Below are 57049 nucleotides of genomic sequence, written 5' to 3'. Positions count from 1 at the left end.
TACGACACCGGTCTCCACCGGCTACCGGCCGCAGTTCTACATCCGGACGGCGGACGTCGTCGGCGACGTCGACCTCGGCGAGGCGGCGGTCGCCCGGCCCGGCGACACGGTCACGATGACCGTGGAGCTGGGCCGCGACATCCCACTGGAGCCGGGCCTCGGCTTCGCCATCCGCGAGGGCGGCCGCACGGTGGGCGCGGGGACGGTGACGGAACTGGTGTGACTGCGGGGCGCGCCACGCCGGTTGCGCCGGGCGGCAGGGTGTCGCCGGTTCGGCGGGTGGTGGCGCGGCGGGGTTCGGTCGGTTTCGCCGCGCGGCTTGGCGCGAGCCGCGCGGCGAAGCGGGCGGTGGGGGCGTGGGGGTGTCAGCCCCCGCGTCCCGTACCCCCGCCGGACGCGGTCGGGGCAGACTGACTCCCATGGCTGACACGGCAGTTGTACTCGGCGCCGGCGGAATCACCGGTGTGGGCTGGGAGATCGGCATCCTCCACGGACTCGCCCGCGCGGGCGTGGATCTGACCACCGCCGACCTCCTCGTCGGCAGCTCCGCCGGCGCGGTCGTCGCCGCCCAGGTCGCATCCGGCAGGCTGGACCCGGCCGAGTTGTACGAGCGCCAGCTCGCCCCGCCCGAGGGCGAGAGCGCCGCCCGCTTCGGGCTTGCGATGACGCTGACGTACACACGGGCGATCCTCACGTCACGTACACCCGAGGAGTGCGGACGGAAGCTCGGCAGGATGGCGCTCGCCCGCGACAACGGAGACGAGGCGTCCCGCCGCGAGGTGATCGCCCGGCGGCTCCTCTCACACACATGGCCGGAGCGGCGCCTGCTCGTCACCGCCGTCGACGCGCTCACGGGCGCGTTGAAGACGTACGACAGGGACAGCGGCGTACCGCTCGTGGACGCCGTCGCGGCCAGCTGCGCGGTCCCCGGTGTCTGGCCTCCGGTCACCATCGACGGCCGCAGGTGGATCGACGGGGGAGTGCACACCACGGCCAATGCCCATCTCGCCGCCGGTTACGAGCGGGTGGTCGTCCTCGCGCCCATCGCCTCCGGCACCAAGGCGATCGCCTCGCCCCGCGCCCAGGCCGCACAGCTCGCCGCGGCGGGCGCCCGCGTCGAGGTCATCACCCCGGACCCCGCCGCCAGGAAGGCCATCGGCCGTGGCCGCCTGGACCCGGCACTGCGTGCGCCCGCAGCCCGCGCCGGGCTGGCCCAGGCCGCCGCGCACGTCAAGGCCGTCGCCGCGGTGTGGGCACAATGAGACGGTGAACGAGCAGCTACCCGTCATCCGCGAGGTTGACCGCGGCACCGCCAAGCTGATGCCGGACATCGACCGGGACCGGGCCTGGCTGCTGACGGTGGACGGTGCGCCCCAGTCGTATGTCGACCTGGACGCGCCCACCCACCTGGAGTTCGAGTACGCGCGGCGCCTCGGTCATGTCGTCGACTGCGCCGCGGACGAGGGCGCACCTCTCGACGTGCTGCATCTGGGCGGCGGGGCGCTGACCCTGCCGCGCTACGTGGCCGCGACCCGGCCGGGCTCGCGCCAGGACGTCGTGGAGGCGGACCGCGGACTGCTGGCTCTGGTCGCCGAGCAGTTGCCGCTGCCCGCGCGATCGGGGATCCAGGTGCACGGCGCCGATGCCCGCGCCTGGGTCGAGGCGGCTCCCGCAGACTCCGTGGACATGCTGATCGGCGATGTCTTCGGCGGCTCGCGGGTACCCGCCCATCTCACCTCGGTCGAGTACGCGCGTGCCGCCGAACGCGTCCTGCGGTCCGGTGGAATCTACGGCGCCAATCTGGCCGACGGCGCGCCCTTCGCTTTCCTGCGCTCCCAACTCGCCACATTCGCCTCGGTGTTCACCGAGCTCGCGCTGATCGCGGAACCTTCGGTACTGCGGGGGCGGCGCTTCGGCAACGCGTTGCTGCTCGCCTCGCAGACCCCCATCGACACGGCGCTCCTCGCCCGCCGCACCTCCGCCGACGCCTTTCCGGCGCGGCTGGAGCACGGCTCATCGCTGACCCGGTTCATCGGGGACGCGAGGGTCGTACGGGACGCGGACGCGGTGGCGTCACCCGAGCCGCCCGACGGCGCTTTCAGCATCGGCTGAGCCGGCCGGGCAGGGCCGGCCTGATGCCGACCTCTGCCCCCGCAGCTCGGGCACGTGCCCGAGGTGGCTGAAAAGGCCACCTCGGGACCCGCTGCCGGCCGCATTGCCGTACGAATTAGTCGGTGGGCGTTCCCGCCAGCCGGACCGTGCTCAGGATCTGCGCGATGGTCGCGTCCGGAACCTCGTCCTTGACGCCGGTGTTGGCGTACAGGACCCAGCTCACGAAGTCACCCTTGCTGTTCTTGAAGGTGAACGCGATCGACTTGCCGTCGGTGCTGCACTTGTTGGTCTTCTTCACGCCGAGCGCGGTGGCAGTGGCGACGCTGCCGACGAGCCCGGACTTGGTGGTGTACGGCTTGGCCTTGGTGATCTTGACCGTGCCCTTGGGCTCCTTCTGCGCATAACCCGCCCAGACCCAGTTCCCCGCCTCGTTGTAGGCGCCGGTGGCGGTGTCGGTCGCGCCCTTGCCGCCCTTGGTGCCGGTCGTGCTCAGGCCCCACTGCTCGGGCTTGCCGTCCTTGTCGGTGTCGAACGTGCACCACTTGGACTTGTAGTGGGCCGGGGCCGACATGACGACGACGGGCGAGCCGTCGTTCTTCTTCTCGTCCTCGAAGAAGGTGCTCACGCCGGAGCCGGCGACCTCCCAGGTGGGCGGGACGTCGAACTGGGTGCCGCGCTTGGGGTTGGTGACGACCTTCCAGCCCGCGATGACCGGCTTGGCGTCCTCGCCCCCGCGCGGGTTTTCGGTCGGTGAAGCGGGCACCGTGCTGGGCTTGTTGGCCGTGGGCGTCTTCGAGGCGCCCACCTTGCTGCCCTCGTCCTTGGTGCTCTTGTCGTCGTCCTTGAGCACGATGACGCCGGTGACGACCGCGGCCGCGACGACCGCCGTGGCGGCGACGATCGCGACGATGGTCGTCTTCTTCTTGTCGTCCTGCGGCGGCTGCGGCGCACCGGGCGGCTGGCCGGGCACCGCGTACTGCGGCACCGTCGGCTGCTGGTACGGATTGGGCTGCTGGTAACCCGGTTGCTGGTGTCCCGGTTGCTGGTGTCCCGGCTGCTGATAGGGATTCGGCTGTTGGTACCCCGGCTGCTGGTACGGGTTCTGGTCCTGCGGGTTCTGCTCGCCCCCGGGCGGCTGCTGTCCTGGCCACATGGCGAGTAACGATAGAGGTGCGGTGCCACGGGTGCCACGTCCGCCCCCGCCAGGGGATGGCCAAGACTGCTACCCACGGGTAACATCGCGGTCCATGAGCGCTGATCAGATGTCAGTCGGCGAGATGCTCGCCGCCACGGTCCCCATGGCCCGGACCCTCAACCTGGAGTTCCTGGAGACCACCGCCGAGCGGGCCGTCGTCCGCATGCCGGACCAGAGCGACTTCCACAACCACGTCGGCGGACCGCACGCCGGAGCGATGTTCACGCTGGCCGAGACGGCGAGCGGTGCCATCGTCCTCGCGGCCTTCGGTGACCAGCTGACTCGTGCCGTACCGCTCGCCGTCAAGGCGGAAATCGGCTACAAGAAGCTGGCGATGGGCGTCGTCACCGCGACCGCCACGCTCGGCCGCCCGATCGCCGACGTCGTCGCCGAACTGGACGCGGGGGAGCGCCCGGAGTTCCCCGTCGAGATCGCCATCCAGCGCGCGGACGGCGCGGTGACCGGCGAGATGACGGTCGTGTGGACGCTGCGCCCCAACGCCTGAGCACACCGGCCGAGCACGTCGGCCGGGCACACCGCGTGAGCGCACAGCCTGAGCGCCCGAGGTAGGCTGCCCGGCGTGCGCCGACGCGGGCGCACGCCGGGCAGCCCATGCCCGGTGACCTCGGGAGGAACCGGCGTTGCACGTCCAGGAGTGGCTCGAGACCGTCCCTGCGGTCAGCATCTACCTCCTGGTGGGGGTGGTCATCGGCCTTGAGAGCCTCGGCATTCCTCTGCCGGGCGAGATCGTCCTCGTCAGTTCCGCCCTGCTCGCCTCGCAGCACGGCGAGATCAATCCGTACATCCTCGGCGCCTGCGCCTCGGCCGGCGCGATCATCGGCGACTCGATCGGCTATGCCATCGGGCGCAAGGGCGGCAGGCCTCTGCTGGCCTGGCTGGGCGGGAAGTTCCCCAAGCACTTCGGTGAGGCGCAGATCGCCATGGCCGAGCGGTCCTTCGAGAAGTGGGGCATGTGGGCCGTCTTCTTCGGCCGCTTCGTCGCCCTGCTGCGTATCTTCGCCGGGCCGCTCGCGGGCGTGCTGCGCATGCCGTACTGGAAGTTCCTCATCGCCAACGTCTTCGGCGGAATCCTCTGGGCGGGCGGCACGACCGCCGTCATCTACTCCGTAGGTGTCGTTGCCGAGGCATGGCTCAAGCGGTTCTCCTGGCTGGGGCTCGTCCTCGCCGTGCTGATCGGCCTCACCTCGATGCTGGTGCTCAAGAACCGTGCCAAGAAGGCGGCCGCGCAGGCGAAGACCGAGCCGGAGCCCGTGCCCGCCTCCGACTGACCCGCAATCCGCGAAGGACTGACGAGAAGAACCGAGGAGAGACGGCGATGGCGGCAGGTCAGGCACTGATCGCGGCAGTGGGCGGCAAGAAGCCGAGCATCGCGCCCGAGGCCTTCACCGCTCCCACGTCCGTCGTGATCGGCGAGGTCACCATGGCTCCGGGCTCCAGCGTCTGGTACCACACGGTGCTGCGCGCGGACTGCGGCCCGATCGTCCTGGGCGCCGACACCAACATCCAGGACAACTGCACGGTCCATGTCGACCCCGGCTTCCCCGTCACTGTCGGCGAGCGCGTATCCGTCGGCCACAATGCCGTGCTGCACGGCTGCACGGTCGAGGACGACGTACTGGTCGGCATGGGCGCGACGGTCCTCAACGGCGCGCACATCGGCGCCGGTTCGCTGATCGCCGCGCAGGCGCTCGTACCGCAGGGGATGCGGGTACCGCCCGGCTCGCTCGTTTCGGGCGTGCCCGCCAGGGTCAAGCGTGAGCTGACCGAGGAGGAGCGGGAGGGCATCAAGCTCAACGCTTCGATGTATCTGCTGCTGGCCAAGGGACATCGCGAGGCGACGGAAACCGGCTGAAGCCCCGCCGGGTTCCCGTCCGCTCGACGCGGCCGCAGGCCGCTACACCGGGGGTCCGCCGGAAGAGGCGGGCATGACAATCTCGGCCGCCACCACGCTGCCGGCTTCCAGCCTGCGCGTGGTGGTCCGTGTCGCGAACGCGTCGACGAGCCGGAGACCATGACCGAGGTCGGCGTGGGCGTCCAGCGGCTCCTGCCGCCGTACTGAGCGGTGCTTCCAGCTCCCGCCGTCCCTGACCTCGGTCGTCAGGGTGTTCCCGCGGACCCTGATGGCCACTGCGACCCACGGGCTGCCGCTGTGCAGCACCACATTGCTGACCAGCTCGGTGACGATCACCGCAAGTGCCTCGTGGAAGTCGTCGTGCAGTCGCCACCGCTGCGCGACGGCGCGGGCGAAGTGCCTCAGCGTGCGCGCGGCTTCCGGCGTCGCCGACATCGCACACTGGGCCAGTCCCGAAATTCCGCCATACGGCATCCGGCCGGAAGGCGGACGGTGGGGGGACTCCTCTGCTGATGCGATCACTGTCGGCTCCTTTTGCCCAGGTGGTGCCCGGGCGCTGGGTCTAACCTCGTGGGCAGCGCACAGTCGGCGCAATTGGGGAGACTGAAGTACGGATACCTAAAGAAATGAAATGCCCGGAAATGTCGAGGAGGGTGAGCTGGTGAACACACTCGGTGACGAAGCCTGGGAAAGGTGGCTGAAACAGACCCTCGACCGTCCCACCCGCCAGCCCGCCCTGCTGTTGATCGAAGGAAAAGCAGGAACCGGCAAGAGCCGACTGGTCGACCGGCTGCTCGACGCCTCCGAGGCGGGACCACGACCGCGCGTCGTCCTGACCTTCACCGCTTCCGGCACCGCACTGGTACATCACCCGGCCCAGCCGCCCCGCCCCGAGACGGGCAACGACCGGACCACCGGGCGCACCCGCATCGAACAGCCCCCGTTGCCGCCGCGGATCTATCCGGATGCCGCCGCGCTTGCCGAGGAACTGGCGCCCCTGCTCGAATCCGGCGGCCCGGTACTGCTGATCGCCGAAGACGTGCACCGCGCCGACGCGGGCAGCCAGGACCTGCTGCGGCGGCTGCTCGAACGGCCGCCCGCCGGTCTCGCGGCCGTGCTGGTCTACCGGCCCGAGGAGCTGGCCGAACCCGGTCTGCTGCTGGGCAGACCCGTGAGCTACCCGGCCCGGCTGTCCCTGCTGCGCATTCGACGGGAACCACTGGACGCCGAGGAGGTGCGACGGCTGGTCGAGGAGCGGCTGGGCCCCGAGAGCTGCCCGCCGGAACTGGTCGCCCGCATCCACGAGCGCTCCGGGGGAGTCCCGCAGGTCGTCGTCGACCTGGTGCGCCAGCTGGAGGACGTGTGCGGCCCGAAGGAGCGCTACACCGCACGGGACGTGGACGCCACGGGCACTCCCGTACGGCTGGCCGAACTGGTCCTCGGCCGCCTGGCCGCGCTGTCACCGGAACACCGGGCCGTCCCTCACGCGGCGGCGGTACTGGACGAGCCCGGCAGCGCCGAGGACCTGTACGCGGTCGCCGCGCTGCCCGCCGAGACCGGCCGCGAGGCCCTGATGGCCGCCCTGCGCGGAGCCGTGCTCCAGCAGACCGGCAGTGATCTGTACGGATTCCCCTCTCCGCTCGCCGGCACGGCCGTCTACGAGGAACTCCCCGGGCCGTTGCGCCGGGACATGCACCGCCGGGCGGCCGCCGTCCTCGCCCGCCGCCACCCCGTGCCGTGGGCCCGGCTCGCCACCCACCGGTACCGCGGCGGCCGGCTGCGCGGCTGGCTGAAGGCGGTCGAGCGGGCCGCGCAGCAGTGTGCCGAGGCCGGTGAGCACCAGACGGCGATGGACCTGCTGGAACATGCCCTGTCCCACCCGTCGGTCCCGCGCGAGGTGCGTGCCAGGCTCGCGCCGCTGCTGGCCCACAGCGCGGTGCTGGGGCTGCACACCGACCAGACCGTTCAGGTGCTGCGCCAGATCCTCGACGACCAGTCCCTGCCCCCGGCCGTACGCGGTCAGATCAGGCTCGACCTGGGACTCGTCCTGTACAACCAGGCCGGTATGGGCCTGCAGGGCTGGGTCGAACTGGAGCAGGCGGCCGACGAGCTGGCGGAACGCCCGGCCCTCGCGGCACGCGCCATGTCGGCGCTCGCCATGCCCGTGATGTCCGCGGTCCCGCTGGAACGCAATCTGCACTGGCTGGAGAAGGTCCAGAAGATGGCGGCCCGCAGCGACGACCCCGAAGTGCGCACGGCTGTCGCTGCCAACTGCATCGCCGTACAGCTGGAGATCGGGGACCCCACGGCCTGGGACGTGCTGGAGCGGCTGCGCGAGGAGACCGATCACCCCGACCGGCTCCCGCACGTGGCGCGCGGGCTGGTGAACGCGGCGGACGCCTCCCTGTGGCTGGGACATCTGCAGCGGGTGGGGGACCTGCTGGAAGAGGGGCTGGATCTGGCGGCCCGCAGCGGAGCCTCGTACGTCGAGCAGGACGGGCGGGGCAGCGTCCTCCTGCTGGACTGGATCAACGGCCGGTGGGAGGGGCTGGCCGGCCGGGCGCGGGCCTTCGTCGCCGAGACGGGCGTCATGCCAGGGCCGGCGGCCGACGCCCGGATAGTCCTCGGCATGCTCGCCCTGGCCCAGGGGGAGTGGCAGCAGATGGCGGCCTGGCTGTCGGGCGACGGGCATCCGCTGCCCGTCGGCTCACCGCTGCCGCACGTGGCCGCGGCCGCCGGTGCGCTGGTGCGTACCGCCATCGCCCGCGGCGACATCGACACCGCGGCCTCCGAGGCGGCCGACGCCTGGGACCGACTGCGTGACAAAGGTGTCTGGGTGTGGGCTTCGGAGCTCGCGCCCTGGGCCGTCGAGGCGACCGCACGCGCGGGCAGGGCGCAGCTCGCCTCGGACATGGTCACCGAGTTCGAGGCGGGCCTGAAGGGCAATCTCGTACCGGCGGCCGCGGCCGCACTCCAGTGGTGTCGCGGCGTCCTGCTGGAGACGGCGGGCGAACCTGCCCGGGCGGCGCCCCACTTCCGTGAAGCGGCGGCCATGTACACCGAGATGCCCCGCCCTTACGCGGCCATCCTCACCAACGAGGCCGCCGCGCAGTGCGTGCTGGAGGCGGCGGGCCGGGGCACCGAAGCCGCCGCTGCCGTCGAGGAGCTGGCCCTGTGTGTCCAGCAACTGACCGACCTGGGGGCGGGCTGGGACGCGGCACGCGTACGGGCGACGCTCCGTGCCCATCAGCCCGCCGCCGAGCAGCGCCCCCGCGGGCGCCCGAGCTATGGGGACCAGCTCTCCCCGCGTGAGCAGGAGGTCGTGGACCTGGCCTCCGCGGGGCTCACCAACCGTGAGATCGCCGCTACGCTGCATCTGTCGCCGCGTACCGTGGAGCAGCATGTCTCCCGGGCCCGCCGGAAGCTCGAATCGCAGTCCCGGCAGCAGCTCAGCCGGTCACGGAACAGCCGCCCGGTCTGATTTATTTGCGTATCCGTAGATCGCGTTCACGGATAGGCGCTCGTCGGCCTGCGGCATAGCTTCCAGGCACCGAAATGCGGAACGCACCGTTGCCGTTTCCCGTCGCGGCAGGCAGAGTGCCCGCTTCGGTGCTGTGCCCGGGATGCCGGAAGGCCGGGGCGAGCGCGGGCCACGTCCCCACCGCGGTGGCCGCCTCGTCCAGACAGGGGGGTCCGGCCCCGGGCACGGCCTGTCGTCCCTGACGGGTGATCAATATCCTTGTGTGACGCGGCGTGGGGCGAACATCACAGCGTACGGCCGTGATCAGGCCGGGCGGGCCGACTACCGTGTGCGCGTGCCCCGGAACAGAAACACGTTCTCATCGCTCGCCGCCTGGCGGCGGCGCGTCCTCACGCGCGCCGTCCAGCGCGGCTGGCGCTGGGTGCAGGACACAGGCGCAGTCACGGCGGAGCACCCCGGGCCACTGCGCTTTCGCCGGCTCGGCTCCGGCACCCGGCTCGCCTTCCCGCAGGGCACCGTCTTCGGCGAGGCCTGGATCGAGCTCGGAGACCACTGCATCATCGCCGAACAGGTCACGCTCACAGCGGGGATGATGCCCGGTCTCGACCTGGGCGCCGACCCCATTCTGACGCTCGGCGACGGTGTCGTCCTGGGCCGCGGCAGCCATGTCATCGCCGACACCCGGGTGACCATCGGCTCGGACACGTACTGCGGGCCCTATGTCTACATCACCTCGACCAACCACAGCTACGACGACCCCCATGAGCCGGTCGGCAAGCAGTGGCCCCGCACCGAGCCGGTCGAGATCGGCCCCGGCTGCTGGCTGGGCACGGGTGCGGTGATCCTTCCCGGCGCGCGGCTCGGCCGCAATGTGGTGGTCGCGGCGGGCGCTGTCGTACGCGGCGAGGTCCCCGACCACTCGGTGGTCGCCGGTGCCCCCGCCCGGGTCGTACGCAGCTGGGACCCGGTCCGCGGCTGGCAGCCCCCGCTGCGCACGCCCGCTCCCGTGCCGATCCCGGAAGGCATCACTTCCGAGCAGCTGCTGGCGCTCGCGGAGCTGGAGGAGAGCTGACGGCAGGTGCGGCGATCAGCCCGTGGCCAGCAGGACCGTGCCCACCAGCGCGAGCCCCGCGCCCGTCGCCTGGACCGCACGCAGCCGTTCCTTGAGCAGCAGGAGCGCGGCGAGGACCGTCACCACCGGGTAGAGGTTGGCGAGTACGGCGGCGACGGTGACGGGGCCCAGCTGCGCGGCGATGGAGTAGGTGCCGTTGGCCGCGACGTCGGCGAGGCCGACGAAGGCGAGCGCCGGGATCGAGGCCCATACGATCCGCATCCCGCCGTCCTCGGGGAGGGCCCGTGCTCCGCGCTTCACCGATACGAGCAGGGCTGCGCCGCCGACCGTCACATTGGTGACGCGCTGCACGAACAGGGCGAGGAACAGGCCGGTGATCGTGGTCGAGGCCTCGGAGATCAGGGCCATCACCGCGCCGAAGCCGAAGGCGGCGAGGAGGGTCAGCAGGATGGCCTGACGCTGCACCGGCGCACCGCGCAGCTGGGGTCCGCCCGCCAGCACGATTCCGGCCACGGCGACGGCGATTCCGGCGAACTGCAGCAGCCCTGGCCGCTCGCCGAGGATCAGACCGATGCCGACGGGCACGGCGACGCCCAGTGAGCCGAGCGGGGAGACCACACCCATCGGGCCGAGGGCGAGCGCCTTGTAGAAGGCGAGCATCGCCACGGGGCCGACGGCACCGGCCGCGACGGCGTACCAGAGCTGCGGTCCGGCCTCCGTCCAGCCGCCGGTGGCGATGACGACCGCGCCGAGTACCACCACCGCGATCGCCTGCGAGGCGACGACGACCGTGAGGGCCGGCATACGCCGTGTCAGCAGTCCGCCGCCGAAGTCGGCCAGACCCCACAGGAGGCTGGTGGCCAGGGCGAACAGTGCGGTCATGGCGGGCCTCGCAGTACAGTGCAGTGAACGTTTGAGTGCACCACACCGTAGTGCAATGTATTGAACTCTGTCATCCAGAATATTGGACGGCCGGACAAGTTGGACGGAATGTGTCGGACCTCGATCAGCTCACTCAGTCGCTCGCCCGCAATCTCAAGCGCTGGCGCGGCGAGCGGGGGTTCACGCTCGATGCCCTCGCCGCCCGGGCGGGGGTCAGCCGGGGCATGATCATCCAGATCGAGCAGGCACGTACGAATCCGAGTGTCGGGACCACGGTGAAGCTCGCGGACGCCCTCGGCGTCAGCATCACCACGCTCCTCGACTACGAGCAGGGCCCGCAGGTCCGCCTCGTACCCCCGGAACAGGCCGTCCGTATGTGGTCCACAGCGACCGGCAGCTACACGACCCTGCTGGTCGGCACCGAGGGGAACGGTCCCCTCGAACTCTGGGGCTGGAAGCTGATGCCCGGCGACACAAGCGAGTCCGACCCGCACCCGGACGGCACTGTCGAGCTGCTCCACGTCACCGCCGGCGAGCTCACCCTCGTCGTCGACGGCGAGCCCCACGCCGTATCGGCGGGCACCTCCGCCACCTTCGAGGCGAACGCTCCGCACGCCTATCGCAACGAGGGGGACGAGCCGGTGGAGATGACCATGGCCGTCTCGATCCCGCCCGCGCGTTGAGAAGCTCAACCGCCAGTGTGGGAGCGGCTGTTAGCGTGGCCCAATGCGCGCTCCCATCGGCACTTTCGACGACGCACGGCCCGCCGCCGACTGCCTCGAACTGCTCACCGAGCCCGTGGCCGACGCCGTGCGGGCGTGGCACGGCGACATCCCCGTCCAGCAGCTGATCTACGTCGACACCGACCCGGAGATCGCGGACACCGCCGCCTTCGTCGAGCACTACGGGCGGGAGCTGCTCGAACAGTCGGCGAACTGCGTGGTCGTCTCGGGCAAGCGCGGCGGCGAGTCGACGCTCGCGGCGTGTGTGGTCCTGTCCAGTACGCGGGTCGATGTGAACGGGGTCGTCCGCAAACAACTGGGCGCCCGCAAGGCGTCGTTCGCCACGATGGACACGGCGGTCGGCGAGACGGGGATGGAGTACGGCGGCATCACACCCATCGGGCTGCCCGCCGAATGGCCGCTGCTGGTCGACTCATCGGTGGTCGACACGGAGTGGGTGCTCATCGGGAGCGGACGCCGGCGCGGGAAGCTGATCGTGCCGGGGAAGGCGTTCGCGGAGCTGCCGGGCGCGGTGGTCGTCGAACGTCTCGGAATCGAGATGTCTTGAGTAGCCCAGGCCATGGCGGAGGCGGGCGGCTGCCTTTTACTCTGGTACGCGCGCCCGCGCGTGTCGCCCGTATGGCTGGCCTGGTCGGGCAATCGACAACCAAAGCGCTGGGAATTCGTTGGCGCCGAGGGGGGACACGTGTTGCGCGAAATGTCCGAATAAGCGGTATTGCTTCACAATAGTCTCACTGGTACGCATTCCTGCGTTCCATGAGCCATCCATACTGAAAGGCGCTCAATGGACACTGCCCTTGTCTCCGCGGTCGGCAGGCCCGAGGCCGCACCCCGTCAGCAGGTTACCCATCGGGAGCCGCTGGTCAAACAGGCCGTTGGCCACGCTGGTGGGGACCTGCCCGCGTCCGTCCGTCGGCTGTTGTCGACCAGTGACGGGTCTCGTCCGTTGGGTGCAGCCTTTCAGTCCTCGATCTGAGTGACTGAAAGGAGCCGAGCCGTGGACCGGCCACTCCCGTCATTGAGTCAGTTCGTGCTCAAGGTGCACAGCCGTTGTGATCTCGCGTGTGATCACTGCTATGTCTACGAGCACGCGGACTCGAGCTGGCGTGGTCGGCCCAGGGCAATGGCCGAAAAGGCCATGGAAAAGACGGCGGCACGTATCGCCGAGCATGCCAGGGCCCACCGGCTTTCGCTGGTCCAGGTCGTGCTGCACGGCGGAGAGCCGCTGCTGGCCGGGCCCATCCGATTAAGGAAGGCCGCCGAGGAGCTGTACGGCGCATTGGACGGGGTGTGCGCCCTGGATCTGCGCATTCACACCAACGGAGTGCTGCTCAACGAGCGCTTCTGTGATCTCTTTGCCGAACTGGCCATCAAAGTCGGCGTATCGCTCGACGGTGACAAGGCATCCAACGACCGCCATCGGCGCTATGCCGACGGCCGCAGCAGCCATCCGCAGGTGCTGCGGGCCGTGGATCTCCTCAACCGGCCTGCGTACCGGCGGCTGTTCGCGGGACTGCTGTGCACGATCGATGTCGAGAACGACCCCCTCGCGGTGTACGACGCCCTGGTCGCCCTGCGTCCCCCGCGCATCGACTTCCTTCTGCCCCACGCGACCTGGGACGTGCCGCCCCCGCGGCCGGGGGCCTCGGCGACGCCCTACGCGGACTGGCTCGGAGCCATCTACCGGCGCTGGGACGGAACCGGGCGGCCGGTCCCCGTGCGGATCTTCGACTCCGTACTGCGCACGCTGCGCGGTGAGAGCAGCCTGACCGAGTCGCTGGGACTGGCACCCGCGGATCTTGTGGTCATCGAGACCGACGGCACCTTCGAGCAGGCCGACAGTCTCAAGACTGCCTATGACGGCGCACCTGTCACGGGCATGGACGTCTTCGCGAACTCCTTGGACGAGGTGCTTGAGCATCCCGGAATGCTCGCCCGTCAGCTGGGAGTTGAGCAGCTCAGCGATCAGTGCCGCGCCTGCCCGGTGGTCAGTTCCTGCGGCGGTGGCCTCTACGCCCACCGCTACCGGACCGGAAGCGGATTCGACAATCCCTCGGTCTTCTGCCCCGATCTGATGGCACTGATCACGAGCATCCGCGACAGGGAAGCCGCCGCGGCGGCACAGCCGGCCGGGCCCCTGCGATCGGGGGAAGCCGACGACCTCGACGAACTGGCCACGGGATTCGGCGGTGCGGACACTGTGGGGCGCCTGGCGTCCGCCCAACTCGACCTCAACCGGGAACTGCTGGCCGCCGTGAGCGAGTGTGCCCCGGTCGGCGACAGGGCTGCTGCGGCGGCATCGGAGCTGCTGCGGCAACTGGACCAGGACGCCCCACACGCGGTGGACGCGGTACTGGCTCACCCGTATACGCGTCCCTGGGCGCTGCGCGTCCTGAAGGGCTGGGGGTCGGGGACCATCACGGCCGGTCTCGCCGAACTCGCGGCGGCCAGTGCGATGAGGGCGCGGAGCGAGGTCACCGTCGTCGTCCCGGTGAGCGACGGACTGCTGCGGCTGCCGGGCATCGGCGCGGTGACTCTCGGACACGATTCCGGCCACGCGGAGGTGGCCATGGACGTCGAGGGCTTCTCCGTACGGGCGGCGGGCAGGATGCTGCGAATCGCCTGGGAGGAGGGTGTGGACGGACTCACTCCGTACTGGCAGCCCGTGCGACTGGTCGAACTTCCCGGCTGGACCGTGGCGTTGGAGGACACCGACCCGCTGCGAGACGCCTATGAGTGGCCCGTGGCTCAGCGCCTGTCCGCCGGTGAGGCGAAGATGTGGGCGGAGGACCTGACCGAGGCCTGGTCATTGGTCCAGCGTCAACTGCCGTTGTACGGACCGGGCTTGGCGGCCGGTCTGCGAGCGATCACCCCGCTGCACTCTTCGGACGGGGGCGATGTCGGCGCCGCTTCCAGAGAAGCCTTCGGAGCGGTGGGGGCGGTCAGGCCCGGCTCGCCGGACCTGCTGGCACTCCTGATCATCCGTGAGTTCCAGCAGATGAAGCTGGGTGCGGTACTGGACCGTCACGATCTCTGCGCGGGGCCCCTCGTCGGCCTGATGCAGGAGGCGTACGCGCAGCTCGCGGTGGCGGACTTCTGGCGCGTACGGGGGCTTACGGCAGAGGGCGAGTCCGCGCGCACGGCGCAGGCGCAGTGCGCCGACCGGCGGAGACAGGCCGCCAAGGCTGTCGAGGAGCTGGCCGGATCAGATGCGCTGACGCCCCTTGGCGAGCGATTTGTGGCGGGGATGACGAGCAGGCTTCACGCGATCGACTGAGGGGAAACGCGGGAGGCGTGTTCGCGCTGTTCCGCTGAGTAATCGGCGTTTCTACACTGAGGGATCCATCGACATGGACCGGGGGAGACGTTGTTGCTTGGAGCCATGGGGGCGGGGGGAGATGGATCAGAGCCATACTTCTTCCTCAGCTATGCACACACACCGAAGAATCATCCGAAGGACAAAGACCCCAACATCTGGGTGAAGAGGCTGCACAGCGATCTGTGCGATCACGTGCGCCAGCTCACCTCGCTTCCGGCGGGGGCGTCCGCCGGGTTCCTGGATCAGCAGATGCAGCCGGGGGAAGGCTGGCAGGAGCGCCTGTCGGAGGCTCTGGCCTACTGCAGGGTCTTCGTGCCGCTCTATTCGCCGCGCTACTTTCTGAGTGAACAGTGCGGCCGTGAATGGTTTGTCTTCTCCAAACGCGCGGCACACCATCAGGCGCGCAACAACAGCAGCCCGGTGACCGGGATCGTTCCGGCGCTGTGGGTTCCGGTTCCGGCGAAGCAGCTGCCGCATCCGGCGGAGCGGCTGCAGTTCAACCATGCGACATTCGGGGAGGATTATGCCGACGAGGGGTTCTATGGGCTGATCAAGCTCAGATACTTACGGGACCAGTACGAGCGCGCGGTCTATCTCCTCGCGAAGCGCATCGTGAGCGTGGCGGAGCAGACACAGATATCCGAGGGCGATCCCCGCCAGGACTACGGATCGATGCCCAGCGCGTTCGGACCGCCCGGTCATCCACGGGAGATGGAGGTGTCGGTCCTCGCCTGTTCCCGGTCCAGTCTTCCTCCGGACCGCGGATCCGACTGTTACGGCCCGCGCCCGCGCGACTGGAATCCGTACCATCCCAAATCCTCCCGACCGATCGCCGACCACGCCGTCGATCTCGTCAGAAATCTGGACTACCGGGTGAGCGTCGGGGATTTCGAGACCGAGGCGGAGCGCCTGCTGGCTCCGGGGCCGCCGCAGGCGCCGAGCCTTCTGCTGCTGGACCGCTGGGCGCTCGACGCCCCGCACCGCAGGGACCTGGTGCGGCGGCTGTGCGCCGAGGACCGGCCGTGGATCAGCGTCATGGTCCCCTGGAATCGGGAGGACCCCGAATCGCGGGAGCGGGAGGCGGAGTTGAGTGCGGCCACGGAGGAGTCTCTGGCTCCGCGGCCCGAAGCGAGCGGCGGACATCGGTCGTCGAGTGGCGGACTCCCCACGCTGGAGGCGTTCAGCCAGGAGTTGCCGGGCGCCGTGAAATCGGCGGACAAGCATTACGCGGCCCATGCGCGGACCTATCCGCCACCGGGACCCAGCGCTCCGATCCCACGGGTGCTTCCGTCCGGGATCGGCTACGGAGCGGCAGTTCCCGCATCACCCGCTCATGACACGGAACAGCCAAAAGGCAACGCCGACAAGGAGGAGGGGTCGTGATGACAGGGAACCGCGAAGGGACCATAGTCACCTTCTACTCGTACAAGGGCGGCACGGGCCGCACCATGGCGCTGGCCAACGTCGCCTGGATTCTGGCGGCGAACGGCTATCGTGTGCTGGCCGTCGACTGGGACCTGGAAGCGCCGGGCCTGCACCGCTTCTTCCACCCTTTTCTCGATCTCCCCGTCCTGGAAGCCACTCCCGGTCTGATCAATCTGATCACCGAGTACCAGGAGGAGGCCCGGCGGCCCGCGCAGCGTGAACACGACTGGCACCGCGACTACGCGCGGGTCAGGCCGCACGCGACCTCCCTCGACTGGGCCTTTCCGCAAGGTGGCAGCCTGGACTTCCTCTCCGCGGGCAGGCGCAATCGCGACTATTCGGCGACCGTCGGAAGAATGGACTGGGACGATTTCTACGAGCGTTTCGGAGGCGGTCAGTTCTTCGACGCGATGCGTGCGGACATGCGCCGTCACTACGACTACACCTTGATCGACAGCAGGACCGGACTCAGCGATATCGCCGATATCTGTACGGTCCAGATGCCGCAGGTTCTGGTGGTCTGCTTCACCCTGAGCGACCAGAGCATCAACGGCGCGTCAGAAGTGGCCCGCGACATCGCGGAGCGGTACCACGACAAGAACATCCGCATTCTGCCGGTTCCGATGCGGATAGACGACGGCGAGAAGGAGAAGGCCGACGCCGGTCGCGCACTGGCCAGGGAGAGCTTCCCCGGGCTTCCTGCCGGGCTGAGCAGGGACGAACTCGCCAATTACTGGGGATCGGTCGAGGTTCCGTACCGACCCTTCTACGCGTATGAGGAAATCCTCGCGACGTTCGGTGACGCTCCGAACATTTCCAGTTCGATGCTCACCGCCTGTGAGCGGCTCACCTCCGTGCTCACCGATGGGCTGGTGAGTACGCTGCCACCGATCGACGAGGCGGAACGGCGCGCGCATGTGAAGTCCTATACGCGGCGACCGCCTGTTCCGCAGTCCAATGTGGTGCTGCCCTATGTGGCCGAGGACCAACTGTGGGCCGACTGGCTCGAATCGGTGCTCAGCCGCAGCGGATACAGCGTGGCACCGGTGGATGTCCGTTCGGGACGACTGGCCGGTGTCGAAGCGGAATTCGGGTCGGCGGGGGCATACAGCGTGCTCGCCGTGGTCTCGCAGGCCTTTCTCGACGCGCAGCCGGACGGGAACCTGTGGGAGTCGTCCACCAGTCTCGATTCCTCCGTCAGTCGGCGTCAGTTGGTCCCGGTTCGAGTCGGTGACGTACGCCGCAATCTGCCCATCAGCATCCGGGGTGTCGATCTGGTGCGGCTCGACGAGGAGGATGCGGCGACCACGCTGCTGTCCGCGCTGGACCGGGGGGAGAGAGCCGCCCTGTCCCGGCCGGCCGCGGCAGCGGGAGTGCGCTACCCCGGGTCCGTACCCAAGGTGTGGAATCTGCGGCCCCGCCATTCCTGGTTCACCGGCCGTGCCTCCGTCCTTGACCGGCTGCGCGACCAGCTGCGCGGCGACACCCGCTCCGGCCAGCGCTTCCCCCAAGTCCTGTACGGACTGGGGGGTGTTGGCAAGACGCAAGTGGCCCGCGAGTACGCGCACCGCTTCCGGGCCGACTACGACCTGGTGTGGTGGGTGGAGGCGGAACAGCCCGACCGTGTGGTGTCCTCACTCGCGGAGCTGGCCGCGGAGCTCGGTCTGAGGGCCGGTGACGTGGTCGCCGAGGCGGCCGAGGCCGCCGTGCAGGCGCTGCGCAGGGGCGAACCGTACTCCCGCTGGTTATTGATCTTCGACAATGTGGAGGATCTCGACGGTGCGCTGAAGCTGCTCCCCGAGGAGACCGGCCCCGTGTCCCAGGGCGTCTACGGCCATGTCCTGGCCACCTGCCGCAACAAACCGCGATCGACGCGGCTGGAACCGATGGAAGTCGAGGTCTTCACCCGCCCCGAGAGCGTCGAGCATCTGTGCCGCCGGGTGTCGAAGCTGCCCTCCCGGGATGCCGACCGGGTCGCCGAGGCTGTCGGTGACCTCCCCCTTGCGGTGGAAGTGGCGGCTGCCTGGCTCGCCGAGACAGCCACTCCGGTGGACTCCTATGTGGAGCAGCTGAAGGAGCAGAGCACCAAGGTCCTCTCACTGGGCAAGCCCGAGGACTACTCCCTGCGGATCGGCGCGACCTGGAACATTTCGATCGCGCGGCTGCGCGAGGAGTCCAAAGCGGCGGTTCGGCTGCTCGAACTGTGCTCGTTCTTCTCCGCGGAGCCGATATCCATGCAGCTGATCGGCAGTGACTCGATGCTCCAGTCGCTGCTGCCGTACGACCCCGACCTGCGGGAAAGGTACATGCTGGGCAAGGTCATCGAGACCCTGAACCGCTTCGCGCTGGCCAAGGTGGACCAGGACCCGGTGGACAGCAGAATCCAGGTCCACCGGCTGGTACAGGCAGCGGTCCGGGCCGGACTCTCGCCGGCGGAACAGGAAAAGGCGAAGCACGAGGTGCATCGCGTTCTCGCCGAGGCCCGGCCGGCGGAGAGGGCGGACCGCGACAATCCGGTCAACGACCCCAAGAGCTGGCCGAGTTTCGAGCTGATCTGGCCCCACCTCGATCCGTCGGGCATCGCCGACTGCGACGAGGAGAACGTACGGCAGCTGATGGTCGACCGCGTCCGCTATCTGCTCAAGCGCGGTGAACTCGAGGGCGCGCGGGTCCTGGGCTCGCAGCTCAACGAGACCTGGTCCCGTGAGCTGGGCGAGAACGACCTCCAGACCCTGAACATGCGCTTCGAGCTGGCCAACGCCCTGCGGGCACAGGGGAAGTACCACGAGGCCCACGACATGGACGAGGACACCCTCGCCCGCCAGATCCACGTGCTCCATGAGGACCACCCGCATGACGACCATCCCAGCATTCTGATCACCACCGGCAGCCTGGCCGCCGATCTGCGCGGCCTGGGGCGGTTCGACGACGCGCTGGAACGTGACCGGCGGATCTACTACGGGTTCCGCCAGATCTTCGGCGAGAACCATCCGCGCACGCTGATGGCGGCCAACAACCTGGCGATCGACTACCGGCTCACCGGTGACAGCGAAAGGGCCCGCAGGCTGGATGAGAAGACGGTGGAGCGTCGCAGCGCACTGCTCGGCGAGGACCATCCGTTCACCCTCACAACCAAGGGTCACCTCGCCCGTGACCTGCGGGAAACCGGTGAGTACCGGTCCTCGGTACAGGTCCTGCGCGAGGTTGTTGCCGCGTTCGAGCGCGTACTCAACACGGATGTTCCCGAGGTGCTGCGAACGGCCAAGAGCCTCGCGGTCTCCCTCCGCAAGGCCGGTGAACCGCACGAGGCGAAACGCATCACGGAGGAGACGTACAAGCGCTATCGGGGGCGGTACGGACCGAAGGTGCCCGACGCCCTTGCCTGTGGGCTCAACCTGGCCGCCGACTATTCGGCGGTCGGAGACAAACAGGCGGCCCTCGACCTCGCCCTGCAAATCCTGGACGGGTACCGCGAGACGCTGGGCAACGACCATCCCTTCACCCTGGCCTGCCGCAACAACGTGACCATCTACCAGCGCGGTCTCGACGCCGCGGCTCAGGCGGCGGAAGCGGGTGAAGTGATCCGCACGGCGCTGGAGGGGGCGCTGGGCACGCGTCATCCCTTCACACTGTGCGCCGCGATCAATCTCGCCAACTCCTACGGTGACTTGGGGGAGTACGAGAAGGCGGAGCACTGGGAACGGGCCGCGCTGGACGGCCTGTTGCACCGGTACGAGCCGACGCACCCGGATGTACTGGCCTGCCGGACGAATCTCGCGATCACGCTGCGCTCGGCAGGCAGAGAGGAAGAGGCTCAGCAATTACGTACGGAGACGCTGGCGTCCGCCACCAAACAGCTGGGCGTGAAGCATCCGATCACCGAGGCGGCACGGGAGTGGCGGCGCGTCAACCGCGACCTCGAACCGCAGCCGGTCTGAGGCGGCTCACGAGGTGGCCCAGCTCAGTACGCGCGTGAGCACCTGCAGCGCACCGAAGTGGGCCGCACCGCGCTTCACCGCCAGCTGCGCGCCGGGAATCCGCTCGGCCAGCCACCGCGTGTGCTGCACCGGGGCGAAGACATCGTCCTCGCCGTGCCAGAGCAGCACCTGCGCTCTGATGTCCTCGGGGCGGAACTCCCAGTCCGTACTGAACGCCATGATGTCGTCGACCCAGCCGTCGGCCGAACTGCGCAGCGCTTCCCTGAAGTTGCGCACGAGCATGGACTGTATTCCGACGTCGGCGACGATCCCGCGGTCGGACTCCGGCAGCACACGGAGCATGTCGGCGACCCAGCCGGCCGGGTCCGCCCGGATCGCCGTCGCGCGGAACCGCAGCGCGGCGGCCAGTTGTCCCAGGCCGGCTGCCGCGTTGATGTACTCCCGGACATTGGACTCGGTCATGCCCTCGAACCAGTCGAGGCCCTGGGCGTCACGTGGAGCCAGCCCGACGAGCGCGGCCGTACGTGTCGCGCGCTTGGGCAGCAGAGCCGCGCAGGCCAGAGCGTGCGGCGCGCCGCCGGAGCGCCCTACGACGGCGAACTCATCGAGCCCCAGCTCGTCGGCGATCGTCTCGACATCGTCCGCGGCATTGGCCACCCGCCGTCCCGGTAATCGGTCCGACCCGCCGTACCCGGGACGGTCGAAGGTGATCAGACGCACCCCCATCCGGTACAGCAGTCCGCTGCGCGGAGCCTGACCCAGTCGGCTGCCCGGAGTGCCGTGCAAGAGAAAGACCGGCCTGCCCTGTGGATTTCCCTGATGCTCCACAGCAAGAGTCCGGCCGTCCCGGGTGCGAATCAGCTGCCCCAACTGGTGCCTCCCCCGTGTGGTCGGTACGCCGCAAGTATGGGCGCACGCCGGGGGCGTGGTACATACCCGAACAACCCCAGTCCGCGCATGCGGAGGCGTGTCCGGCCGTCGTCGGTGGCCGGCTCGGCCCGTCAGCCCAGCCGCGGGATCTCGATCGCCGGGCAGCGGTCCATCACCATGTCCAGGCCGCTCGCGCGGGTGCGCTCATAGGCGTCCTCGTCGATCACGCCCAGCTGGAACCAGACCGCCTTCGCGCCGATCGCCGCCGCCTCGTCCGCGACCGGACCCGCGAGGCCCGAATTGACGAAGACATCGACCACGTCGACGTCGAACGGGATGTCCGCGAGCGTCGCGTACCCCTGCTCGCCGTGGACCGTCTCGGCCTTGGGGTGCACCGGGACGATGCGCTTGCCGTAGCGCTGGAGGACGTCGGCGACCCCGTACGCCGCCCGTGACTGGTTGTTCGACAGGCCGACCACCGCCCAGGTGTCGCCCGTGGAGGTAAGGATCCTGCGGATCGTCTCTGCGTCTGCGTACATGCATCTGACAACGGGCGGCCCGCGCGGAGCATTCCCCTCCGCTTCCCTCGCCTCCGCGCCTTCCCTCGCCTCCGCTGCCCGCCGCGCTCTTGTCCTTCGCAGGCGCATAGGGTGGCCGGATGCAGGAGCAGTACCGGACGGTCGCCCGCGCGGGCGTGCACGAGACCGAGATCAACAGATCGCGCTTCATCTGCGCGCTCGCGCCCGCCGCGACCGAACAGGAGGCGCAGGCCTTCGTCGCACGCATCCGCAGGGAGCACCCGACCGCCACGCACAACTGCTTCGCGTACGTCATCGGCGCCGATGCCTCCGTACAGAAGGCGAGCGACGACGGCGAACCCGGCGGCACGGCGGGTGTGCCCATGATGCAGATGCTGATGCGGCGCGATGTCCGCTATGCCGTCGCCGTCGTCACCCGGTACTACGGCGGTGTGAAACTCGGCGCGGGCGGGCTGATCAGGGCGTACGGCTCAGTCGTCGGCGAGGCCCTCGACGCGCTCGGCACCATCACCCGGCAGCGGTTCCGGCTGGCCACCGTCACCGTCGACCACCAGCGGGCGGGCAAGCTGGAGAACGATCTGCGGGCGACCGGACGCACGGTGCGCGAGGTGCGGTACGGGGAGGCAGTGACGATCGAGATCGGGCTGCCGGACGCCGATGTGGACGCCTTCCGCGGCTGGCTGGCCGACGCCACGGCGGGGACGGCGGGACTGGAGCTGGGGGGCGAGGCGTATGGAGACGCCTGAAGCCGCCCGTGATGTCAGACCCCACCGATACTCTCGGGGATCATGAGATTCCTGCATACGTCGGACTGGCACCTGGGGCGTTCGCTCCACCGGGTGAGCATGCTCGACGCCCAGGCGGCGTTCCTCGACCACCTGGTGGCGACGGTGCGCGATCGCGACGTGGACGCGGTACTGGTGGCGGGAGATGTGTACGACCGGGCGGTGCCGCCGCTCGCCGCCGTTGAGCTGTTCGACCGGGCGTTGCACCAGCTCGCCGCCGCCGGGGTGCCGACCGTGATGATCTCCGGGAACCACGACTCGGCGCGCCGGCTCGGTGTCGGGGCGGGGCTGATCGAGCGCGCCGGGATCCATCTGCGGACCGATCCGGCCGGGTGCGCCACACCGGTGCTGCTGAGTGACGCGCACGGCCAGGTGGCCTGCTACGGACTGCCGTATCTCGAACCGGCCCTGGTGAAGGACGAGTTCAGGACGGAGAAGGCGGGCCACGAGTCCGTCATCGGCGCGGCCATGGAGCGGGTGCGCGCCGACCTCGCGACCCGGGAGCCGGGGACCAGGTCCGTCGTCCTCGCCCACGCCTTCGTGGCGGGCGGCGAGGAGAGCGACAGCGAGCGGGACATCACCGTCGGAGGCGTCTGTGCCGTGCCCGCAGGGGTCTTCGACGGCGTCGACTATGCCGCCCTCGGCCATCTGCACGGCTGCCAGAGCATCACCGAGCGCGTGCGCTACTCCGGATCCCCGCTCGCCTACTCCTTCTCGGAGACGAGCCACCGCAAGACGATGTGGCTCATCGATCTCGGCGCGCACGGCGAGATAGAGGCCGAACGCATCGACTGCCCCGTGCCGCGGCCGCTCGCCCGGCTGCGCGGACCGCTCGGTGAACTGCTCGACGACCCGGCCCTCGCAGCGCACGAGCAGTCGTTCGTCGAGGCCACGATTACCGACGCCGTCCGCCCGGCCGAGCCGATGGCGCGCCTGGCCGAGCGGTTCCCGTACACCCTCAGCCTGGTCTTCGAGCCCGAGCGCTCCGACAAGGAGGAGATCCTCTCGTACGCGCAGCGGCTGAAGGGACGCGACGACCAGCAGATCGCCGAGGACTTCGTGGCCCATGTGCGCGGCGGCAGCGGGCCCGACGGACTTGAGCGCACCGTGCTGCGCGGTGCTTTCGACGACGTACGGGTGGACGACGGCGTGCGCGAGGTGGCCAGGTGAGACTGCACAGGCTGAGCCTCACCGCCTTCGGCCCCTTCGCAGCCGCACAGGAAGTCGACTTCGACGAGCTCTCCGAGGCCGGGATCTTTCTGCTGCACGGCCCGACCGGAGCGGGCAAGACCTCCGTCCTCGACGCCGTCTGCTTCGCGTTGTACGGGGCGGTGCCGGGCGCGCGGCAGAGTCCGGGCGCCTCGCTGCGCAGCGACCATGCGGCGGCCGGGACCTTCACCGAGGTCTGCCTCGAACTGACCGTGGCAGGAAGGCGGTTGGAGATCCGGCGGCGGCCCGCCCAGCTCCGCCCCAAGAAGAACGGGCAGGGCTTCACTACCGAACGGGCGCAGAGCTGGCTGCGCGAATACGACGCCAAGGAAGGCGCGTGGAAGGCGCTGAGCCGTTCCCACCAGGAAATCGGCGAGGAGATCGCGCAGCTTCTGGGGATGAGCCGCGACCAGTTCTGCCAGGTGGTGCTGCTGCCGCAGGGGGACTTCGCCCGCTTCCTGCGCGCCGACGCGGAGGCGCGCGGCAGGCTGCTCGGGCGCCTCTTCGACACACGCCGCTTCGCAGCGGTCGAGGAGCGCCTGGCCGACCGGCGGCGCGCCGCCGAACAGCAGGTGCGGGCGGGTGACGAGCGGCTGCTCGCGATCGCCCACCGGATGGAGCAGGCCGCTGGCGCGACGGCGGGGGACTGGCCGCCGCCTCGGCAGCAGCCGGGGGATCCCGGACTCGCCACGGCCGTCCTGGAGTGGGCGGCCGTCGCCCGCGCGGGTGCCCGGGAGACGCTGGACATCGGCGACTGCGCGCTGGCCGCTGCGGAAAGCCGGCAGGCAGCCGCCCGCCACGCCCTGGACGCCGAGCGCGAACTGGCCAGGCTGCAGACGAGATACGCGGACGCACGGCAGCGGCGCGAGGCCGTGGAGGCGCGGCGCCCCGAGCGGGACCAGAACCAGGCCACGCTGGAACGGGCGCGCAAGGCGGAGCGCGTCGAGCCTGCGCTGAGGCTTCGGGACGACGCCGAGCGAGAACACCGCGCCGCGCACGCCGACCGCGACCGGGCGCGCGACGGGCTGCCGCCCGAGCTCAAGGACGCGGGAGCGGAGCAACTGTCCGCCCTGGAACGGAAGCTGCGCCAGGACCTGGGCGGCCTGGAAGCCGCCCGGCGCGCGGAGCAGCGCAGCGCTGAGATCACCCGCGAGCGGGCGGACCTCGACCGTCAGGCACGGGCGGACGAGGAGCTGCTCCAGGACGCGGCGAGCTGGCTGGCGGACTGGGACAGGGTCCGGCGGACCGGCCAGGAACGGATCGCGGCCGCGCAGGAAGCGGCGACGCGCGCGGAACACCTCGCGGGGAAGCTCGAACCGGCGCGCCGCAGGGCGCGGGCAGCCCACGAACGGGACGAACTGGCGGCACGCACCACGCAGATGGAGGAGCGGCTGCGTACGGCGCGCGAACGCGCGAACGCGGCCCACGAGAGCTGGCTCGACCTCAAGGAACGCCGGCTGAGGGGCATCGCGGCGGAGCTGGCCACAGGTCTGGTCCCCGGCGAAGCCTGCGCCGTCTGCGGTTCGGCCGACCACCCGGCCCCGGCCCGGGCGGGCGCGGGGCACGTCGACCGCGCGGCCGAGGACGCGGCGTACCGGGACTACACGCGAGCGGACGCCGCCAAGACGGACACGGAACGCGAACTGGCGGTAGTGCGCGAGACGTTCACGACGGCGAGGGACGAGGCGCGGACGCCGGCGCCGGGTTCGGAACCGGCGCCGGACGAGACCGGCACCGGCGACGATCCTGATGCCGCCGAACTGTTCGCCCTCGTCGAGGAGTTGGAGCGGGAGTACCGTCACGCGCACCACATCGCCTCCGGCATGCACGACGCGCGCGAGGCGCTCGACCGCGCCGAGCGCGAGCACGAAGGGCGGCTCGCCGCTCAGCAGCAGGCCGAGCGGCGGGTCGCGGCGCGGACCTCGCAGCGCGAAGGTCTCGACCGGGAACAGGCGGCGCTGGAAAGCGAGTTGGTCCGGGCCAGGGGTGGCGCGTCCAGTGTCGCCGAGCACGCCACGCTGCTGGAGCGCAGGGTGCGGCTGCTCGCCGGGGCGGCCGAGTCCGTGCGGTCCTTCGACCTCACCGCGCAGCGGCTCAAGGAAGCCGACGACCGGCTGGCCGACGCCGCGTTCCGGGCCGGGTTCGACACACCGCGTGCGGCGGCCGCCGCGCTGCTCTCAGCCGCTGATCAGCGCGGCCTGCAGCACCGCATCGACGCCTGGCAGACCGAGGCGGCCGCAGTCGCCGACCGGCTGGCCGAGGCGGACACCCGTAGCGCCGCTGAGCATCCGCCCGCCGATCCGGAAGCCGCCCGCGCCGCCCACGACAACGCCGAGCGGGCACTGCGCGACGCCGCGTCCGTGCTCGCCGCCGCCCGCGACCGGTGCGCCGAGCTTGCGAGACTGTCCCGCCAGGCCGTCGCGGAAGTACTCCGGCTGGGCCCGCTGCGCGAGGAGTACGGACGGATCGCGCGGCTCGCCGCGCTCACCGCAGGCACATCCGCCGACAACGAACGCAAGATGCGTCTCGAGTCGTATGTGCTCGCGGCCCGCCTCGAACAGGTCGCGGCCGCGGCCACCGCCCGGCTGCAGCGTATGTCGTCCGGCCGCTACACCCTGGTGCACAGCGACACCAAAGCGGGCGGCAAGCGCTCCGGGCTCGGTCTGCACGTCGTGGACGCCTGGACGGGAAGCGAACGCGACACCGCGACGCTCTCCGGCGGTGAGACCTTTTTCGCCTCACTCGCCCTCGCGCTCGGCCTCGCCGATGTGGTCACCGACGAGGCCGGGGGCGTACGGCTCGACACCCTCTTCATCGACGAGGGCTTCGGCAGCCTGGACGACCAGACCCTGGACGAGGTGCTCGACGTCCTCGACTCGCTGCGCGAACGGGACCGCAGCGTCGGCATCGTCAGCCATGTCGCCGATCTGCGCCGCCGTATCCCCGCCCAGCTGGAGATCGTCAAGGAGCGGCACGGCTCCGTCGTTCGGCTCCGCTCGGCCCCGCTCAGCGGCTGATCGCCCGCCGAGGCAGTGGCGAGGAGTAGACGACGCTGGTGGTGACCGACCCCAGCGCGCCGATCTTTCCCGAGACTTCCTCGAGATGGGTCATCGAGCGCGTCGCGACCTTGAGGACGAAGCAGTCGTCGCCGGTCACATGATGAGCCTCAAGGATCTCCGGAGTCCTCTCCAGCAGATCGTGGAACGGCTTGTAGTTGCCGTTCGGATAGCGCAGCCGTACGAACGCGAGGATCGGCAGGCCCAGCCGCTCCTGCTCGATGACCGCCGTGTAGCCCGCGATGACGCCGGCCTCCTCCAGCCGCCGCACCCGCTCGGTCACGGCGCTCGCCGACATGGAGACGGTCCTGGCCAGCTCGGCGAAGGTTGCCCGGCCCTCGTGCTGCAGGGCCTGCAGGATGCGCCAGTCGGTGGCGTCCGGTGAATATCCGGTCATGTCCGAGAGATAGCAGGTCAATCCCCGGCCGATCAAGGCAAGCCCCGGGGATTCTCACTTCAGCCGGACCATCACCGGCCGTAGGTTCTTGGTCATGACTACGACGCCGCTCACCGCGAACCCCGTCCTCCGCGTCCCACCGGCCTCGCCCGCGGCTGCTGCCGCGTACTTCGGCGCGAGCCTCGCCTTCCACGCCGATGTCTCCGATGTAGCCTCGGCACTCGCGGCCGGCGGCGACCCCGGATTCGTCGTCCTCGACTCCCGCTCGACCGAGTCCTGGGACCAGGGGCACATCCCCGGTGCGATCCATCTGCCCACCGCGCTGATCCCTGAGCAGGCCGAGAAACTGCTCGACAGGGCGGTGCCGGTCGTCACGTACTGCTGGGGCCCTGGCTGCAATGGTGCGACTCGCGCCGCGCTCGCACTCGCCGAACTGGGCTACCAGGTCAAGGAGATGCTCGGGGGTTTCGAGTACTGGGCCCGTGAGGGCTTCGAGTTCGAGACTTGGGAGGGCAGCCGCAAGCGCGAGGCCGACCCGTTGACGGCGCCCGTCGACGCGGACGACTGCGGCTGCTGACGACCCTCAGCGACGGCGACGACTGCCGCGACGGGGCTCAGGGCGTGTCTCACGCCCCGGAGCCCCGCCGCCGCCCGAACCGGTCGTCAGAGCTTGGACAGCTCGTCGACCAGATCGTCCAGCCCGAGCGAACCCTGTGACAGCGCCGCCATGTGCCACGCCTTCGCGTCGAACGCGTCGCCGTGCGCCCTGCGGGCGTTCTCCCGGCCCAGCAGCCAGGCCCGCTCGCCCAGCTTGTAGCCGATCGCCTGGGCCGGCACCGACAGGTAGCGCGTCAGCTCGCTCTCCACGAAGTCGGCCGGGCGCCCGCTGTGACTGCCGAAGAACTCCTGCGCCAGCTCCGGAGTCCAGACCTCGCCCGGGTGGAAGGGCGAGTCCGCCGGAATCTCCAGCTCCAGATGCATGCCGATGTCCACGATCACCCGGCACGCCCGCATCATCTGCGCGTCCAGATAGCCGAGCCTGCGCTCCGGGTCGGGCAGGAATCCGAGCTCGTCCATCAGCCGCTCCGCGTACAGCGCCCAGCCCTCGGCGTTGGCGCTGACGCCGCCGATCGTCGCCTGATAGCGCGAGAGCTGGTCCGCGACATGCACCCACTGCGCGATCTGCAGATGGTGGCCGGGCACGCCCTCGTGGTACCAGGTCGACACCAGGTCGTACACCGGGAAGCGCGTCTCGCCCATGGTCGGCAGCCAGGTGCGTCCGGGCCGGGTGAAGTCCTCCGAGGGACCGGTGTAGTAGGGCGCAGCCGCACCGCCCGGGGGAGCGATACGGGACTCCACCTTCCGTACCCGCTCGGCGAGTTCGAAGTGTGTGCCGTCCAGCGCCTCGATCGCCTCGTCCATCAGCTTCTGCAGCCAGACCCGTACCTCCTCGACGCCTTCGATGTGCTCGCCGTGCACATCGAGGTGCGCGAGCGCCTCCCAGGGCCCCGCGCCCGGGAGGATCTTGTCGGCCTCGGTCTTCATCTCGGCCAGCAGACGGTGGTATTCGGACCAGCCGTACGCGTACGCCTCGTCGAGATCGAGGTCCGTGCCGTTGAAGTAGCGCGACCAGCGGGCGTAGCGCTCGCGCCCGACCGTGTCGGGCGCGTCCGCCACGGCAGGTGCGTACACATCGCGCATCCAGTCGCGCAGCTCGGTCAGGGCTTCGGTCGCCGAGCGGGCCGCGGCGTCGAGTTCGGTGCGGAGCGTGGCGGGGCCGTCCGCGACGAAGTCGTCGAACCAGCTCCGGTCCGTGCCGATCCACTCCGTGATTTGGCCGATATTCGTCTGCGTGGCACGTGGGCCGCCCAGGAGCTTGCGCTCCAGACCCAGTTCCAGTGAGGCCCGGTAACCCTCCAGCGCGTGCGGCACCGCAAGAAGCCGCCGCGCGATCGCTGCCCAGTCCTCATCGGTTTCCGTGGGCGTCACGGTGAACACCTCGCGCGCCGTATGCACCGGTGAGCGCAGGTTGCTCACCGTACGCAGACCCTCATCAGCCTCGTGAACAGCGAGTTCGGCCGTCAGACGCTCCCGCAGCAGCCGCCCGCAGCGCCGCTCGGCGTCGTTCTCGGCACCCGGCAGCTTCTCCGCATGGTCGAGCCTGGCCAGCGTCTCGCGTGCGAGCTCGGCGAATGCCTCCTGACCTGCGGGGGAGTAGTCGGGAAGGAGACCCGAGCTCTCCTTGACCCCGAGATATGTGCCAATCGTCGGATCGAGTTCGATGAGCGCGTCGACGTATGCGTCGGCGACCTGGCGGGGCAGCTGGCTGCTGAGGGTGACTGACATGGGCACATCCTCATACGAGTGGGGCCTCCGCGTCACCATCATCGAGTCCCAGCGGCCTGTCAGCCACCTGTCTGAGGAGGCAGCAGCGGGCCGCAGTCCCACTGCTGGAAGATCAGCCGGGTTTCGACCCGGGCGACCTCGCGCCGGGAGGTGAACTCGTCCACGACAAGTCGTTGCAGATCCGCGGTGTCCGCCACAGCCACATGTACCAAGTAGTCGTCCGGGCCCGTGAGATGGAACAGCGCGCGGGACTCGGGCAGAGCCCGGATGCGCTCGACGAACGGACCGATCAGTTCACGCCGGTGCGGACGGACCTGTACGGAGAGCAGCGCCTCCAGTCCGCGCCCCAGCCGGGCCGGGTCCAGGGCCAGCCGGTGCCCGAGGATCACACCGGCGCGGCGCAGCCTCGCCACCCGGTCAAGGCACGTGGAAGGAGCGACTCCGACCTCCGCCGCCAGATCGCGGTAGGTGGTCCGGGCGTCGTTCTGCAGCAGCCGGAGTATCTGAAGATCCACCGGGTCGAGAGCGACAGTTTCAGCCATTCGCCGAACGTAACACGGGCCATGGCCACGACCTGCCGGTGGGTGTTCACAGTGCGGGCATGGAGAACGCAGCCTTCGCCGCCCACTCACCCCGGGCGCTGGCCACCGAAGCAGTCCACGCCGGACGCGAGGATCTCGCGCAGCTCGGTCTGCATGCCCCGCCGCTGGATCTGTCGACCACCTACCCCTCCTACGACGCCGCTGGCGAAGCGGCACGGATCGACGAGTTCGCCGCCACCGGAGCGCGCCTGGAGGGGCCGCCCGTCTACGCCAGGCTGGACAACCCGACCACGGCCCGCTTCGAGACCGCCCTGGCCCGGCTCGAGGGGACCGAGAGCGCGGTCGCCTTCGCCAGCGGCATGGCGGCCCTCACCGCCGTACTGCTGGTACGGGCGAGCATGGGCCTGCGCCATGTGGTCGCGGTGCGTCCGCTGTACGGCTGCAGCGACCATCTGCTCGGTGCCGGGCTGCTGGGCACCGAGGTGACCTGGACCGACCCGGCGGGCATCGCCGAGGCGATCCGGCCGGACACCGGTCTGGTGATGGTGGAGACGCCCGCGAACCCGACGCTGGCGGAGGTCGATCTGCGGGCCGTGCGCCACGCCTGCGGCTCCGTGCCGCTGCTCGTCGACAACACCTTCGCCACGCCCGTGCTCCAGCGGCCGGTCGAGGACGGCGCCCGGCTCGTGCTGCACAGTGCCACGAAGTATCTGGGCGGGCACGGCGATGTGATGGGCGGAGTGGTGGCCTGCGACGAGGAATTCGCGGGCAAGCTGCGCCAGGTGCGCTTCGCTACCGGCGGTGTTCTGCACCCGCTGGCGGGATATCTGCTGCTTCGGGGACTGTCGACCCTGCCGGTACGGGTACGGGCCGCCTCCACCACCGCCGCCGACCTGGCCTGCCGCCTCGCGGCCGACCCGCGCGTCGCCCGCGTCCACTATCCGCGGATCGGCGGTGCGATGGTCTCCTTCGAGGTGTACGGCGACCCGCACGCCGTGATCGCGGGCGTACGGCTGATCACTCCCGCGGTCAGTCTCGGCAGCGTCGACACACTGATCCAGCACCCCGCCTCCATCAGCCACCGCATCGTGGCTGAGGGAGACCGGCGCTCGGCGGGCGTCAGCGACCGGCTGCTGCGGCTGTCGGTCGGGCTCGAGGACGTCGAGGATCTGTGGCGCGATCTGACCGAGGCCCTCAGCGCTCAGCCTGTTCGAAGCGAGCGCGGGGGCGTACGGCAGTCGCGTCCAGTCGGGCGGTGATCACCAGCGTGCCCTCCTCGATCTGGAAGTCGAGCGGCAGCCCGAGGCCGCGCATGGCCGCGACCATGCCGGTGTTGGACGACTGGGTCACGGCGTAGACGCTCTCGCAGCCTGCCTCGACGGCCAGGTCGACCAGTCGGCCGAGCAGCTCCGCGCCGATGCCCCGGCGCTGCCAGGCGTCCTCGACGAGCAGGGCGACCTCGGTCTCGTCGCCGTCCCACAGCAGATGACCGAGGGCGACGAGCTTGCCGGAGGTCGTCTGCACGGCGAGTGTGCGGCCAAAGCGCGGACTGAGGAGATGGTTGAGATAGCGGTCGGCGTCGCCGATCGGGCCGTGGTAGCGCAGGCTGAGGGTGCGGTCGGAGCAGCGGTCGTGCATGGCCCTCGCTGCCGGGACATCGCCCTGGTCGGCGCGGCGCACGGTGATCTCATTGCCCTCGGGGAGGGTGAGGACGTCCTCGCTGCGCGGGACGCGGGGGCCGAGGCGGGCGTCCAGCTCGACCAGAGCCCTCGCCCGGGCGAACTCCGTGGGCGTGAAGGGGAGATAGGGCCGCTCGACGGTGATCGCGCCGCCGTTCGGATCGCGCAGCCGCATCACCGTCTCCTCCAGCACGCCCTCGACGGGAGGCGTATCGCCCGTGGGCCGGCCGGAGAGGCTGACGGCGGGCAGCGAGTGGATCGTGCAGCGGCCGAGCAACTGGCGCAGCGCCAGCGGAAGTTCGGCCGCGTCCAGGGCGGTACGGGTGGCGAGGCCGAGCACCCGGGTCGGGGTGTCGACGAGATCGTGGGCGTCGGCGCGCTCGATCCAGGTGCTGCTGCCGCCCGCCGCCGAGATCTCCCGAGTCAGCTGCTGGGCCTGGAGGGATGTGGGGGCACGCAGCAGGAACTCGTCCACCGTGCCCTCGGCGAGCGGGTGTGTCTGCAGGGTCAGGATGTCCACCCGGTGCCGGGCGAGGGCGGTGCACAGCGCGGCGAGGCTGCCGGGGGTGTCCCGCACGGTGGTACGCATCCGCCACAGCGAGGTCTCGAACAGCTCGCCGCCCCCGGCCACGAGCCCGGTCGCGCCGGCCTCCTGCGCCCCTCCGGCGGTATCGGACGTGAGAGCCGGAGGGGCATGGCTGTGGCGTCGTGCCCACCATGTGTGGAAGGCGGCCGTGGCGATGAGCACCACGGCCGAGGCGATGAGCAGGAACGGGCCGTCGGGCGCGTGCCCGACCATGTTGGCGATGGCATCGGCGACGGCCACGGCGGTGAACAGGGCCGCCAACTCGACGAGATCCCGCCGCCAGTGGTGTGGACGGCGGGCGGTCTTCGCAGAAGTCACATCAGTCATGGCATCACTGTGACCGAATGGTGTTGCGTGATCACGAACGCTTTGTGACTGATGGGTTAAGCCCGGATCTGGGTCGCTATCGGCTGGTTTTTTCCGTTTCTGGCGTGGACTGTTCGGCTCCCTGATTCGCGGCAGCGCGCGCGTACTACTGCCCCACGCGCCCCGGCTGGAGCACCTTGCTGAACAGAACCGTCCCGCCCTCGGCCCGCAGCCGCACCGTCAGCTCGCCGCTGCCGCCGTCGATGTCGACCTCCCCGAAGTACTGCGGGGACTCCATCGGCGAGACATTCGCGCGCTCCGGCGCCCGCACGAAGACACGCTCGGGCCCGAAGGTGCCGTCGAGCGTGTTGGCCGGGAAGCCGCCCGCCGCCAGCGGACCCGAGACGAACTCCCAGAACGGCGCGAAGTCCTTGAAAGCCGCCCGCTCGGGCGCGTAGTGCTGCGCAGACGTGTAGTGGACATCCGCCGTGAGCCAGAGCGTGCCCGTGATCCGGCAGTGCTTGATGAAACGAAGCAGCTCGGCGATCTGCAGCTCACGGCCGAGAGGCACGCCGGGATCGCCCTGCGCCACGGCCTCGAAGTTCGTCGCGCCGTCCTGCACGACCAGACCGAGCGGCATGTCGGCGGCGATCACCTTCCACACCGCACGCGAGCGCGACAGCTCACGCTTCAGCCAGGCGAGCTGCTCGGCGCCGAGGATGCCCTGGGTGTCGTCGGCCTGCCGGCCCGGGGAGTTGGCGTTGCGGTACGACCGCATGTCGAGGACGAAAACGTCGAGCAGCGGGCCGTAGCGCACCACGCGGTGGACACGGCCGTCGCGGCCCTGCGAGGGGAGCGTGGAGATGGGGAAGTACTCGCTGAAGGCCTGCATCGAGCGCTCGGCGAGCACATCCACGTTCTTCTCGGTGTAGCGCACATCGTCGAGGATCTGGCCCGGGTACCAGTTGTTGCGCACCTCGTGGTCGTCCCACTGCACGACGGTGGGGACCTGTGCGTTGAAGCGCCGGACGTTCTCGTCGAGCAGGTTGTAGCGGAAGTTGCCGCGGAAGTCGGCCAGCGTCTGCGCCACCTTGGACTTCTCCTCGGTGGTGATGTTGCGCCAGATCCGCCCGTCCGGCAGGGTCACGCTCGGCTGGATCACACCGTCCGCGTAGACCGTGTCACCGCTGCACAGGAAGAAGTCCGGGTCCAGACGCCGCATTTCCTCGTACGCGCGGAAGCCGCCGATGTCCGGGTTGATGCCCCAGCCCTGGCCCGCGATGTCGCCCGACCACAGAAAACGCACACCCTCCCGGCGCTTCGAGGGAGCCGTACGGAACGTCCCGTACACCGGCTCGCCCGTGCGCCGCGGGTCGTCGGGGTCGGCGAGCGTCACCCGGTAGTGCACCTGCTCGCCCGCGGGCAGGCCGCGCAGCGACGTCGTACCGGTGAAGTCAGTGCCGGGCCCGAGCAGGGGCCCGTGCCAGCGGTGCGTGTGCCGGAAGGAGTCCGTGGCCGAGGTCTCGACGATCATCCGGGCGGGCCGGTCCGAGCGGACCCACACCAGGCCGGACGAGGAGGTGACATCGCCGGTCTGCACACCCCAGGCGGCGCCGGGGCGGCCGGAGAGCGCCAGTGCGGGCGCGGCTGCCAGTGCGGGCAGTGCCAGCGCCGCCGACGCGGCGACCGTGCCACGCAGTACGGAACGGCGGTCGGGGGACGAACTCCGCGGGCTGTGGGACATCGCTGGGCCTCCTGGGGCAGGTCGGGCGGGTGTGCCGAGCCATGCCTAACGCCCGGCCACGGCCGTAACGCGAACCCCACGTGAACAACGCGCCCTACGGCATTGCCGCTTCGGCCATCAGGCGCACCCCGCGCACGATGTCGGACGGCGACAGTTGCGCGTACCCGATCACCAGACGTACGCCCCTGTCCTCGGCGCTCGCCACCCGGTAGTCGGCCAGCGGGCGCACCGCGACACCGGCCGCGGCCGCGCGCTCAACAAACCGGGGTCCCGGGCCGTAGCGCTCCGGGAGCGTCGCGATGATGTGCAGCCCGGCCGCGATGCCGCTGACCTCCGAGCCCGCACAGTGCTCCGCGAGCGCCGCGACAAGGGTGTCCCGCCGCTCCCGGTAGGCGCGCTGACAGCGGCGCAACTGCCGGTCGTAGCCGCCGCGGTTGACGAAGTCCGCAAGGAGTGCCTGGTCGAGGGCGGGGTTGCCGAGATCCATGGTGCGTTTGCGTTCGATCACCTCGTCCGCCAGGCGGCCGGGCACCACCAGCCAGCCGAGCCGAAGCCCCGGCGCAAGTGACTTGCTGACCGAGCCCGTGTAGGCGACGCGGTCGGGATCGAGCCCCTGCAGAGCTCCGACGGGTGCGCGGTCGTAGCGGAAGTCGCCGTCGTAGTCGTCCTCGACGATCAGGCCGTCCACCGACCGTGCCCAGTCGAGGAGTTCGGTGCGACGCCTCGCGGAGTAGGCGATTCCGGTCGGGAACTGGTGGGCCGGAGTGGTCACCACGGCACGGGCTCCGGACCGCTCCAGCGGCTCGGTGGCGAGCCCTTCGTCGTCCAGCGGCAGCGGCGTCGTGCTCAGCCCGGCCGCAGCGAACAGCGACGCGTGTTCGGGGCTGCCCGGGTCCTCGACACCCACCGTCCGCAGGCCGTGGCCGTGCAGGACGAATCCGAGCAGCGTCATCGCCTGCGCGACACCCGAACACACCACCAGAGACTCCGGATCGGCCACCACGCCGCGCCGCCGGGTGAGCAACGAGGCAAGCGCGGTGCGCAGTTCAGGCAGTCCGCGCGGATCGGGATAGCCCAGGGCCCGGTGCGGCAGCCGCGCGAGCACCGACTTGTGCGTGGCGGCCCACGCGGCGCGCGGGAAGAGCGAGAGATCCGGTGTCCCGGGACGGAAGTCCACCAGCGCGCCGGCAGCACGCGGCGCCAGGTCCCGCGTCCCGCGCACAGCCGGGCGCGTCGCGTCGCCGACCCAGGTGCCCGCGCCCCGGTCGCTGCGCAGATAGCCCTCGGCGGTCAGCTGCTCGTACGCCTCGGTGACCAGGCCACGCGAGACCTCCAGATCCGCGGCGAGCTCGCGGCTCGACGGCAGCCGGGTGCCCGCCGCGAGCCGTCCGGACCGCACGGCGTCGCGCAGCGCCGATTGCAGGGCCCGCCCGCGCTGCCGGGCCGGGGCGGCGGCCGCGGGCAGGAGCAGTTCCCAGGCGGTGTTCCAGGCCTCACCGCGTGAAGATCCACCCGCGGCAGAAGTGGTCCCCGATGACGTCATGGAAGTGGACCTTAACCGGGACCGCCCCGATCCATAGCGTCGCCACATGAACGCGAATTCCCTGCGCGGGGCGCTGCTCGTCAGCTTCGCCTACGTCCTCGTCGGCGCCTCCTTCACCGCCAACAGCGTCCTCGGGGACTATCCGTACGCAGGCGGTCAGGCGCTGCGCTACGCCCTGGCCTGTCTGCTCCTGCTGCCGCTGCTCGGCGGCCGGTCCGCGCTCGCGCCGCTGCGGGCCCTCGGCCGGTCGCAGTGGGTACGTCTCGCCGTGCTCGCCGCCGTCGGCATGGTCGGATTCAATCTGGCGATCCTGGCCGCGGAACGCACTTCGGAGCCTGCTGTTCCGGGCGTGTTCGTCGGCTGCGCGCCCGTCATCGTCGCCGTGCTCGTACCGCTCCTGGACGGCCGACGGCCCGCCCGGCCCGTCCTCTACGGAGCGCTGCTGGTGGCAGCCGGGGCCTTCACCGTCCAGGGGTGGGGCCGTACCGACCTGATCGGCATCGTGTGGTCGGTGGGGGCGCTGGCGGGTGAGGTCGGCTTCGCCGTACTGGCCACGCCGGTGCTGCGCCCGCTGGGTCCCAAACTGCTCACCGCCACGGTCTGCGGCATCGCCGCCGTCGAGTCCACGGTCCTCGGCCTCGTCCTCGACGGCGCGGGCTTTGTGCGCGCGCCGGGGCAGACGGAGACGCTCGCACTGCTGTGGCAGGCGGCCGTCGTCACGGTCGTCGGATTCGTCACCTGGTACATGGGTGTTCAGCGCATCGGCGCCGAGCGCGCCACTCTGTTCTCCGGACTGATCCCCGTTGCCGCCGCACTGAGCGCGCCACTCGTGGGGACGGGCTCGTTCGGCGCGCCCCAGGCGGCGGGCGGTGTGCTGGTCGGGGTGGGCGCCGCACTCGGCTCGGGCGTGTTCACACGGTCAGCGGCTGCCGTCCAGGATCACGCGGGCGACCAGCGCGGGATCGTCGTTCATGGGGACATGACCGCAGCCGGGCAGTCGCACCAGCCGGGCAGCGGGGATGACGTGCTTGGCCCGGATGCCCTGGCGGCGCAGCAGCAGCCGGTCCCGTGTGCCCCAGCCGATGGTGACCGGCACATCGGGCACATCGTCGGTGAACAGGACGTCGCGGCCGGCGGCGAGCGTCTGGTGGAAACCGGTGGCCTCGCGCAGGGCGAGGGTCTCCGCGACCGCCGCCTCGGGTGATCGCCGTCCCGGCCGGGCGTAGATGCTGCTGGTCAGCGCAGCCCGACCGGCGGTCGACCGGGACAGCCCCTCGATCAGCGGCAGCGGCAACACCTGGGCCGCGCGTCGCATGGTGAGCAGCATCCCGAAGGCGTACTGGCGCTCGCCCGGCGACCAGAAGCCGGCGGGCGACAGAGCCGTGACCGACCGGACGAGCTTTTCCCGGCCCAGCTCCAGGGCGAGCAGCCCTCCCAGGGAGTTCCCCGCCACATGGGGGCGTTCGATCGCCAGCGACTCGCACAGCGCGCCGAGGACCGAGCCGACGGTGGTGAGGTCGTACGAAACACCGTCGGGCAGCGCGGGGGACGTGCCGAAGCCGGGCAGGTCGACGGCGATGACATCGCGCTCCGCCGCCAGGATTCCCATGACCGGTTCCCAGGCCTGCCAGTGGTGCCCGATTCCATGGAGCAGCAGCAGCGGCTCGCCCTTGCCCGCGCGCTCGTAGGTGACGGACAGCGCCTGGCTGCCGCGGGCGGACTCGATGGAGAACGCGATCTTCTCGGCCATTGCTTGCTGCTCCCTGGTGTCGCCCGCGTGAAGACGTTTTAGACGGCTTGTCAGTAACAATTACCGCTCGGTAGCTTCCAGTTCAAGGGGGCGAGCCTACGCGGCCGCACGCTGTGTCGCGCACCGCACCCCGACCGGCTGGACAGGCACTGCGCGGTGGGTTGGGATGGAGGCGTGGCAACCGACACCGTGACAGACGTCTTCGAAGAGCACCGGCCCGTCCTGACCGGCGTGGCCTACCGCATGCTCGGCCGGGTGGCCGACGCCGAGGACGTGGTGCAGGAGGCCTGGCTGCGCTGGTCGGCCGCGGACCGCAGCGAGGTCCGCGAACCGCGCGGCTACCTCGTACGGATCACCACCCGCCTCGCCATCGACCGGCTGCGCCAGGCCCAGTCGCGGCGCGAGGCGTATGTCGGCCCCTGGCTGCCCGAACCGCTCGCCACCGACTTCGGCCATACCGTCCCGGACACCGCCGAACAGGCCGTTCTCGCCGAATCCGTCAGCCTCGCCGTCCTGGTCGTGCTGGAGGCGCTGTCGCCGCTGGAGCGCGCGGTGTTCGTGCTGCGCGAGGCCTTCGGATTCCCGTACGCGGAGATCGCAACCACCCTCGACCGCTCCGAGGCGGCCGTTCGGCAGCTCGCGGGCCGGGCCCGCCGCCATGTCGAGGAGCGCAAGCCCCGCTACGACGTCGATCCCACCGAACGCCGCGACCTCACCGAGCGCTTCCTGGCCGCCGCCACCGGCGGTGACCTGGAGTCGCTGCTGAACCTGCTGGCGCCCAACGTGCGCCTGGTGGGCGACAGCGGCGGCAAGGCCAAGGCGCCGCTGCGGGTCATGGAGAGCGCGGACAAGGTCGGACGCTTCCTGTTCGCCGTGACGCAGCAGCCGGTCCCGGAGATGGACTTCCGCTTCATCGAGCTCAATGGTGCGCCCGCGCTCCTCGTGCTCTCCGCGGGAAAGCCGGACACCGTCTTCCAGGTGGAGGTGCTGGACGGTCGGATTCAGTGCCTCTACATCATCCGCAACCCCGACAAGCTCACCTCGCTGACCCCGCGGTAGAGCGTCCCTTCGCACGTCAGACCCCGTGTCCGGATCCGGCCACGGGGTCTGTTGCTGCGGGTGTGTCACGCGGTACGAACGTCCTGTGAACGCCCAGCGAATCCGGCTGGTTCCGCTGCGTAACGGCCGCAGGATTGGTCTTGACCAAGTAGTTGTACCGTCCTATGGTCGCAGAGTTAGTGCAGGAACCTTTAATAAACAAGGGCGCGGAATAGCCGCCGCTGGAACGGCGATTGCGGAGGATCAGGGTGGGGACCACGCAGCTCGAATCGGTGCCGGAACCTAAGTACTGGCACCTCAAGACCGTGATCGGCGAAGCACTCGACTCCGATTTCTCGGTGGGGGAGATCCTGCCCAACGAGCGAGATCTCGCCGCTCGCTTCGGAGTCGCCCGCGCCACACTCCGTCAGGCCCTCGAACAGCTGGAGCTGGAAGGCCGGTTGCAGCGCCGTCGCGGCGTCGGCACGACCGTCGCGCCGCCCCGCATGGGCGTCGACGTCTCCACCACCGAGCAGGCCTGGCCGGGCGCCGGGCAGGACTCCTGGCAGTCCGTCGACTGCCAGACTGTCGTCCCGCCGGCCGCGGTCGCGCGACTGCTGGAGACCGAGGCCGACGAACAGACGCACTCCGTCCGCAGGCTGCGCGTCTCCCACGGTCAGCCGGTCGCCGCCGAGCTCCTGTACATCCCGGCCTCCGCCGTGCCCGAACTGTCCGCGATCGACGCTCCGTCCGGCCCCGCGCGGGCCCGCGCCGTACTGCGTGAGCTCCAGCGCCTCGAGTTCGAGGGGCAGGACCGCGCGGTGGAGCTGGGCTCGGCCCGCGCCGACGATGCCAAGGAGCTCGACCGGCTGCCGGGCGCGCCCGTTTTGGTCGTCACCACGCGCTACTTCTCCGAGGGCAGGACCGCCGCCGTCTCGGTGGCCACCTACCGCGCCGACACCTGCCGGCTGACCTTCGGGGACTCCGGCGATCTGGAGATCAGCCACCACGACCAGGAGCGCCGCGCCTCCTGAGTCTCGCCCTTCGCGTTACGCAGGGCACCTACGGCCCGTCGCACCGAGCTAGCGCTCAGCGGCGGGCCGTCACTGTTCCCTCGACGGCGAACAGCTGCTCCTCGACATGGTCGAGCGCCAGACGCAGCGCACCGGTCGCCACGGCCGCCTCGCCGAGCAGCGACAGAGCCACCCGCGGCGGGCGCAGACAGTACCGGGACAACTCGTCGCGCAGCGGATCGAGTACGCCGTCGAGTCCCGCGGCCCAGCCGCCGATGACAACCAGCTCCGGGTCGAGCGCCAGCACCAGCGCCGCCACATCGTGAACCAGTCGCTGGATGAACCGCTCGACGGCCTCCTGCGCTCTCGGATCACCCTGCTTGGCGTGGGCGAAGACATCGGCGACCGCCTGCTCGTCCAGCGGATGCAGCGGCTCGTCGGTCGTCGACAGCAGCTTCTCCGGCGTCACTTCGCGGCCGAGCAGATGCAGCGCCCCGATCTCGCCCGCCGCGCCCCCGAAACCGCGGTGCAGCCGGCCGCCGATCAGCGAGCCCGCACCCGGGCTGAGCCCGGCCAGTACGAAGACGATGTCGTCGGACTCGGTCGCCGCGCCCTTCCAATGCTCGGCCACCGCGGCGGCGTTGGCATCGTTCTCGACCAGCACGGGGCAGCGGAACGATCTGCGCAGCCGCTCGCCGAGCGCCAGACCGGTCCAGCCGGGCAGCGCGGTCCCGAGCCGTACGGTTCCGTCGGCCTCCACGATGCCGGGGGAGCCGACTCCGACGGCCCGCAGGCTGCTGCGGGCGACGCCGGTCCTGCGCAGGACGTCGGCGACGACCTGCCGCACCCGCTCAAGCCGCTCGTCCGCCGAGGCCGTCTCGGAGACCTCCCTGGATCCGGCGCCGATGATCCGCCCGTCCAGGCCGGACAGCAGGGCGGCGATCCGGTGGGCCCCGATCTCGACACCCAGCAGATGACCGGCCTCGGCACGGAACCTGAACCGCCGGGCGGGGCGCCCCTGACGGCGGGTGCCGCCCTCCTCGGGGATGCTCTCGACGACGAGGCCGCCCTCCATGAGCCCCTCGATCACGCCCTCGACGGTCGGCCGGGACAGACCGGTGATCCGGGTCAGATCCGTGAGCGTGGGGGAGTCAGCGCCCCGCAGTGCATGGAGTACCACCGCGGAGTTGATCCGCCGCAGCAGCGACGGGTCTCCGCCGGTCAGCCGCCCCACCGTGTGTCCTCCCAGCTCGAGCGCGTGTGTGGCGGATCGTACTCGCTGGCCGCGACGGCGGCGAGCAATCTTGGCGCGCGGCGGTGGGCGCTGCGCCGCCGGGATGCCTGACGGACAGCCAAATGTCAGTGCGGGCCGGTTTACTGGGGGGCATGACCACGGCACAGCACCTCGACACGATCGACTTGCTGCGCTCCCGGGACTTCCCCGCGGAGCCCGGCCCGTCGGACGTCGGCTCGGGAGGCCCCGGATTTCACATCGCGGAGCTGAACGGGCAGTTCGGCGACGGAGCGGACGATGACGAGGGCGGGGACGCGGCGGCCGACCAGCGTGCCGAGGAGCACGGCGCCCTGCTGAACGTACTCGAACGACGCTGGGGCGAGCCGGACCTGTTCAGCCTCGCCGGTACGCGGCTGCGCGTCGAGAGGGACGAAGAAGTGCCCGACCCGTGGCGCAGGCTCAGCGAGCAGATGGAATGGCTGCATCTGTGGCGGAACGAGGACCGGTGGATAGCGGTGGGACTGTCGAGGTTCCAGCTGCTGGCCGTGGTCACCGAGATAGACCCGCTCTAGCGGGATGGAACCGCTTTAGACAGCGCCGTCCGCCGGCGAACCGTCCGCTTCCGCGGCCTTGCGCAGCCGCCCGAATTCCTCAGCCATCGACTGCGCGGTCCAGTGTGCGTTGAGCCCGCTCGGATTGGGCAGCGCCCAGATCTTCGTCCCGCCGATCGTGCGCTCCTGAGGCCCGATCTTGGCTCTCTTCTCGCCGAAGGCCGTTCGGTACGCGGTGACACCGACGACCGCCAGCCATCGTGGACGCAGCCGCTCGACCTTGGCCGTCAGGAGCCGTCCGCCCTCGCGGAACTCCTCGTCGCTCAGTTCGTCGGCGCGAGCCGTCGCCCTGGCCACCACATTGGTGATGCCCAGTCGATGCCCGAGCAGTTCTTCCTGCTCGGCGGGCCTGAACTGCCGTGGTGTGAAGCCCGACAGATGCAGCACCGGCCAGAAGCGGTTGCCGGGCCGGGCGAAGTGATGGCCCGTCGCCGCGGTCATCAGGCCCGGGTTGATACCGCAGAACAGTACGGAAAGCCCGCCCGCCGCCACATCCGGAACGATGCGGTCGCGGGCGGCCTCCAGCTCCTCGGGGGTCAGAGGATCGACCCCGGGGTGTAACCGGCAGCCTCCGGGTGCTGCTTGACGATCTCCTCGATCCGGGAGACCACGGCAGCCACCTGGTCTGCGGCCGCGCCCGTGAACGACAGCTTGTCGGCCATCAGCGCGTCCAACTGCGCCCGGTCCAGCGGAATCCGCTCGTCCGCGGCCAGCTTGTCGAGCAGCTCATTGCGCTCGGCGCCCTGCTCCCGCATCGCCAGCGCCGACGCGACCGCGTTCTCCTTGATGGCCTCGTGCGCGAGCTCACGGCCGACCCCGGCCCGTACGGCACCCATCAGCACCTTGGTGGTGGCGAGGAAGGGGAGGTAGCGGTCCAGCTCGCGGGCGACGACGGCGGGGAAGGCGCCGAACTCGTCGAGCACGGTCAGGAAGGTCTCCAGGAGACCGTCGAAGGCGAAGAACGCGTCCGGCAGCGCGACCCGGCGCACCACGGAGCAGGAGACATCGCCCTCGTTCCACTGGTCGCCCGCCAGCTCGCCGGTCATCGAGGCATAGCCGCGCAGGATGACCATCAGGCCGTTGACGCGCTCGCAGGAGCGGGTGTTCATCTTGTGCGGCATCGCGGAGGAGCCGACCTGGCCGGGCTTGAAGCCCTCGGTGACCAGCTCGTGACCGGCCATCAGCCGGATCGTCTTGGCGACCGAGGACGGCGCGGCGGCCAGTTGCACCAGCGCGGAGACCACGTCGTAGTCGAGCGAACGGGGGTAGACCTGACCGACCGAGGTGAACGCGTGCGCGAAGCCCAGATGCCCGGCGATGCGCTGCTCGAGCTCGGCAAGCTTCGCGGCGTCGCCGCCGAGGAGGTCGAGCATGTCCTGCGCCGTGCCGACCGGGCCCTTGATGCCGCGCAGCGGGTGGCGGCCCAGCAGATCTTCGAGGCGTCCGTACGCCACGAGCAGCTCGTCGGCCGCGGTCGCGAAGCGCTTGCCCAGGGTCGTGGCCTGCGCCGCGACATTGTGCGAGCGTCCGGCCATCACCAGCTCGGCGTACTCACCGGAGAGCTTGCCGAGCCGGGCGAGAACCGCGACCGTGCGGTCGCGCATCAGCTCCAGCGAGAGCCGGATCTGCAGCTGCTCGACGTTCTCCGTCAGATCGCGGGACGTCATGCCCTTGTGGACCTGCTCGTGGCCCGCCAGCGCGTTGAACTCCTCGATGCGCGCCTTCACATCGTGGCGGGTGACCTTCTCGCGCTCGGCGATCGACGCCAGGTCGACCTGGTCGAGCACCTGCTCGTAGTCGGCGATGGCGGCCTCGGGCACCTCGATGCCGAGGTCCTTCTGGGCGCGCAGCACCGCGAGCCAGAGCTGACGCTCCAGCTTCACCTTCTGCTCGGGGGACCACAGGACGGCCAGCTCCGCGGAGGCGTAGCGGCCGGCCAGGACATTGGGGATGCGGGGCTTGGCTGTCACGTGTACGGATTCTACTGGCGGTTTGCGCAGGCCAGCGCCCCGGTCCGGTTTGTGGCTTACTACGAACGCGGATCCTCGTACGGCAGCAGCTCGGGCCGCTTCGCCGGAAGGCCGTCGCCCGATGAGCGCCCCGTCAGCCGTCGCGCGACCCACGGACCCAGATACTGGCGTGCGAACCGCAGGTCGCCGACCCGCCGCACCGTCCAGCCCGGCAGCACCGCGGGCGGCAGCAGTGCTCGCCAGTCCTCCTCCGCGTCGTGCCCGAGGGTCTGCCAGACCGCCTCGGCGACGCGCCGGTGCCCCTCGGCCGTCAGATGCAGCCGGTCCACGTCCCACATCCGCTGGTCGCCGAGCACTTCGGAGCCGTACAGATCCACCACCAGGGCACCGTGCCGGGCGGCCAGTTCGTCGACGTAAGCGAACAGCTCCTCCATGCGGGGGCGGAAGCGCTCCATCACCGGACCGTTGCGGCCGGGGCTGCGCATCAGGACCAGCTGACGGCAGGACGGCGTCAGCTTTTCCACGGCCTCCTCCAGGAGCCCGCGCACCCTGCCCATGTCGCACTTGGGCCGCAGGGTGTCATTGAGCCCGCCCACCAGCGTGATCACATCGGCCTGCATGGCGGCCGCCACGTGCACCTGCTCGTCGACGATCTGGCCGATGAGCTTTCCGCGGACGGCGAGATTCGCGTATCGGAATCCCGGAGTGCGCGCGGCCATTCGGGCTGCGAGCAGATCCGCCCAGCCGCGGTAGGAGCCGTCCGGCAGAAGGTCGGACATGCCTTCGGTAAAGGAATCGCCCACCGCGACAAAACTAGTGTAATTAGCATTCATCTCCATGGCGGAGCGATCCTACCGCGCGGTAAGGTCCGTCGGTTCCGTACCGGGAGGGGAGCTCCGTGAGTGACGCGCTGCTGAACGCGCTTGCCGAAACGCTGGCCGATCTGGTGACCACGATCGACACCTGTGACGACGATGTCCTGGACCCCGACACCGCCGTCAAATGGCTGGAGAACACCGGCTATCTGCTCGGGCGCCTCTCGCCCAGGGACCGCCGGGCCCTCTCCGCACTGATCCGCCGGGCCGCCGCCCGCGAGCCCGACGGAGCCTGGCGCGACGATCTGCTGCGGATCCCCGAGAGCTTCGGTCTCGACGACGACGAGCACGAGCTGTACTGCGACTCGGTCGAGCATCTGGAGCGCCGGTTCGTCGAGACCGTACGGGACGTGGACCCGGCCACGCCCGTTCCCAGCTGCCCCGGCTGGACCTTCGCCGATCTCGTCAAGCACCACGGCGCCACGCAACGCTGGATGGAACATCTTGTGCGGACCCGGGCCGCCGAGCGCGTCTGGTCGCGGGACGTCCCCCTCGAACTCCCCGACGACCCCAGGGCGTATCCGCAGTGGCTCGCCCGCAGCGCCGAAACCACGCTGAGGACGCTGCGCGGCGTCGACCCGGATACGCCGATGTGGTCCCACGGAGCCGATCAGCGAGTGCGTTTCTTCCCGCGGCGGCTGCTCTTCGAGGCCGTCGTCCATCTCGCCGACGCCGAACTCGCGCTGGGCGTGGAACCGCGTATCGCCGCGGGCACGGCCACCGACGGCATAGAGGAGTTCCTGGAGAACCTCCCGTACTACTCCTGGATCGCCGAGCCGGTCGCCGCCCTCGCGAGGGGCTCGGTCCGGCTGACGGCCAGGGACACCGGTGCCGCCTGGACGATCAGCTTCGGGGACGGCGGCTACTCCTGGACGAAGAGCGCCGATGAAGCCGCCGCCGGAGTCGAGGCCATGGCGGGCGATCTGCTGCTGCTCGTGTACGGACGCCACCGTGCGGACGACGCACGCTTCGGCATCAGCGGCGACCGTGCCGCTCTGGACGCCTGGCTGGCGGCGACGGCGCTCTAGCCCGACGGGCGCTCCAAGTCGACGCGCTCGAGTTCTGCCGCCGGGTCTGTCGCTACGGCGCGTTCCGCAGCATGTCCAGAGCATGTTCACCGCAGACTTCTGGAAAGCCACCGCGGAGCGCGCCCTGCGCACCTTCGCCCAGTCCCTGATCGCCGTCCTGACGGCCGGCGCGGCGAACCTCTTCGACGTCGACTGGCAGGCCGCACTCGCCACCGCGGGCATGGCCACCCTCCTCGCCGTACTCACCGCGATCGGCGCGGCCAAAGCCGGACGGCCCGGCCCGGGTCTCACCGAGACCACGGAACGGGCCGCCACCGCGCCAACCACCGGGACGAGCTAACCGGGCCTGCCCACCAGCTCCCGCAGGACGTCCTCCATCGTCACCAGGCCCTCCGGTGTGCCGTCCTCGTCCAGCACCGCCGCCAGATGAGTACGGCTGCGCCGCATCGCCGTCAGTACGTCGTCGAGCGGGGTCGCCGCACGCACCCGCGCGATCGGGCGCAGGGCGGTGACGGGGAACGGCACATCGCGCGGAGTCGCGTCCAGCGCGTCCTTCACATGGAGATAGCCGAGGATCTGGCTGCCCGAGTCCACCACCGGGAAGCGGGAGAACCCGGACTCGGCCGACAGCATCTCCAGCTGCTCGGGCGTCGTCCCGGCCTGCGCGTACACCACCCGCTCGACCGGCATCACGACATCGCGCACCGGTCGCCGTCCCAGCTCCAGTGCGTCGCGCAGGCGCTCGGCCGAGCGGTCGTCGAGCAGACCGGCGTCACCCGCGTCCCGCACCAGCCGGGCCAGCTCGTCGTCCGAGTAGGTCGCGGAAACCTCGTCCCTGGTCTCCACCCGCAGCAGTTTCAGCAGCCCGTTGGCGAGGGCGTTGACCGTGAAGATCACCGGCCGCAGCGCCCGCGCCAGCGTGACCAGCGGAGGGCCGAGCAGCAGCGCACTGCGCGCGGGGTCGGCCAGCGCGATGTTCTTGGGCACCATCTCGCCGAGCAGCATGTGCAGATACGTCGCGAGCGACAGCGCGATCACGAACGAGATCGGGTGGATCAGGCCGTGCGCGACACCCAACGCGTCGAACACCGGCTCGAGCAGATGCGCGATGGCGGGCTCGGCGACGATGCCGAGCACCAGAGTGCACAGCGTGATGCCGAGCTGAGCGGCGGCAAGCAGTGCCGAGACGTGCTCCAGGCCCCACAGGACGCTGCGCGCACTGCGGTTCCCGGTTTCCGCCGCCGGCTCGATCTGACTGCGGCGTACGGAGATCATGGCGAACTCCGCGCCGACGAAGAAGGCGTTGACCACCAGGGTCAGCAGGCCGATGAGGAGCTGGACCGCGATCATCGTCCGGCCTCCTCGGTGTCGTCGTCCGAGGGGAGCGGTGCGTGCATCAGCACCCGGGCCGCCCGCCGTCCGGACGCGTCCACCACATCGAGCCGCCAGTCCGCCAGCTCGATCCGGTCGCCTTCGGCGGGGATGCGCCCCAGGGTGGCGGCGATGAGGCCCGCGAGTGTCTCGTAGGGGCCGTCGGGCACCCGCAGTCCGACCCGCTCCAGCTGGTCGGTCCGCGCCGCACCGTCCGCCGACCAGAGCGAGCGCCCGTCGGCGTCCTCGCCCGCCGGGGCCAGGTCCGGGGTCTCGTGCGGATCGTGCTCGTCGCGCACCTCGCCGACGACCTCCTCCACGATGTCCTCCAGGGTCACCACGCCGGCCGTACCGCCGTACTCGTCGATGACGACGGCCATGGTGTTCTTGCCGGACAGCCGGTCGAGCAGCCGGTCCACGGTCAGCGTCTCGGGTACGAGCAGGGGCTCGCGCAGCAGCTCCGAGACGCGGTGGCGGGGACGACGCGCGGCCGGGACGGCGAGGACGTCCTTGATGTGGGCGATGCCGACGACGGAGTCCAGGCTGCCCTGGTAGACGGGGAAGCGGGACAGGCCGGTCGCGCGCGTGGCGTTGGCGACGTCCTCGGCGGTGGCCAGCACGTCGAGAGCGGTGACCTGGACCCGCGGGGTCATCACGTTCTCCGCGGTGAGCTCGGCCAGCTTGAGGGTGCGGACGAACAGCTCTGCGGTGTCCGCCTCCAGCGCGCCCTCCTTGGCGGAGTGGCGGGCGAGGGCGACCAGTTCCTGCGGGCTGCGGGCGGAGGCCAGCTCCTCGGTCGGCTCCAGGCCGAGCCGGCGCAGGATGCGATTGGCCGTGTTGTTGAGATGGCTGATGAAGGGCTTGAAGGCGGCGGTGAAGACCCGCTGCGGGGGCGCCACCACCTTCGCCACGGCCAGCGGCGAGGAGATCGCCCAGTTCTTGGGGACCAGCTCGCCGACGACCATCAGCACGATCGTCGACAGTCCGGTACCGATGACCAGGGCGGCCGACGAGGCCGCGGAGGGGGAGAGCCCGAGTGCCTCCATCGGGCCGCGGATCAGCTTCGCGATCGACGGTTCGGACAGCATGCCGACGACCAGATTGGTGACGGTGATGCCGAGCTGGGCGCCGGAGAGCTGGAAGGTGAGGCTGCGTACGGCCTTGAGGGCACTCGCCGCCCCGCGCTCACCGCGCTCGACGGCCGCTTCGAGGTCCCCGCGCTCGACGGTGGTGAGGGAGAACTCCGCCGCGACGAAGCCGCCACAGGCGAGCGAGAGCAGCACCGCCACGACGAGCAGGAGCACTTCGGTCATCGGGTCACCTCCGTCCCATGATCGGGCAGGGGCAGGAGGAGTGCTCGATGTCGGCTACTGGGAGGCTCGCCCATGGGCGGACGCTCACACCTTTCGTACGGGGGAGTGAAGGGGTCCACCTATGGTAAAGGACCGGCAAAGGGCTGGCTGCCGCGGCGAATGGAGCCCCTACGCAGCGGGAAAGGGCTTCACCCAGCGGCGCCAGTGGTCCTCGCGGTGGTACCCGGCCGAGGCCCACGCACGCTGGGCCCGCTCGTTGGCCTCCAGCACCATGGCGTCGCCGCGCCGGCCGCCCACGGCCAGGAAGCGTCGCTCGGCCGCGTCGAGCAGCGCCGTCGAGATCCCCTGCCTGCGGTGCGAAGGACGCACGGCGAGACGGTAGAGCGAGCACCGCCACCCGTCGTAACCCGCGATCACCGAGCCCACCAGCAGCCCGCCGGACTCGGCCAGGATCAGCGCTTCCGGGTCGCGCTCGATCAGGCGGGTCACCCCGTCCACGTCGTCCGTGATGCTCGTACCCTCGGCCGCTTCCTTCCAGAAGGCGAGGACGGTCTCCGCCTCGTCCGCCGTGGCGGGGCGTATGTGCACGTCGATCATGGCCCCGAGCCAAACACGGTCGGGCGGGGGCCCGCCACCGACTTCCCACGTTGCGAGACGGGCCCTACTCGAACAACTGCGGCTCGGCCATGAACTCGCCTCCCGCGGACGGCTATTCGTGTGCGATGGCGGCCAGCACGTTCATCCGCGAGGCGCGCAGGGCCGGGAGCACCGCCGCCGCCAGCCCCACGATCACCGAGCCCACGACCACCGCGATGACCGTGCCCCACGGCACCGCGAAGGCCTTGAGCCCCTCCAGCGCCAGCACCTGCTGCACCGCCACACCCCAGACCATGCCCAGCGCCAGCCCCAGCAGTGCCCCGAAGACCGCGATCACGACCGACTCCAGCCGGATCATGCGCCGCAGCTGGATGCGCGAGAGGCCGATGGCACGCAGCAGTCCGATTTCCCGGGTCCGCTCGACGACCGACAGGGCAAGGGTGTTGACCACGCCGAGCACCGCGATGACGATCGCGAGCCCCAGCAGCGCGTACACGAGGTAGAGCATCACGGCGATCTGCTGGCGGATCAGCTCCTTGTAGTCGGCCTGGTCGCGTACCTGCACCTGCGGGTACGGGTCGAGGGTCGTCTCCAGAGCCTTGCGGAGGTCCTTGACGTCGCTGCCGCTCGCGGCGTTGACGTACAGCACGGCTTCCTGCCCGCCAGGCAGATACTTCTCGACGGTGCTCAGCCCCATGAACAGGCCGCCCTGCATCCCGGGCCCGCCGCTCTGGTCCATGTCCGTCAGTGCCCCGACCGTCAGCCGGGTCTTCTGTCCGCCCGCGAACTCGGCCGGCAGGACCGAGCCGATGCGCACCTTGTGGTCCTCGGCGAAACCGCGGTCCATCGCGATGCTGCCCGGCGCCAGCGCGGCCGCCGTGTTCCCGCTTGCGTAGGTGATGTGCGCGGCCTGGTCCAGCTGCGGGTCATAGCCCGAAGCCGTCGACTCCACCCGCTTGCCGTCGGGCATGTTCAGCGCGAGGGGCGCGAAGCGCTGCCGCACGACGGTGCCCGCGCTGTCGACGTCCTTCACCTTCTCAGTGATCTCCTGCGGGAAGGGCATGAAGTTGGCGTTCTGTACGACGAAGTCCGCGCCCAGCGTCTTGTCGATCTGGTTGTCGAAGGACTTGGTCATCGAGGCGCTGGCGATCGAAAGACCACCGACCAGTGCCAGGCCCACCATCAGGGCGGCCGCGGTGGCGCCCGTACGCCGCGGATTGCGCAGGGCGTTGCGCTGGCTCATCCGGCCGACCGAGCCGAACAGCTTGGGGAAGGACCCGCCGAGCACGCGGATCACCGGGCGCACCAGCAGCGGTCCCGCCACCACTGTCGCGATCAGCGTCAGCACCACGCCGAGTCCCAGCAGCGAGGCCGCCGACGAGGTCTTCTCGCTCACCGCGCATCCTGCGAGCGCGGCCGCACCGGCCGCGCCGACGACGGCCCCGGCGATCGCCCGGATCTTCAACGGCCGTCCCACTCCGGCCACTTCCGCATCCGAGAGCGCGGCCATGGGGGACACCCGGGCGGCCCGCCTGGCCGGCAGATACGCGGCCACGAAGGTGACGCCGAGCCCGACCACATATGCCGATACCGGAGTCGCCACCCCCACCACCATCTCGGCGGCGCTCAGATTCATCCCGAGCAGACCCATCAGCTCGATCAGCCCGGCCGCGAGCCCGATACCGGCGGCCAGTCCCAGCGTGGAGCCGACCAGGCCCAGCAGCAGCGCCTCGGTGAGGACGGAATTGCGCACCTGGCGCCGGTCGGCGCCGAGCGCGCGCAACAGCCCCAGCTCGCGGGTGCGCTGGGCGATCAGCATCGAGAAGGTGTTGACGATCAGGAAGACGCCGACGAGTACGGCGACGCCCGCGAAGCCGAGCATCACGTACTTGATGACGTCGAGGAACGGGCCCAGTTGGGCGGCGGCCGACTCGGCCTGCTCGTCGGCCGTCTTCAGTTCGTACGTACCACCCAGCTCGGCGGCGATCCGCTGCTTGAGCGCCGCGTCGCTCACCCCTTCGGCCGCGTCGACCGACACCGAGGTGGCCACACCGGTCCTGCCCAGCAGCTTGGTCTGGGCGGTCGGGGTGTCCAGGAAGACCAGCGCGGCACCGGGGTTGGTGGTGGTGAAGGTCGCGATCCCGACAACCTTGACCTTGAACGAGCCGGGCTGCGCGAGAACAGTGAGCGAGTCCCCGATGCCCAGCTTCTTCTTGTCGGCGGTGTCCTTGTCGAGCAGCGCCTCGCCCGGCCCCTTCGGCTCGTGACCGCTGGTCAGCTTCACCGGACTGCGGTCGGACAGACGCCAGTCGCGGGCGATGGTGGGTGCGCCGGTCGTCGGCCCGACCGCCTCGTTCTTGTCATTGACGACCGTGACGTTCTGCACCGCGACGTCGACGTGGGCGGCCTTGACGCCGTTGACCGAAGCGACGCGGTCCGCGAGCGAGGCGGGCACCGTCCGTACGACTCCGGTCGGCACGCTCTCGCTGATGCCCTCCTTCGGCGAGATCGTGACATCCGCAGCCGTGGAGGCGAAGAGCCGGTCGAAGGTACGCGAGACGGTGTCCGAGAAGATCAGACTGCCGCTGACGAAGGCCACGGACAGCAGTACGGCGAGCGCCGAGAGCAGCAGTCGGCCCTTGTGTGCGAAGAAACTCCGCAGCGTTGCCTTGAGCACTGTGTCCTCAGCTCTTGCGCAGGGCGTCGAAGCGCTTCATGCGCTCCAGTACCGCCTCTGCTGTCGGTTCCGGCATGACGTCGACGATCCTTCCGTCCGCGAGGAACAGAACGAGGTCCGAGTGGGCGGCGGCGCCCGGGTCGTGCGTCACCATCACCACCGTCTGCTCCAGCCGGTCGACGGCCTCGCGCAGGAAGGCGAGCACCTCCGCCCCGGCGCGCGAGTCGAGATTTCCGGTCGGCTCGTCCGCGAAGATCAGCTCCGGCCGGGAGGCCAGCGCACGGGCACAGGCGACGCGCTGCTGCTGTCCGCCGGACAGTTCCGAGGGCCGGTGCTTCAGGCGGTCGCGCAGTCCGAGCGTGTCGATGACCTGCTCCACCCACTCGCGGTCGGGTTTGCGTCCGGCGATGTCCATCGGGAGCGTGATGTTCTCGGCGGCGGTCAGGGTGGGGAGCAGGTTGAACGCCTGGAACATGAAGCCGATCCGGTCCCGCCGCAGCCGGGTCAGCTCGCGTTCCTTGAGTCCGGTGATCTCCGTGTCGCCGAGCCAGACCTGTCCGGCGGAGACCGTGTCGAGACCGGCGAGGCAGTGCATCAGCGTGGACTTGCCCGAGCCGGAGGGCCCCATGACCGCGGTGAACCGCCCGCGCGCGATGTCGACATCGACGGCGTCCAGGGCGCGTACGGTCGTCTCGCCGGTCCCGTACGCCTTGGTCAGAGCCCGCGCCCGGGCCGCGAGCGGCACATCCGCGGCTTGCTCGTAGGTGGGTGCAGTGGCAGGTGTGGACAAGGCCGCCTCCCGGGTCGTGGCCGCTCCGGCTCCGTACAGGAGGCGAGGGTAGAGCGCACACGGGCGAGTCGGCATCCATCCTAGGTCCGGTCCTCGGGGTTGATGTAAGGGACACGCGACCGCCCTCTTGTCGATGCTAGCGTCGGCGCGCTAGCTTGATGGGGTGGCGAAGACTCAGCTGAACGTGAGAGTGGACGAGACGACCGCGGAGGCCGCGCGCCAGCGGGCGATGCAGCGCGGGATGAGCGTGAACCGCTACATCGAGGAACTCGTCAAGCAGGACGCGGGTGAGGTGGGACGCACCTTCGTCGAGGCGGCGTCGGACTTCATGAAGCAGTACGAGTCCGTGTTCGCCGAGGAGTTCGGCACGGAACACGGCACAGGGCAGGGCAAGGAACAGGGCAAGGAACAGGGCAAGGGCCGGCGGTGAACCGGACGACGACGCGGGAGCGGCCGCGCACCGTATGAACCTCTCGATCGACCTCGCCTGGCTGCTCATGGTCGCCGAGCACAAGACCCCCGGCGATCCGCAGGTCACCGACTGGGGCGCGCTCGTCGCCGCCGTCAGCCGCCACGAGGCGGAGATATTCGGCATCCCCGTCTACAGCGACCCGCACGCCCGCGCCGCCTCCCTGCTTCAGCTGCTCCTCCATGTCCCGGCGCTGGAGCACTCCAACGCGATGTTCGCCTCCGCCGTCGCCTACGGCTATCTCGTCGCCTGCGGACTGAAGGTCGTCACCTCACCCGTGCAGGTACGGGATCTGGCACGGCTGGTCAAGGAGGGCAAGGCCGACGTGCGGACCATCGCCGGCGAACTGCGGCAGTGGACCCACTGATCACCCCTGCGGATCGCCGACGAACGGCCGCCGCGCCACGCCCAGCACACACGACGACGACGGCAGCCGCAGGCCCCGCTCGGGGACGTTCAGCCTGCGGTACACGCCGAGTTCGAAGCCCGCCGCCTCGATCGCGGCGATCGTGTCCCGCGCGGTGTGACACCCGCCGAACAGCAGCGGCCAGACGGTGCGGTCCAGCGCGCGCTGCGTTCGGGCCATGCCCTTCGTCTCGGCCAGGCCGTGCTCGAAGAACCGCAGCTCTCCGCCCGGCCGCAGGACCCGCTTGATCTCGCCGAGTGCGCGCGGCAGATCCCGTACGGAACACAACACCAGCGAAGCCACCGCCGCGTCGAAAGCCTCGCTCTTGACCGGCAGCGCCTCGGCCGCACCCGGCACCACGTCCACCGGGACCTCGGAGCGCCGGGCCGCCTGCGTCGCCAAGTGCCGCAGCGTGCGCTCGGGTTCCAGTGCAACGACCTCGGAGACGGCCGCCGGGTAGTGCGCAAAGTTCAGACCGTTGCCCGCGCCGATCTCGATGACCCGGCCGGAGAGACCGGACAGCAGCTCCTCGCGGAAGGCCACGATCCCCGCGTTCTTGTCGGCCGCCACGCTGAACCTGGCGTAGAAACGGGCGAAGAGAGGATGGTGAACTGCGTCCTGTGGCACTTTGGTGCTGCTCCGGGGCATGGCGGGCCTCCTCGGGACGGCGGTGCGCTCACCGCCATTGTCCCCCCGGTCAGACGAAGCAGAACTCGTTGCCCTCGGGATCCCTCAACACCTGGAAGCGGCCGTACTCGTCGGTCATGGCCGGTCCCAGCCGTACGGCGCCGAGCGCGACCGCCTCGTCGGCGGCCGCGTCGACATCGCCCGCGTCGAGATCGAGATGGAGCCGGTTCTTGGCCGACTTGCCCTCCGGCACGCGCTGGAAGGCGACGCGTGCGAAGCCGGGCGGATCGATGTACGACCAGTCCTCGCTCCGGTCGACCGGGTCGCCGCCGAGCAGGGCGGCCCAGAATCGCACCAGGCGGGCGGGGTCGTGGCAGTCGAAGACGATCTCCTCGATACGGGCTCGCATGCGGGTCAGCGTACGGCCGCGGTGAACGCCTCCGCGTCCCACACGCCGCCGAGCCGGGGCGCGAGCCAACTCCCGGCGCGGGCACGGAACTCGGCCGGTGTCAGCGCGCCCGCTCCCTGAGGCACGGCGCCGAGCAGCGGCGCCCCGGCGGCCTCGGGCAGGTCCGCGAGATTGCACCGCGCGGCCAGATCCGGCTCGCCGGGCCAGCTCCCGACGACCACACCCAGCTGCTCCAACTCCCGGGCGCGCAGGGCCTCCGCGGTCAGCGCGGTCGTGTTGAGGGTGCCGAGCCCGGCCGCCACGACGACGAGCACGGGCGCGGCCAGCAGCCGGGCGACATCGGCGAGGGTCGCCCCGTCCTCGTCTAGGCGTACGAGAAGGCCGCCGGCCCCCTCGACCAGTACGAGGTCATGTTCGGCGGCGAGCTTCTCGACGGCCTCGACCACGTCCGCGGGCCGCACGGGCGCCATCTGCGCCCGCCGCGCGGCGGTGGCGGGAGCGAGCGGCTCGGGAAACCGCGCAAGCTCGACCCCGACGACGTCTCCGCCGAGCCGGACCACCTCCGCGACATCACCGTCTTCCCCGACGGCAATCCCGGTCTGAGCGGGCTTCACCACGGCGACGGACCGACCGTGCGCCCGAAACGCCGCGGCGACGGCGGCGGTGACGACGGTCTTCCCGACCTCGGTCCCGGTCCCGGTGACGACGATGACTGCCATGGCTGTGACTGCCTTTCTGTTTCGCTTGTACGGCAGGAGGCCCTACCCCGGCCTGCGCCGCGTGCCAGTCTGCCCGCGCCGCCTCGCGCCGCGAGCCAGGCGCTCCGTGCCGCCTCCCGGCGCCAGGAGCGCGCGCCGTGCCGCGCGGCACGGCGCGCGCTCCTGGCGCCGGGTTCCGGCGCCCCGTCGCCGGTGGGCGGTGCGAAGACCGTACGCCGACGGGTGCGGGTGCGGCTCGCACGCCGCAGTGAACCGAGCCGCGAGTGCGCGCGTCCGCGCCGCGAGGCCGCCGCGCCCGGGGCGCAGGCGTCGGCCTCAGCCCGCGGCCGCCGCCGCGATGACCGCGCCGCACACGCGCCCGAGATCCTCGTCGCCCGTCACATAGGGCGGCATCGTGTAGATGAGGTCCCGGAACGGCCTCAGCCACACCCCCTGCCGCACCGCCGCCTCCGTCGCCGCCGCCATGTTCACCTCGTGGTCCAGCTGCACGACGCCGATCCCGCCCAGCACGCGGACGTCCCGTACACCAGGCAGCCCGGCCGCCGACGCGAGGCTGTCCCGCAGGCCCGCCTCCAGGCGTTTGACCTCCTGCTGCCAGTCCTGCGCGAGCAGCAGATCGATCGAGGCGCACGCCACCGCCGACGCCAGCGGATTGCCCATGAACGTCGGGCCGTGCGCCAGCACGGGCACCTCGCCGCGCGAGATTCCCTCGGCCACCCGTGTCGTACACAGCGTCGCCGCCATCGACAGGTAGCCGCCGGTCAGCGCCTTGCCCAGGCACATCACGTCGGGCGAGACCCCGGCCTGCCCGGCGGCGAACAGACTGCCCGTACGGCCGAATCCCGTCGCGATCTCGTCGAAGACCAGCAGCACCCCGTGCTCGTCGCACGCCTCCCGCAGCACCCGCAGATACGAGGGCGAGTGGAACCGCATCCCACCCGCACCCTGCACCACCGGCTCCACGATCACCGCGGCCAGCTCGTCCGCGTGCCGCGCGACGGCCTCGCGCAGCTCCTGCGCGTACGACTCCTCGAACTCCGCCGGCGGCGCACCCACGAAGATCTGCCGCGGCAGCACCCCCGACCACAGCCCGTGCATCCCGCCCTCGGGGTCGCACACCGACATCGGCTGCCAGGTGTCCCCGTGGTACCCGCCGCGCCAGGTCAGCAGCCGCTGCTTCTGCGGCCGCCCCACCGAGCGCCAGTACTGCAGGCACATCTTCACCGCGACCTCGACCGCAACCGAGCCCGAGTCGCACAGGAAGACGTGCCGCAGCGGCTCGGGCGTGATCTCGACCAGCTTCGCGGCCAGCCGGACGGCGGGCTCGTGGGTGAGCCCGCCGAACATCACATGGCTCATCCGCCCCAGCTGGTCGTGCGCGGCCTCGTTGAGGACCGGGTGGTTGTAGCCGTGGATCGCCGACCACCAGGACGACATGCCGTCGATCAACTCGCGCTGTCCGTGGACCGGTTCGGCGAGCCGCAGCCGTACTCCGGACGCGGACTCCACGATCAGCGGGTCCGTACGGCCCGGCATCGGGCCGTACGGATGCCAGACGTGTGCCCGGTCCAGGTCGAGCAGCTCGCCGGGGCTGTACACGGACTCAGGCATTGGGCGCGAGATCCGTGCCCGTTCCACGGCGGCGTACGGCCACCAGGTCCGTGCGCGCCGCGGGTACCTCGGCGACGGGCGCCTCGGCCGCGGCGGGCTCGCCGTCACCGCACGGTCCGCAGCCGCCGGCGCCGGCGTGTGAACCGCAGCCGCCCCCGGCCAGGGCGTCCGCACGGTGCTCCGGCAGCGTCGTCGTGTCCGTGCCCTCCACCTCGAAGCCCGCGTCCGCGATCATGTCGAGGTCGGCCTTGCCCGCCTGGCCCTCGCTGGTCAGGTAGTCGCCGAGGAAGATCGAGTTGGCCAGGTTCAGCGCGAGCGGCTGCATCGAGCGCAGATGCACCTCGCGGCCGCCCGCGATCCGTACCTCCACGTCGGGGCAGACGAACCGCACCATGGCGAGAATCCGCAGGCAGCGCTGGGGGGTGAGGTTCCACTCCTTCGCCAGCGGGGTGCCCTCGAAGGGGATCAGGAAGTTGACCGGCACCGAGTCCGGGTCGAGCTCGCGCAGCGAGAAGACGACATCGACCAGGTCCTCGTCGCTCTCGCCCATGCCCGCGATCAGCCCGGAGCAGGCGGAGAGCCCCGCGGCGTGCGCCTTCTGCACGGTGTCCACGCGATCGGCGTACGTGTGGGTCTTGGTGATCTCGCCGTACGTAGCCTCGGAGGTGTTCAGGTTGTGGTTGTACGCGTCGGCGCCCGCGTCCCGCAGCCGCTCCGCCTGGCCGTCCGAAAGCAGCCCGAGGCAGGCGCAGACCTCGACGCCCTCGTTCTGGTCCTTGATCGCCTCGATGGTCTTGCCGACGCGCTCCACGTCCCGGTCCGTCGGACCGCGGCCGCTGGCGACCAGGCAGACCCGCTTGGCGCCGCCCGCGACACCGGCGGCCGCCGCCTGCGAGGCC

General features: G+C 70.6%; 51 protein-coding genes and 1 pseudogene (2 of these 52 cut by a window edge). 26 read left to right on the top strand and 26 right to left on the bottom strand.

The genetic code is table 11. From position 1 onward, the window contains the following. From tuf to OG741_RS06820, 3 genes are all read left to right on the top strand, one after another. Positions 1–223 carry the 3' end of an elongation factor Tu gene (gene tuf / locus OG741_RS06830; RefSeq protein WP_324983622.1) on the top strand. It extends 947 nt beyond the left edge of the window, so 223 of the gene's 1170 nt are visible here — the last part of the coding sequence; its start codon lies off the left edge, out of view; its stop codon occupies positions 221–223. Between the two features lie 196 nt (positions 224–419). Continuing rightward, positions 420–1262 carry a patatin-like phospholipase family protein gene (locus OG741_RS06825; RefSeq protein WP_405595921.1) on the top strand — a complete coding sequence of 281 codons (843 nt, stop codon included), beginning with the start codon at positions 420–422 and terminating at the stop codon, positions 1260–1262. A 4-nt stretch (positions 1263–1266) separates the two neighbouring features. Beyond that, a complete protein-coding gene (locus tag OG741_RS06820; protein ID WP_405595920.1) occupies positions 1267–2112 on the top strand; it encodes a spermidine synthase in 846 nt (281 codons plus the stop codon). 115 nt (positions 2113–2227) lie between these two features. Here the strand turns inward: OG741_RS06820 and OG741_RS06815 are convergent, their stop codons facing one another. Then, entirely contained in the window at positions 2228–3265 is a 1038-nt protein-coding gene (locus OG741_RS06815) for a hypothetical protein (protein WP_405595919.1), read from the bottom strand. 109 nt (positions 3266–3374) lie between these two features. Here OG741_RS06815 and OG741_RS06810 point away from each other — a divergent pair, with 109 nt between their 5' ends. The 3 genes from OG741_RS06810 to OG741_RS06800 all read left to right on the top strand — a co-directional run bounded on the left by OG741_RS06810 (position 3375) and on the right by OG741_RS06800 (position 5180). Next, complete coding sequence (locus tag OG741_RS06810; protein ID WP_405605432.1) at positions 3375–3812, top strand: DUF4442 domain-containing protein; 438 nt, start codon at positions 3375–3377, stop codon at positions 3810–3812. A 136-nt stretch (positions 3813–3948) separates the two neighbouring features. Continuing rightward, positions 3949–4596, top strand: a complete 648-nt coding sequence (locus tag OG741_RS06805; protein WP_405595918.1) for a DedA family protein — start codon at positions 3949–3951, stop codon at positions 4594–4596. Between the two features lie 47 nt (positions 4597–4643). Further along, positions 4644–5180: a gamma carbonic anhydrase family protein gene (locus OG741_RS06800; protein WP_405595917.1), complete on the top strand. Its 537-nt coding sequence runs from the start codon at positions 4644–4646 to the stop codon at positions 5178–5180. A 42-nt stretch (positions 5181–5222) separates the two neighbouring features. On the opposite strand, the gene OG741_RS06795 is transcribed toward OG741_RS06800, so the two are convergent. Continuing rightward, positions 5223–5702, bottom strand: a complete 480-nt coding sequence (locus OG741_RS06795; RefSeq protein WP_266488372.1) for an ATP-binding protein — start codon at positions 5700–5702, stop codon at positions 5223–5225. A gap of 109 nt (positions 5703–5811) precedes the next feature. On the opposite strand from OG741_RS06795, the gene OG741_RS06790 reads away from it, so the two are divergent. After that, positions 5812–8661, top strand: coding sequence for a LuxR C-terminal-related transcriptional regulator (locus tag OG741_RS06790; RefSeq protein ID WP_405595916.1), 2850 nt, complete (start codon positions 5812–5814; stop codon positions 8659–8661). Between the two features lie 334 nt (positions 8662–8995). Then, entirely contained in the window at positions 8996–9733 is a 738-nt protein-coding gene (locus OG741_RS06785) for an acyltransferase (protein WP_405595915.1), read from the top strand. A gap of 15 nt (positions 9734–9748) precedes the next feature. On the opposite strand, the gene OG741_RS06780 is transcribed toward OG741_RS06785, so the two are convergent. After that, complete coding sequence (locus tag OG741_RS06780) at positions 9749–10615, bottom strand: EamA family transporter (RefSeq protein ID WP_405595914.1); 867 nt, start codon at positions 10613–10615, stop codon at positions 9749–9751. A gap of 110 nt (positions 10616–10725) precedes the next feature. Between OG741_RS06780 and OG741_RS06775 the strand changes: the two genes are divergently transcribed. The 5 genes from OG741_RS06775 to fxsT all read left to right on the top strand — a co-directional run bounded on the left by OG741_RS06775 (position 10726) and on the right by fxsT (position 20040). Continuing rightward, positions 10726–11298: a helix-turn-helix domain-containing protein gene (locus OG741_RS06775; RefSeq protein WP_405595913.1), complete on the top strand. Its 573-nt coding sequence runs from the start codon at positions 10726–10728 to the stop codon at positions 11296–11298. A 43-nt stretch (positions 11299–11341) separates the two neighbouring features. Next, positions 11342–11905 carry a YbaK/EbsC family protein gene (locus tag OG741_RS06770; protein ID WP_405595912.1) on the top strand — a complete coding sequence of 188 codons (564 nt, stop codon included), beginning with the start codon at positions 11342–11344 and terminating at the stop codon, positions 11903–11905. A 450-nt stretch (positions 11906–12355) separates the two neighbouring features. After that, complete coding sequence (locus OG741_RS06765; protein WP_405595911.1) at positions 12356–14635, top strand: FxsB family cyclophane-forming radical SAM/SPASM peptide maturase; 2280 nt, start codon at positions 12356–12358, stop codon at positions 14633–14635. Positions 14636–14740: 105 nt separating this feature from the next. Continuing rightward, a complete protein-coding gene (locus OG741_RS06760) occupies positions 14741–16060 on the top strand; it encodes a TIR-like protein FxsC (RefSeq protein WP_405595910.1) in 1320 nt (439 codons plus the stop codon). Continuing rightward, positions 16060–20040, top strand: coding sequence for an FxSxx-COOH system tetratricopeptide repeat protein (gene fxsT / locus OG741_RS06755; protein WP_405595909.1), 3981 nt, complete (start codon positions 16060–16062; stop codon positions 20038–20040). Before OG741_RS06760 ends, fxsT begins: the two co-directional genes overlap by 1 nt. Before the next feature lie 6 nt (positions 20041–20046). On the opposite strand, the gene OG741_RS06750 is transcribed toward fxsT, so the two are convergent. Both OG741_RS06750 and OG741_RS06745 read right to left on the bottom strand, forming a co-directional pair. Then, the gene (locus OG741_RS06750) at positions 20047–20910 is read right to left on the bottom strand and encodes an alpha/beta fold hydrolase (RefSeq protein WP_405595908.1); all 864 of its coding nucleotides are present in this window, start codon (positions 20908–20910) and stop codon (positions 20047–20049) included. A 131-nt stretch (positions 20911–21041) separates the two neighbouring features. Next, the gene (locus OG741_RS06745; protein WP_405595907.1) at positions 21042–21449 is read right to left on the bottom strand and encodes a CoA-binding protein; all 408 of its coding nucleotides are present in this window, start codon (positions 21447–21449) and stop codon (positions 21042–21044) included. A 119-nt stretch (positions 21450–21568) separates the two neighbouring features. Here OG741_RS06745 and OG741_RS06740 point away from each other — a divergent pair, with 119 nt between their 5' ends. From OG741_RS06740 to OG741_RS06730, 3 genes are read left to right on the top strand one after another with little or no spacing between them, the layout of a single operon-like run. Next, positions 21569–22195 carry a YigZ family protein gene (locus OG741_RS06740; RefSeq protein ID WP_405595906.1) on the top strand — a complete coding sequence of 209 codons (627 nt, stop codon included), beginning with the start codon at positions 21569–21571 and terminating at the stop codon, positions 22193–22195. Positions 22196–22237: 42 nt separating this feature from the next. Then, positions 22238–23404, top strand: a complete 1167-nt coding sequence (locus OG741_RS06735) for an exonuclease SbcCD subunit D (protein WP_405595905.1) — start codon at positions 22238–22240, stop codon at positions 23402–23404. Continuing rightward, positions 23401–26460 (top strand): AAA family ATPase, encoded by a 3060-nt coding sequence (locus OG741_RS06730; RefSeq protein WP_405595904.1) that lies wholly within the window; start codon positions 23401–23403, stop codon positions 26458–26460. Before OG741_RS06735 ends, OG741_RS06730 begins: the two co-directional genes overlap by 4 nt. Here OG741_RS06730 and OG741_RS06725 read toward each other — a convergent pair. Further along, on the bottom strand, positions 26450–26896 hold the full coding sequence (locus OG741_RS06725) for an Lrp/AsnC family transcriptional regulator (RefSeq protein WP_405595903.1): 447 nt from the start codon (positions 26894–26896) through the stop codon (positions 26450–26452). The two genes, OG741_RS06730 and OG741_RS06725, sit on opposite strands and share 11 nt — an antisense overlap. A 94-nt stretch (positions 26897–26990) precedes the next feature. Between OG741_RS06725 and OG741_RS06720 the strand changes: the two genes are divergently transcribed. Continuing rightward, positions 26991–27473, top strand: coding sequence for a rhodanese-like domain-containing protein (locus OG741_RS06720; RefSeq protein ID WP_405595902.1), 483 nt, complete (start codon positions 26991–26993; stop codon positions 27471–27473). An 86-nt stretch (positions 27474–27559) separates the two neighbouring features. On the opposite strand, the gene OG741_RS06715 is transcribed toward OG741_RS06720, so the two are convergent. Next, positions 27560–29242 carry a DUF885 domain-containing protein gene (locus OG741_RS06715; protein ID WP_405595901.1) on the bottom strand — a complete coding sequence of 561 codons (1683 nt, stop codon included), beginning with the start codon at positions 29240–29242 and terminating at the stop codon, positions 27560–27562. A 59-nt stretch (positions 29243–29301) separates the two neighbouring features. Beyond that, positions 29302–29784 carry an Lrp/AsnC family transcriptional regulator gene (locus tag OG741_RS06710; protein ID WP_405595900.1) on the bottom strand — a complete coding sequence of 161 codons (483 nt, stop codon included), beginning with the start codon at positions 29782–29784 and terminating at the stop codon, positions 29302–29304. 59 nt (positions 29785–29843) lie between these two features. On the opposite strand from OG741_RS06710, the gene OG741_RS06705 reads away from it, so the two are divergent. After that, positions 29844–31043 (top strand): trans-sulfuration enzyme family protein, encoded by a 1200-nt coding sequence (locus tag OG741_RS06705; RefSeq protein ID WP_405595899.1) that lies wholly within the window; start codon positions 29844–29846, stop codon positions 31041–31043. Here the strand turns inward: OG741_RS06705 and OG741_RS06700 are convergent. The 3 genes from OG741_RS06700 to OG741_RS06690 all read right to left on the bottom strand — a co-directional run bounded on the left by OG741_RS06700 (position 30979) and on the right by OG741_RS06690 (position 35642). After that, positions 30979–32376, bottom strand: coding sequence for a GNAT family N-acetyltransferase (locus OG741_RS06700; RefSeq protein WP_405595898.1), 1398 nt, complete (start codon positions 32374–32376; stop codon positions 30979–30981). The two genes, OG741_RS06705 and OG741_RS06700, sit on opposite strands and share 65 nt — an antisense overlap. A gap of 145 nt (positions 32377–32521) precedes the next feature. Further along, complete coding sequence (locus OG741_RS06695) at positions 32522–34099, bottom strand: alkaline phosphatase D family protein (RefSeq protein ID WP_405595897.1); 1578 nt, start codon at positions 34097–34099, stop codon at positions 32522–32524. A 94-nt stretch (positions 34100–34193) separates the two neighbouring features. Continuing rightward, positions 34194–35642, bottom strand: a complete 1449-nt coding sequence (locus OG741_RS06690) for a PLP-dependent aminotransferase family protein (protein ID WP_405595896.1) — start codon at positions 35640–35642, stop codon at positions 34194–34196. A 46-nt stretch (positions 35643–35688) separates the two neighbouring features. Here OG741_RS06690 and OG741_RS06685 point away from each other — a divergent pair. Continuing rightward, positions 35689–36528, top strand: a pseudogene (locus OG741_RS06685) (DMT family transporter); the annotation flags it as partial. 33 nt (positions 36529–36561) lie between these two features. Here OG741_RS06685 and OG741_RS06680 read toward each other — a convergent pair. Next, the gene (locus OG741_RS06680; protein WP_405595895.1) at positions 36562–37392 is read right to left on the bottom strand and encodes an alpha/beta fold hydrolase; all 831 of its coding nucleotides are present in this window, start codon (positions 37390–37392) and stop codon (positions 36562–36564) included. Positions 37393–37566: 174 nt separating this feature from the next. On the opposite strand from OG741_RS06680, the gene OG741_RS06675 reads away from it, so the two are divergent. Further along, on the top strand, positions 37567–38451 hold the full coding sequence (locus OG741_RS06675; RefSeq protein WP_405595894.1) for an RNA polymerase sigma-70 factor: 885 nt from the start codon (positions 37567–37569) through the stop codon (positions 38449–38451). A gap of 248 nt (positions 38452–38699) precedes the next feature. After that, complete coding sequence (locus OG741_RS06670; protein ID WP_405595893.1) at positions 38700–39464, top strand: GntR family transcriptional regulator; 765 nt, start codon at positions 38700–38702, stop codon at positions 39462–39464. Positions 39465–39519: 55 nt separating this feature from the next. Here OG741_RS06670 and OG741_RS06665 read toward each other — a convergent pair whose 3' ends face one another. Continuing rightward, positions 39520–40677: an ROK family protein gene (locus OG741_RS06665; protein ID WP_405595892.1), complete on the bottom strand. Its 1158-nt coding sequence runs from the start codon at positions 40675–40677 to the stop codon at positions 39520–39522. A 152-nt stretch (positions 40678–40829) separates the two neighbouring features. On the opposite strand from OG741_RS06665, the gene OG741_RS06660 reads away from it, so the two are divergent. Beyond that, entirely contained in the window at positions 40830–41249 is a 420-nt protein-coding gene (locus OG741_RS06660; protein ID WP_405595891.1) for a hypothetical protein, read from the top strand. Positions 41250–41264: 15 nt separating this feature from the next. On the opposite strand, the gene mug is transcribed toward OG741_RS06660, so the two are convergent. From mug to OG741_RS06645, 3 genes are read right to left on the bottom strand one after another with little or no spacing between them, the layout of a single operon-like run. Continuing rightward, the gene (gene mug / locus OG741_RS06655) at positions 41265–41828 is read right to left on the bottom strand and encodes a G/U mismatch-specific DNA glycosylase (protein ID WP_405605430.1); all 564 of its coding nucleotides are present in this window, start codon (positions 41826–41828) and stop codon (positions 41265–41267) included. Next, positions 41825–43258, bottom strand: coding sequence for an adenylosuccinate lyase (purB, locus tag OG741_RS06650; protein ID WP_405595890.1), 1434 nt, complete (start codon positions 43256–43258; stop codon positions 41825–41827). The genes mug and purB overlap by 4 nt, the downstream gene beginning before the upstream one ends. A gap of 59 nt (positions 43259–43317) precedes the next feature. After that, positions 43318–44097, bottom strand: coding sequence for an SGNH/GDSL hydrolase family protein (locus tag OG741_RS06645; protein ID WP_405595889.1), 780 nt, complete (start codon positions 44095–44097; stop codon positions 43318–43320). Positions 44098–44156: 59 nt separating this feature from the next. On the opposite strand from OG741_RS06645, the gene OG741_RS06640 reads away from it, so the two are divergent. Together OG741_RS06640 and OG741_RS06635 are read left to right on the top strand one after the other, a co-directional pair. Beyond that, a complete protein-coding gene (locus OG741_RS06640) occupies positions 44157–45161 on the top strand; it encodes a maleylpyruvate isomerase family mycothiol-dependent enzyme (protein ID WP_405595888.1) in 1005 nt (334 codons plus the stop codon). A gap of 82 nt (positions 45162–45243) precedes the next feature. Beyond that, on the top strand, positions 45244–45501 hold the full coding sequence (locus OG741_RS06635; RefSeq protein ID WP_405595887.1) for a holin: 258 nt from the start codon (positions 45244–45246) through the stop codon (positions 45499–45501). Here OG741_RS06635 and OG741_RS06630 read toward each other — a convergent pair. From OG741_RS06630 to OG741_RS06610, 5 genes are all read right to left on the bottom strand, one after another. Further along, the gene (locus OG741_RS06630; protein WP_405595886.1) at positions 45498–46511 is read right to left on the bottom strand and encodes a hemolysin family protein; all 1014 of its coding nucleotides are present in this window, start codon (positions 46509–46511) and stop codon (positions 45498–45500) included. The two genes, OG741_RS06635 and OG741_RS06630, sit on opposite strands and share 4 nt — an antisense overlap. Then, on the bottom strand, positions 46508–47845 hold the full coding sequence (locus OG741_RS06625; protein ID WP_405595885.1) for a hemolysin family protein: 1338 nt from the start codon (positions 47843–47845) through the stop codon (positions 46508–46510). The genes OG741_RS06630 and OG741_RS06625 overlap by 4 nt, the downstream gene beginning before the upstream one ends. Before the next feature lie 168 nt (positions 47846–48013). Then, positions 48014–48442 (bottom strand): GNAT family N-acetyltransferase, encoded by a 429-nt coding sequence (locus OG741_RS06620; protein ID WP_405595884.1) that lies wholly within the window; start codon positions 48440–48442, stop codon positions 48014–48016. Positions 48443–48554: 112 nt separating this feature from the next. Further along, positions 48555–51119, bottom strand: a complete 2565-nt coding sequence (locus tag OG741_RS06615; protein WP_405595883.1) for an ABC transporter permease — start codon at positions 51117–51119, stop codon at positions 48555–48557. Between the two features lie 7 nt (positions 51120–51126). After that, entirely contained in the window at positions 51127–51984 is an 858-nt protein-coding gene (locus OG741_RS06610) for an ABC transporter ATP-binding protein (RefSeq protein ID WP_405595882.1), read from the bottom strand. An 88-nt stretch (positions 51985–52072) separates the two neighbouring features. On the opposite strand from OG741_RS06610, the gene OG741_RS06605 reads away from it, so the two are divergent. Continuing rightward, positions 52073–52339: an antitoxin gene (locus tag OG741_RS06605; RefSeq protein WP_405595881.1), complete on the top strand. Its 267-nt coding sequence runs from the start codon at positions 52073–52075 to the stop codon at positions 52337–52339. Positions 52340–52373: 34 nt separating this feature from the next. Further along, the gene (locus OG741_RS06600; RefSeq protein WP_405595880.1) at positions 52374–52745 is read left to right on the top strand and encodes a fic family toxin-antitoxin system, toxin component; all 372 of its coding nucleotides are present in this window, start codon (positions 52374–52376) and stop codon (positions 52743–52745) included. On the opposite strand, the gene OG741_RS06595 is transcribed toward OG741_RS06600, so the two are convergent. From OG741_RS06595 to bioB, 5 genes are all read right to left on the bottom strand, one after another. Then, positions 52746–53432: a class I SAM-dependent methyltransferase gene (locus OG741_RS06595; RefSeq protein ID WP_405595879.1), complete on the bottom strand. Its 687-nt coding sequence runs from the start codon at positions 53430–53432 to the stop codon at positions 52746–52748. 49 nt (positions 53433–53481) lie between these two features. Next, entirely contained in the window at positions 53482–53820 is a 339-nt protein-coding gene (locus OG741_RS06590) for a VOC family protein (protein ID WP_405595878.1), read from the bottom strand. 5 nt (positions 53821–53825) lie between these two features. Next, positions 53826–54539, bottom strand: a complete 714-nt coding sequence (gene bioD / locus OG741_RS06585) for a dethiobiotin synthase (protein ID WP_405595877.1) — start codon at positions 54537–54539, stop codon at positions 53826–53828. A 315-nt stretch (positions 54540–54854) separates the two neighbouring features. Continuing rightward, positions 54855–56150 (bottom strand): adenosylmethionine--8-amino-7-oxononanoate transaminase, encoded by a 1296-nt coding sequence (locus OG741_RS06580; RefSeq protein WP_405595876.1) that lies wholly within the window; start codon positions 56148–56150, stop codon positions 54855–54857. Further along, a protein-coding gene (gene bioB / locus OG741_RS06575) for a biotin synthase BioB (protein WP_405595875.1) crosses the window boundary here: on the bottom strand, positions 56143–57049 show its 3' portion. The gene runs 275 nt beyond the window's last position; 907 of the gene's 1182 nt are visible here — the last part of the coding sequence; its start codon lies off the right edge, out of view — the gene reads right to left on this strand; the stop codon is at positions 56143–56145. The genes OG741_RS06580 and bioB overlap by 8 nt, the downstream gene beginning before the upstream one ends.

Origin of the sequence: Streptomyces sp. NBC_01410, assembly GCF_045040195.1 — a bacterium.
In the GTDB taxonomy this organism is placed as follows: domain Bacteria; phylum Actinomycetota; class Actinomycetes; order Streptomycetales; family Streptomycetaceae; genus Streptomyces.
The sequence above is the reverse complement of the archived record's forward strand: the minus strand, read 5'-3'. Positions and strand labels throughout refer to the sequence as shown.

Excerpts from the sequence above, each read along its gene's own strand:
- OG741_RS06745 (WP_405595907.1), bottom strand. The coding sequence starts at position 21,449 with ATGTACGCAGACGCAGAGACGATCCGCAGGATCCTTACCTCCACGGGC.
- OG741_RS06760 (WP_405595910.1), top strand. The coding sequence starts at position 14,741 with ATGGGGGCGGGGGGAGATGGATCAGAGCCATACTTCTTCCTCAGCTAT.
- OG741_RS06710 (WP_405595900.1), bottom strand. The coding sequence starts at position 29,784 with ATGGCTGAAACTGTCGCTCTCGACCCGGTGGATCTTCAGATACTCCGG.
- OG741_RS06635 (WP_405595887.1), top strand. The coding sequence starts at position 45,244 with ATGTTCACCGCAGACTTCTGGAAAGCCACCGCGGAGCGCGCCCTGCGC.
- OG741_RS06690 (WP_405595896.1), bottom strand. The coding sequence starts at position 35,642 with ATGACGTCATCGGGGACCACTTCTGCCGCGGGTGGATCTTCACGCGGT.
- OG741_RS06735 (WP_405595905.1), top strand. The coding sequence starts at position 22,238 with ATGAGATTCCTGCATACGTCGGACTGGCACCTGGGGCGTTCGCTCCAC.
- OG741_RS06815 (WP_405595919.1), bottom strand. The coding sequence starts at position 3,265 with ATGTGGCCAGGACAGCAGCCGCCCGGGGGCGAGCAGAACCCGCAGGAC.
- OG741_RS06790 (WP_405595916.1), top strand. The coding sequence starts at position 5,812 with ATGCCCGGAAATGTCGAGGAGGGTGAGCTGGTGAACACACTCGGTGAC.
- OG741_RS06660 (WP_405595891.1), top strand. The coding sequence starts at position 40,830 with ATGACCACGGCACAGCACCTCGACACGATCGACTTGCTGCGCTCCCGG.
- OG741_RS06610 (WP_405595882.1), bottom strand. The coding sequence starts at position 51,984 with ATGCCGACTCGCCCGTGTGCGCTCTACCCTCGCCTCCTGTACGGAGCC.
- OG741_RS06620 (WP_405595884.1), bottom strand. The coding sequence starts at position 48,442 with ATGATCGACGTGCACATACGCCCCGCCACGGCGGACGAGGCGGAGACC.
- OG741_RS06715 (WP_405595901.1), bottom strand. The coding sequence starts at position 29,242 with ATGTCAGTCACCCTCAGCAGCCAGCTGCCCCGCCAGGTCGCCGACGCA.
- fxsT (WP_405595909.1), top strand. The coding sequence starts at position 16,060 with ATGACAGGGAACCGCGAAGGGACCATAGTCACCTTCTACTCGTACAAG.
- OG741_RS06680 (WP_405595895.1), bottom strand. The coding sequence starts at position 37,392 with ATGGCCGAGAAGATCGCGTTCTCCATCGAGTCCGCCCGCGGCAGCCAG.
- OG741_RS06630 (WP_405595886.1), bottom strand. The coding sequence starts at position 46,511 with ATGATCGCGGTCCAGCTCCTCATCGGCCTGCTGACCCTGGTGGTCAAC.
- OG741_RS06695 (WP_405595897.1), bottom strand. The coding sequence starts at position 34,099 with ATGTCCCACAGCCCGCGGAGTTCGTCCCCCGACCGCCGTTCCGTACTG.
- OG741_RS06825 (WP_405595921.1), top strand. The coding sequence starts at position 420 with ATGGCTGACACGGCAGTTGTACTCGGCGCCGGCGGAATCACCGGTGTG.
- OG741_RS06595 (WP_405595879.1), bottom strand. The coding sequence starts at position 53,432 with ATGCCCCGGAGCAGCACCAAAGTGCCACAGGACGCAGTTCACCATCCT.
- OG741_RS06705 (WP_405595899.1), top strand. The coding sequence starts at position 29,844 with ATGGAGAACGCAGCCTTCGCCGCCCACTCACCCCGGGCGCTGGCCACC.
- OG741_RS06580 (WP_405595876.1), bottom strand. The coding sequence starts at position 56,150 with ATGCCTGAGTCCGTGTACAGCCCCGGCGAGCTGCTCGACCTGGACCGG.
- OG741_RS06590 (WP_405595878.1), bottom strand. The coding sequence starts at position 53,820 with ATGCGAGCCCGTATCGAGGAGATCGTCTTCGACTGCCACGACCCCGCC.
- OG741_RS06740 (WP_405595906.1), top strand. The coding sequence starts at position 21,569 with ATGCAGGAGCAGTACCGGACGGTCGCCCGCGCGGGCGTGCACGAGACC.
- OG741_RS06810 (WP_405605432.1), top strand. The coding sequence starts at position 3,375 with ATGTCAGTCGGCGAGATGCTCGCCGCCACGGTCCCCATGGCCCGGACC.
- OG741_RS06700 (WP_405595898.1), bottom strand. The coding sequence starts at position 32,376 with ATGACTGATGTGACTTCTGCGAAGACCGCCCGCCGTCCACACCACTGG.
- OG741_RS06725 (WP_405595903.1), bottom strand. The coding sequence starts at position 26,896 with ATGACCGGATATTCACCGGACGCCACCGACTGGCGCATCCTGCAGGCC.
- OG741_RS06645 (WP_405595889.1), bottom strand. The coding sequence starts at position 44,097 with ATGGAGATGAATGCTAATTACACTAGTTTTGTCGCGGTGGGCGATTCC.
- OG741_RS06770 (WP_405595912.1), top strand. The coding sequence starts at position 11,342 with ATGCGCGCTCCCATCGGCACTTTCGACGACGCACGGCCCGCCGCCGAC.
- OG741_RS06600 (WP_405595880.1), top strand. The coding sequence starts at position 52,374 with ATGAACCTCTCGATCGACCTCGCCTGGCTGCTCATGGTCGCCGAGCAC.
- OG741_RS06780 (WP_405595914.1), bottom strand. The coding sequence starts at position 10,615 with ATGACCGCACTGTTCGCCCTGGCCACCAGCCTCCTGTGGGGTCTGGCC.
- bioD (WP_405595877.1), bottom strand. The coding sequence starts at position 54,539 with ATGGCAGTCATCGTCGTCACCGGGACCGGGACCGAGGTCGGGAAGACC.
- OG741_RS06625 (WP_405595885.1), bottom strand. The coding sequence starts at position 47,845 with ATGACCGAAGTGCTCCTGCTCGTCGTGGCGGTGCTGCTCTCGCTCGCC.
- OG741_RS06800 (WP_405595917.1), top strand. The coding sequence starts at position 4,644 with ATGGCGGCAGGTCAGGCACTGATCGCGGCAGTGGGCGGCAAGAAGCCG.
- OG741_RS06720 (WP_405595902.1), top strand. The coding sequence starts at position 26,991 with ATGACTACGACGCCGCTCACCGCGAACCCCGTCCTCCGCGTCCCACCG.